The sequence below is a fragment of the Marinomonas phycocola genome (assembly GCF_047525455.1).
In the GTDB taxonomy this organism is placed as follows: domain Bacteria; phylum Pseudomonadota; class Gammaproteobacteria; order Pseudomonadales; family Marinomonadaceae; genus Marinomonas.
Window position 1 is genome coordinate 1 of the sequence record NZ_JBLIXL010000018.1, and the last position, 57,671, is coordinate 57,671.

Genomic DNA, 57,671 nt, shown 5'->3' on the forward strand with positions numbered 1-57,671 from the left:
AGATTCATTTTGATTTCTGGACTTTAAGTAATTAGTTCGACTCTTTAAGTAACTTATAAATTGTTGATCTACCAATACCAAGATTTTTTGCAACTTCAGTAGGGCTAATCCCTTGATCTATAATATAGTAGACAGTACCGAATTTACTCTTAATCATTATTTTGGATAACTGATGGCTGTAGATGTATCCATTATAACACAAACTAAAATTGTGTAGAAATAGTTACCACAATTAACCACAAATTTAATTATAGTGGCCTTTAGGGATATTTGGAAAAAAGGCAGAGCCTTGGAAGATTGGTAAGCAACAAAGAAATGAACCAAAAAAACCTAAAAGGGCGTTTAAGACAGTTTATCGAAATGCTCGTTTAGATTTGAATACTTTATCTATCTTTATGGTTATTAAAGGTGAAACCCTTATTTGAAATGTCGTCTCAGCAAATTAAATTAATGAATGCATGGAATGCACAATATCCCGTATCTGATTGGGAGTGCAAACGAGCGTCAAGGATAGAGAAAATACAAGGCAATAAAAATTCAGTGCTAAATGCAGTCTGCGATTAGTATTTTCGAATAATAAATATTAGTACATAGACTGTTCTCTCACTTTCGCTTTAGTATCAATACCTTTTAGCAGGCCTTTGACTGCACCAGATTGCGATAACACCTTGCCTATCCACAAAGCTCTCAACATCATCACCAGCGTTAATATGAGCAACAATACATTGCTCTCCGTTAGCACAAACACCACTTACATCCCAACTTCAATGTGGCCTGAGCCACTTCATACGGAATGAGAAACTTGGCTTTTTTGACGCAGATCTTCAATGTGGCCTGAGCCACTTCATACTATGCCACCATCGAGCGCGTCTCCCCTGTAAACTTCAATGTGGCCTGAGCCACTTCATACGTATTAGTGCAGCGAGCAGTATTTTCTCTGCACTTCAATGTGGCCTGAGCCACTTCATACTTTTTAGAGCTCCAAGAAGGGGCTAGATGCTGCTTCAATGTGGCCTGAGCCACTTCATACGACCGAAGTCGAATTCGAGGGTAAGCGAAACGCTTCAATGTGGCCTGAGCCACTTCATACGTGCCAAAGTAAGGCACGAATGTTTTCAAAGACTTCAATGTGGCCTGAGCCACTTCATACTATGCTCATATATCTAAAATATCTTAATTTTCAATACCATAGAAAAACAATCAAAGAAAAACCCTTATTTTCGATAGATTCCTAAGTTATTGATTCCCATGATTATATATCTTACCTTAAAACATTGGTATTCCATAAGCCATCTGTTTTTTCCCTTTCCAATTTTGAGAAGAGCCCGTTCTTTCGTCCAATCACGAACGGTTTGATGGCCCGCTCTGCACGGTTGTTGTCGATATGGCAAGTCAAATATTTATGTATTTTTCATATTCTAGTATCACTGTGATATATGTCACTGTGATACATTAAAGAAATAATAAAGGAAGTTGTGTTTTTCCTCATCGTTTAACGCTTTGTCTGAGACTTCTTGAAAATTTAGACGGCTAATGAATAACAGTAAGTCATTACATTGTTTGTGAGAGAGTTCGAGCTTGATTGTGTTTGCCATAGTCCATCCTTGGGCTTAAAATACTTTCATTATTATAGATACATAACCATAATTATGTTCAGTAGAGTAGGGAAATTATACCTTAACCCCTCACATGCAATTCCATCTTTATCAACCTCCTGATAGACTCTTTTCAACAGCAACCGTGTTTGTATCACATTATTAGTCTTGGATGAACCGGGTAAAACAGTTCAAAGCAAAAGTTACATGTGGTTTATGAACTTGCGCGTCACTAACTGCCTACTAGATTTTTAGCTAATAAGTGGTAATCACAGGATAAATCCCCTAAGAAAACTTTTTGCAGCGGAGCCTATTCTTTTATATAAAAGAGGCTGAGGCTGCAATGAGCGTAGAGCAGGCTTTGCGACGCGCGATATTTTCTTATCATGGAAACAGTGCCAATTGCCTGATGTCAGGCGGCTTAGATTCCAGTGTCGTTGGATATTGGGCGGTTCCAACGTACGGCATTTTTGCCACCAGCCAACCGAGAGATAAATACAATTGAAAAGTGGGTGATTGCTCAAGCAAAAGCACAAATCTCTTTCCTGCTAATCTAATTTATTTTCCATAAACAATAAGTCATCCATTTTCAGAAGATCATCATCCATCAATATATCTGCGCTTTTTGACAGTAAGCTAGACCTCTTAAAACCTATATTATCTGTTGCATTATCAGCGGCACGGATTGATTTCTGTATATCAAGCGGCCTAATTACATCATTTTGAGTCCTAATGAAATCTTGAGCTTTATTATATGAATCAATAGAGGCTTTTTGATTTTGGTGACCGTAAGGCTTATCTTCTCCATCTAAGTCAACAACAGAAATTGTCTCAATCTCATCAACAATAGGGCCAGTCGGTTTACTCTCTAAAAAGACAGGAGCCTGATCAAATATTTCCTCTTCATCATAATTGTCAAAATCAATGACTACTCCATCATTTAAATTCTTGTTATTAACCCCTTCTCTTGATTCTTCTTGGTTCTTCTCCGTTTGATCTTGCTTAATTCTTGCTGTCAATATCTCATCAGCCGTTGCATTCAATCTAACTTTCTGGCTGCTCTTAAGCCAATGAGCAGCAACACTGGCCGGAATTATTTCACCCTCTAATTCGTCATCTTTGCTTTCGGATGCAAACAGTTGGTCACTTGTTGGAGGAATAACTGGTTCACTACTTATACTTACTTTAGGGGTATTCTGTCTTAAGTCACCAAAAAGAAAACAATCTATACTATTAATCCCAGAAAACAAAAGTACTGAATTGAGCAACCTTTTGTCAGTTTTAATTTTGTTAGATATAAAATGATCCGACTCAATAATATATGACCCTAATTTTTCCTGATTAGACGCTATCGGCATACTCGCATCAACACGATAGGTTGTAGTAGGTACAGTTGGCAATTGAGTTACAACCCGAAATTGATTCGCAATAAAAGTATTGGTATCGTAGTAAAAAGATGAACCACGAGTTATGTGGTTATCACCAACCATCATGAAATCACCCATCGGGAACTGATCTTGTCTAAATAACAGTTCAGGATTAAATACTCTACGGGTAATTATTTCATTACGTTCGTCTGTTAAATGGTTTTTATTCTTACTATCTGTTAATTTTCTCCCAACAATATGCATTTCTGGAAAGAGGGGCTGGAGTAGGGATACTGAGCGTTCAGTTTCTTTCATGGCCATTAAAAACTTAAGGGCGGTCGAACCCGCTATTTGCCCATGCTCTAATTTGTTAGTTTCCTCTGCAGCAATTATGTCCTGAGAGCTATATATTGCTCCAATCCCCAACCCCCTTGCTTGGGCAGCTATTAAACCCAATCCACCAGCTTTCATACCAGCAAAATATTCATCAAAACAGAGCAAATACGGATTATCCTTAGCCGTTCTAGCACTAAACATAACCTTATCAGCACTTCCATGAAAATTAGCACCTATTCCTACTCCTAGAGCTGTTCTCGCCAAGTTTAGGTTGGTCTTTGCTATATTCTCCGAATCAGATTCAGATAAACTAGCTGTAGGATTTATGTTAATAGCAATCCTGCGATTAGTTATTACATCGGATGGATTAAATTCAGACATAGGAGCTTCATATATTTGAGGAAATTCATCTATTAATAGTTTCAAATGTGGATCTGCGTTACTTACGAAGTTAGTAAATAGACGAACAGCATCTTCATTCTGTTCTGGATTTTTGTCTTTATAGGCAATATTCAAACTTTTATACGTTGTTTCTAACATTGAGCTTTTTATATCGTCAGGGATTCTTGGATCATGATAAAGACCAATGAAATTCTCTAGACTCATGGCATTACGAATTACTGACGGTGTGATCAATAGAAGATCTCGTTTTTGAAGATCGTGGAAAGTTGGAATAATGGTCCTAACTATTTTTGCAGCATTTTGAATAAAGAACGGATCTTTTGCTCCGGATAATGCATCGCTCATAAATGCTGCGAGAAAGGTCCAAGTATTATAAGGGTTGTCAGAAAGCATTTGGTTAGATGTATTTGAGTTACGAATGACACTACCAAGCTTGCCTGGTTTATTGAAATTCTGTATTCGCATACAATCAACACGACCAAATCTCAGGGCAATTGAGTAATATTCACCAAGTAACCTTACCGTACCCTTAAAGTCCTGCATCCACATACCAGAGCCTTGAGAGATAATATTCAGCAAAAATACGGATAGTATGGTGCTTGTTTTACCGGAGCCAGAACCAGCCAAGATATAGGTATGAGTTAAGAATTCTGATGAAGATTTCCATATTTGCCTATTAGTCTCATATTCTGTACCAACATAAAAACTGCCACATATACCATCTTTGTCTCCAAATCTGGTTTTATGAAAAAGAGGCAGCTTGGCGGGTAAATGACTATTTTCCTTCCTTGTGGAAGATGCAGCTCGTGAAAATAGGTATACTCCAATGAGGACAATTGCGATTGATCCTTGAGATGCAAGAATGAATGCAATACAAACAAAGAAGTTCAAAATGCTATATATAAGAAAGGCTGGCCGAATGAATATGAGCTTTAAGATTTGTTCAGCCAAGGTGCCACGGTATCCATATATCTCTTGAGTGTCGAATATTTGATCGTCAGATAATCCTGTAACGTCAATTTTTTTCTTTTTAGCAGCCATTCAAATAATCCTAATCAACTTTTTGTCCACCAAGAAACTCTTCAAGAGATATATGGTATTCAGGTTTCAGCCAATTTTCGAAGTTAGTCATATAATACAAAATAGATTTTGTTGCCTGATCAATGGAAGAAAAACTCATTTTCGCTAAGTTCTTATATTCTTTAGAAGAATAGGAATTACGATTTTGAAACTCAATGAATGAGTAGATGTGTAATTGAAGTTCAGAGAAGCTAATCCCGTTGGAGTCAAATACACCCATTTCTTTATTTATGACAATATCATCTCCATTTTTCTGAATTATAATTGAAGAAAGTTCATCGGATATCTTGGAAGTCATAGACCTTTTCAAGTCGTGATCATTTTTTGAGTTAATTACTTGCTTTAGCGTAATATCATTTGTTTGTTTTATGATACAGACATATGCCATTTTACAATATAGCTCGTAGTTTATATCCTCAACCCATTGAAGACCTTTCAAGATATTTTGGGCGTTTTCTGTCTCTATTTTTCCAACGTAAACTTCATCTAACTTCGTAATGAACGATGTAAGAATATAGTCCGCCATATTGTTAAAGCGGAGAGTTTGGTCCATAGCTATGGATAACTTACCTCTCAAAAGTTTTTTAACAATTTTGTCATTTCCCAAAACAAAAGAAAAATCAAACTGTTTATTTTTTTTACTTGAGGAAGTCCTAATATCATTAACGCGTTTTACGATGGCAGAATCAGAAAATGAGGATGTACTAGATAACGCTTGTATTTGTTTTAATAAGAGGTGCTCCCATACCACATTTGAAAAGTCACCTCTTTGAGTTGTGTAATTATTACTTTTGTCGAAAACAGAAATTTTATACAAATCTAACCAACGACTTAATGGCGCAATGACTTCAATGTATGAGTTGTTTTTTATTGTGGATGGATCACCAGAAAAAGTATGAAGCAGCAAATACGTCTCTCTTTCAAACGCCTTGACCCAGTTAAACTCTGGCGGCGATATATCTGCGCCAGTAGATTTTGCATGAGCATAGCAAGAGAGAACAAACTCTTTTTGGTATTTCGAGTTAAAGATGGTTTTGTTATCAATTTTGATTAATAGCTTTTTAAGGTCGGCAAGCTCTTTTTTTCTATCAATTTTAAACTCTTTCACTTCTTTAGCAGTCTCAATCTTCTTAAAAATACATTTTCGAGAAAGATCTCTCAGGTAATTTTGAGATTTTGTCTTGTTTCCAATCCCCATGGAAAACATAAGAAATGCCTTGCTCAGTGCGATTTGAATATCGCTCAAATCATTGATGTCATTGATTTTCTTTCCTAATGATGAGATCAGTTCGTTGTGAAGAATGTTAATATTTATATCTAATCTTCCGGCATACTGTTCAAGCGCATAAATATCGTCTACGACCTGTAACCCATTTTTATGCGGGAAGTCTTTAAAGAAAAGGGTTTTGCTATCTAAACTGACCGCTCCAATTTTTATTAAGTAACGAATAGGGCCGTACTCCTGCGAAAATGTGCCAAAACGCTGAAGATCAGGGTTAGAAACCATTTCTGAACCATATAAATACCCAGCGGCAATCTCAGGAAACTCTTTCTCTTTTATTTTAACAAGGTTATTGATTGTTGAAATTTTATATCTATACGTATAAGGCAACGTTTGTCTTGCATACCGTTTAATCATAAAAAACAAAAAGATTATTAATAGCGGCAAATAAAAAGGCATAGATACATTAATATGTCTAATAGCCCTTGCTTCTGGCACAACGTAACGCGCGTTATTAAACTCTCTTAAGATATCTAATGTGTATTGCTCAGGTAGATAAGATGCAAGCATAGGCACATAAGAGATTAAGCCGTGAGTGGCTACCATAAAACGATATGCTGGGTATTTTAAATAGGTATTTGCTCCAAAATAGATAAGGAACAAAGCAACAAAAATTAAAATTGTTCCCCATATTATTGAGGTTTGATTTTCTTCACTTTGATAAGACATGCTCATTATTTTAATTTTTTCTGGTAATCAGTTTATAAGAGATTGCAAATAGCATTAATGCCATTAGAACAAACACAATTTTTGTGATGATTGGCAAGTTGCCGAAAAAAATAATGGTCGATAAAATTAAAATCGGTGTTCCATTAAGCAATACAAGATAGTAGATATTGGTGGGTTTAGTTAGGCTGGTTTTTCTTATCTCTGTTAACTCCTCGTTGTTGTTTTTCTTTATTTTTCTCAGTGATTTTTTCGTCATCACACATAGTAAATATATTTGACCAACAACCCATTTATATTCAGAATAAAGTTTTCTAAAATCTATTAACAAGCGAAAGAATGGAAATAGGGCATATCTCCACCAGCGTTTATCCTTTCCTATCGTTTCATTCCATTCATCTGAAACGACCGAACTAAAACTCTTTTTTTTATCAGTCATGCTAGCTCCATTGTTTTCTTAATTAATTGCGTCAGACCTTCGATAGACGTTTGGAATTTTTCAATAACTTCTTTTATGGTGACTTCACCATGAAAGCCATCAAGAGCCATCAACATTCTTCGGGAAACATCAGTGGCAATTGCATTTTTTGTCATGATGTTTAAATGAAGACTCTTAGATGCAGTAACTTCAGTTAACTGATTAAGAGCGCTTATGCATTCAGTCAATATTTGCGTATGCACTGACTCGTCAAACCTGCTATCAGATAAAGTTTTTTCAAGTAGAATACTCATTTCGACGGCCCACAATCCGTTTTCAAAAGCCATGTCCACTATGAACTCTTTATCTGTGCACGAAAGTCCGATCGCTAACTCAATTAATGAAGTAACAATTTCTTCTGTTTCTTCTATTGTTTGATAATCAGAAACAAGCATTGCTTTGGCTATAATAAAATCAAGTCTTGTTGCAGTACGTGACTTTTCCATTTTCGGCAAAGAGTTGGAAATAGTTTCTCTAAGCTTTACAAAATTGTCTGAAACCTCTTGCTGATCTTTGGACTTCGAAAGCAGGTCTATTAGAGGGCTTAGTGCTATCACTTTATCAATAGGGTGGAATGGAGTTTCCACGATTTTTATCTCATTCATACAGATTTAAGTCTTTTTTTAAGAGAGGATGCACTGTCTTGAAATTTTCCCTTAAGCCTGTCGGGCAATTTACTAGACTGGGCCATCTCTATGGCTTCTACATAAGAAAGAGCATCATCTGAATCCGTTAGCTCAAAGATAAAACCATTTATAACTTTTCCTTTTTTTAGCTGATCAATAGCGCTTGATGCTAGAGCCAACATATCGGTAGACAGGTTAACCAAAGCTCCATTAGCATTTAGGCGCCATGAATTATTAAACAAACCATCTGGCACGGTTATCATGGTTATGAAGTTGGTATATTTATGACCCATTTTATGCAGATTAAGAATGATCGTTAGTGCTATTGGCCAACTAAAGCACGGGTTCGCCAAATATTCAGTTCTGTAGAAAGTCACATATTCACCGCGCGATTTAGGATCTTCATCGTTAACTTCATGAATCATTATCCCTTTAGCACCTTGACTATCTAAAAGATCATGTATGAATTCAAAAAACTGACGCTCTTCAATTATTTGGTCAATATGTCGTGATTGTTCTGGATGAACTCTGCATGCGAACTTTGTTTTGTCTCTTTTAGATTGAACCATTTGTGTCGCACAGGTCGCACAAATAGTTGAAGCATGGAAGCGCCGTAGCTGATTGCTTTTTGTTGAACCATATTTGTTTTTTTGCATCATTTATCTCGCTTTGGATAACTAAATTGACGACATACACTGCATTTAAGAGTCACGAATTTTTCGTTTGTATCTCGTTTTTTTCCGACAAAAGTTTTCAGAATACCGGTGCAGTCTTTATCTAAGTGCTGCTTCTGGCACGCAGTCCCATGTCCATTAGCATTCTGAACAGGCTTATTATTAAAATCGCTCGTTGCGGCACCACAAGACTGACATCTCCAATAAGTAGAGTTTTTAGATTCAAGCTGTATTAACTGAGAACCACACACTCCACACTCATAACCCGTTACTTGTATAGGAGACTGAAAATCAAAGTCGTCAGGATTATTGATATAGTGATTTACCGTTTTATTGACATACTCATCATAGGTATTCTTAACTTCGCTCATCTTTTTTCTTTTATTCATTACGAAGGTCAAGTCGCGCTCCATTTCACAGATAAGCGAAAGGTTCGTTATTTCATAAGGCAATGCGTCATACAGGCTTAAGCCCATTTTTGTTGGGAGGATGTAACTTTTTTTCTTTTCTATACTTATTTCTAATAATTTGTAATTTATGGTTTTTTGCAATGTACCTGCTCTTGTTGCAGGACTGCCTAGACCACACACTTCTGCTTGTGTGAAATACATCGCAAGTTCTTGATGAGACTCAGGGATGTATTTATGGATATTTTCGAGAGCTTCAATAATCTCATGCTGCTGGAAGCGCTTAGGGGGCTTCGTTGAAGATCTTGATGCTTTAGGTGTGCCAGTAAACTCATCTCCAGGATTAACAATTGGCAGTGCCTTCTCCTTTTCTTCCATATCATCTGATGGTTCAAACTGTTTCCAACCGAACGATTTTATTGTATTTCCAGTCGCATTAAGTGAGTAACTTCCAACCCGTGCAGAGATTTTTGTGTGTTCGTATTCAAAGTCGTCCATGAACTGCATAGCAAAACGCCTTGTTATTTCTTGAAACACTTCCCACCTAATACCAGACTTTTCTTTATCCCATGATTTACCTGTAGGTAGAATTGCCGTATGAGCACTATCATTTTGTTCTCCCGCTCTAATTACGAAGGAAGTTCTTTTGCTATAATTTATAAATTCCTTTCCAATGCCTATGTCTTCTAGCAAACCTTGCAATGTTTGTTCGGCGCGTGCCCATTCGCTAAATTCAATTTTGTTATCATCCGTTCTTGGGTAAGACTGGTAACCATCATCATAGTTAGCCGAGGCCGCTTCTAAAACTTGAGAAGGGCTATAATTAAAGCGTTTGCCAAGTGCCACCTGAAGAGTTGATTGCTTATGAGGCTCTGCTGGCGATTCAAAAACTTCCTTTTCTTTCACATCAACATTTTTAACAGGCTCTTGGCTGAGTTCACTAAGGACGCGGTCTTTTTCTTCTATATCGGTGATACGTTCTAAATCGACTTTGAAGCGTATTTTTGTGTTATCGACATTACGATATGCATCATAAAAGATGTTATAAAACGGTGTAGGTTTAAAATTAACAATTTGATAGTGTCGCTGGCACACAATACTAAGAATGCTTGATTGTATTCGACCTACTACGGCCGGAGATCTCATATTCACATTATTTTTTTTTGCTAAAACCGTAAATAGACGGGTGAGATTAATGCCAAACTTGTAATCAAGCATACTTCTACAGGCTTCAGAGGCAGCAATCGGAAGGTATTGCCTGTACTCATCTAAGTTTTCAAAAGACGAGAATTGCTCAGCTAAACGTTTTGGATCGTGCGTTTTAATCCCTGAACGTTTTAGGGGGCCTTTATACCCCGACATCTTTCTAACTAAGTCAGCTAAGTAAACACCTTGCGGATCAGGATCAGACGCTAAAACAAGAAGTTTGCAGTGATTAATAGCCTCATTTATAGTCTTTGCCAACTCCTCCTTACCCTCAATGACTTTGAATTCACTTGGGCATTCTATTGGTAAAGTATCTAGGCTCCAGATCTTATACTTAGGATCGTTCTCATCAGGCATTTTAAAGCTGTATAAATGGCCGTTTGTATACGTAACAAAACATGTTTGTTCGTTTAACATCCCTGTATAACCTGATTTTGTGGCTGCTGAATTTTTAAGCAATGTATTTGAAAACATCTCGGCCACTTTTTTCTTTTCAGTCATTATAACGACGGTTGCATAGGACATGTTAGTTTAAAAACCAGGTTAAAGACCCTGAGTTTTTCCTTTGTTAATTCCTGATGTTTTAGTCTCTGCTTTTAACGTTTCTGCCGTTACCTTCTGTTGCTGACTAACTGAAACTTGCGTATCTAGTTCAGTAGATAATTTGGCTTTCACTTTTTCGACTTCCTGATTCACATCTGGTGCGACATGTACCCATGCACCCTCATCATTCTTTTTGAATACAGGAGTACGCATAGCGTATTGGGCCAGTTCTTTTCGATCTAATGCCTCTGTACGACCCTTACCCTCAGATGTTATGTAAGGACATGGGTGGTCAGATGGTGAATTGATCCAATTAAACTCTCTCTTTGAAAGCAACTTACTTTGTGCGAGCCAGTCATTAATTAATGGCACGACATCTTTGGTTGCTTTCATGCCATATACAGATGTGTCTTCTTTAATTTTTTGGGCACCTTTTCTGTATGTATCTCGGCTATAAGTCAAAAGCTCGATCTTTTCTGAAGGTTCGATATTTTTTGCTCTTAAGAACTCCTCGGTTTTAGCCAGCAATTCCTTATACTTCGGCACAAATGGATGGTTAGAACCTTCCATAACAGATTTTTGGTTTACTCTGTAGACATAGTGACCTTGCTTAACTTGAGAGCTAATATCAGTTGCTTGATATGACTGTATAGGTGAGCCAGAAAGATAATCATGAAGCGCCATCCTAAGGAACTGGTGATGCTCTTCTTTAGCATTTGAAAATCTCAATTTATTATCTGAAGAATCAGAATCACGTAAGAACCAGTAATCCTTAATGCGATCCAAATCACTTTGTTTAAGGTTCCACGTTAGCATGGAATCAACGTAAAAAGGTGATATAGAGCCTGCAAGCTTATCCGCTGCGTCCTTGTTCATGTCGTATTCTTTAACAGCTATGCTGGTGGCAATATCAGAGGTGGTATTCGTCATTTGCTTATAGTGGTAAGGAGCGCTGGGATAGATGTTTTTATCTCCGTCCTCTTCTATTAAATACTTATAGAAAGCTAAGTCTTTAGGAATGATGGCAACAGACTGATTGACTCTGCCTGCAGTATGATTCGCAGCAGGCCCAGATATTAACTCTTGGTTATCTTGTATGAATTTTTCCTTAAGATGTGTTTGCATTATAATTCCTGCATCCACAATTTCAGGTGGCAGGGAACTATTGTTCTTATACTCTTCAATACTCTTTTCAAATTGACTGATTTTTTTCTCATATAACTCTTTGTTTCGAAATATCCCTCCGCGTTGAGAAACAAATCCATCAATCATTGTGTACAAAGGTGTAGTCAATATCTCATCTCTATCTACGACATCAACAAAGCGATTGGAGTACTTAGTACCTAGTAGCTCACCACCAATGTTCTTACGACCTAATATCCGCTCCACAGCTTCCACTTCATTAGCTTGTGATACGAATTCATTCGCTAATCTTTGTATATCAGTCATTTTTTTGATTTCATTAAATGTTGCAGTATCCACCCCCATTGCGAACACATTAAACGAGCGCTTTCCCAGCGTTTTAAGCGCCTCTTTAGGATCAAAACTACCGACATTTGAAAATGCTTGCTTATTGCCATCTATTTCCTGAAAACCCGATCTGACGATAGGAATATCTTTAAGATGTCCTGCAAATTGTTCTGAAAAGATTTGTTTTTTTGTTAGCTCCAACTCTTTTAATGACTCTCCAGTACTATCAACAAACGAAACTAAATAATTTTCACTTTGTCCTATTGGTTGCTGGAGCCTTATGACGCTTTTATCAGATCCGTCGTGCTCAAAATAGAAAGCTTCGTGAAACTCCAGTAAAGACTTTAAACTCTCTATTCTATCGTCAATGGGCTCATTTTTTTCAACTGACGCTGTTTCAGGCGTTATAGCTAATATTGATTTATTGACGAATTGTTCTAATGCTTCATCATCAGTTAAAAGGCTAGCGAATGTTTTTCTAATATTCGTCGTTTTCTCTAATTCCGCTACGTGGTCAAGAGCATCCACAAAACGCTCCTCATACATAGACCCAAATCGACCCGTATAAGCGGTTTTAAGCGCATCTGCAAAGTTGTGCATTTCATGTTCTAAATGATCAGAGCCGGACTTTTCTAAATAGTTTTTATAGATAATGAGAGAATTAGTGAACCATTTTTTTGCATCGGCATTCTCGGAGATATTAGCCCCTATCTTCAAATATAGGGTAGTCGGTTCACCTGCAAGAACGGCTTTAGCGTCTCGTTTATTTGACTCAGACACAATCGTTTTACCAGTAATCTTCTTGATTGACCCAAATAGTTCTGTTCCACCGGATTTCAAGGGAGTCCCATCTATGTTCTTTAGAACTCCTTTTCTGTCAATTTCAATTTCATCAGCAGTCATACCAAAAGATCTACCTTCTGGTGAATTAGCCGTGATAGTTTTGCCGTCAAAGGTAGATAAAAGTTTTGTTTTAAGAGTAGAACCAGATGGCAACTCAACCACTCCATCACCATGCAGCTCTACATCCACTTCAACAACAACACCGGACTGGATAGTGTCTTGCCCATTAACTCTCAACGGAATTTTTTGGTTTACAGTATAACCACCATCATCAGGTTCAGTTATTTCAATAGGACACTTATCGACTTGAGCGATAAATCCAGTTAAATCACCCGTATGGGTACGAATTTCATCATTAACAGCTAAGTAATGATTACCAAGTGTAAAAGAATTTGCTTGGTAAAGAGGATGACTTGCGTTCACCTCAACATCGTTTGAATCAATAATTTTATCTTCTACGTCGACAAAAGCTGGCGCAAATTCTGCGGTGGTCAATAATAGGGACTTGAGATCTTGCGGATATTCTATTGGCTCAACAAGAGTTCTTTTTACTAACTCTTTTATTACAATTTTCGATGATTCATGAGAAAGCAAGAATGGATCACCTTTTTCAATTGCATGATCAAACAGCTCAACAATTTCGCGTTCTGATAATGTTTCATTATCGTCTATTTCATCAATTGCATAACCTAATTCAATCGAATCAGGAACTTTTTTAGGATAAACAGTTACACCTTCAAAACCAGAAAGGCGCTTGATCTTAAGTGCTTGATTAGACGATGAATGGGGGGTTGTTATGTCACTTGGGTCTGTAAATTTAGGAGTTTTAGAAAGATCATCATCTTGTCTTCCGATATTAGGAGAATGAAGTATGATATTTTCCGTATTTTTGCCATCTGCCTTCAAAGAGGCGATTGCCATATAAGATGCCATCATACCAACATTACCAACCAACGGTTTATAGATGTCGTTATCAGCAACCAAGTCTATATCTGTTTGGCCTTCCGATTTATTGTAGGCAATTTCTAGCACTTCTTTAATTTTACCCGCAGAAACGGTAGCGATATAATTTGTGTCACTTGGATCGCCAAATACTTCAGCATTCAAATACACATCCATCACGCCTTCGCCAATGCACCAATCATGATCTTTATGAATAGATCCAATGGAATGTATGGCCGTTCTACCTGCACCAAGACCGGTTTCTGAGGTGCTTAAGCTATACCCTAATTTTTTCTTACTAGAAGAGGCTGCACCATTTTTTGAACTACGTTCAATGGTTTGATACGAAGCTATTTGACCATCGGTTATTTCTTCACTATTTGACTCTGACATGATTGTTAACAATGCATGCAGAACTTGAGTGTCACCTTTTCTTTCGAGAGCAAGATTCGGATTTTCGATTGGATTAATGTTCTTTCTTTCAAATTCAAATGAACCCCTTAAATCTTTTCGTATCTTGCTGTATTGAGATTGGTATTGATTCAGCGCAATTTCATCTTGTTTGGCCTTATCTTCTTCGGCCTGTAGGCGCCTTAGCTCACTAGCCTTTCGATTGTCGTCAATTTCTTTTTGAGTTTTTAGGCTAGATAGCCCAATACCAATTCCGTCCTTGAAATCTCTTAATTTCTGATATGCGTAATTAATACCAATGGTTCGCAAATTTATAGATCCAACTGATCCAGCCTTACCGTGCTTGTTGAACGATAGCGTAATATTGCCATCGCCGTAATCCCTAATTCCACCCCAATAATTCTTGCTACTTTTTCCAAGTTTTTTCGAGTCTAAGACAAGGCCACCACCTTGTTGTCGAAAATCACCTGAACTTATTGAACTCCAGTCTAGGTCAACCAAACTAGCAATTCTAGCTGCTTCGGCCTGCGCCACAGAACCAAACGGAGCAGAGCCACCGGAAGTAAATATTTCCGCAGCATCACGGTCAGTATGAAAATACTGAGACACGTAACCAAACTCTAAATTGTTCGCCATAGATCGTAATCTATATCTATTTGGATCAGCTAGCTCAGGGCTTTCTGTTAAGTTTGTTCCGGCTTTTAAAAGAGGTTGAAGACTAGAATATACTTGCTCGAACAAAACCCCCTTGACCGTTGCATCCGCTGCGAAAGATTCCCCTCCACTTTTTTTCGCCTTAAATGAAGAAACGACTCTTTCTCGTGTTGATGTTGAGTGCTCTGCAAGTACTTTGTCTAATCGCTTATCACCAGCAATAAAGAAGAATGTATCACGAGCAAGCAATACAAGAGGGGCCGAACCCGTCATCTCATGAATCTGAGCTGACGCCACTTTAGCTTTTTCAGATAATCTTGGAGCAGAACTGGACTTAGTGCTATCTGGTTGAATAGCAATTGAATAGACTTCTATTGGGATCTCTTCGCCTTCGATTTTCTTTTCTTTGAACTTACCTGAGTTTTGAAAACGATCATTAATATAAACCTTCTCGGTGATATTAAACTGATTACTTTTTGTTGGAACGACCATAATCTCTGCTCCAGTTTTGTAAGCCATCTCATGAACTATGGCGGAACCAGGAGATATTGAATTTTTAGAAGACACTGAGTTCAATGTCATTTCTAGAGACGGGGAAAATTGTGACAATGAATTCATTACATCATTTAATTTGGCATCATCAATAACAACTAAATTTTCGCCAAACGATATGTTTGTAAATTCACTTTCTAAAACTTCAACAATTGAAAGGTCGTTCGGTGATTGAGTATCGAGTGAAATACTAACGCCACCATTAACTGGTGCTATATCAAATGATCTAGAAGTATTATTTTCACCAAATTTGAGAGTTAGTCGCCTTGCCTGAAGAGTGTAATCTCTTGATTCCATGACGGATTCACCCACGTCATTGAGTGAACTGGTAATGCTTTCCAACTGGGCAATAGCTTCTTTTACAGATGCCTCTTTAGGCTGAATTAATAAGTTTTTCCCAGCGTATCTAAAGCCAATACTCGAAAGTGCAAGCATTTGTTTATTAGAGAATGTTTCTTCATCAGCTTCAGGTGTAATAACAACACACTCTTTTGAATTAACATTTGTTTTATGTACTTTAAAAGTTGATGATTGATCTAGTTTTGCAATATACATCAGTGAACTCCTAGAGCCCGAAAGTCAGTGCTCAATTCAAATATAGCTGGAGAGAATGCCATACCTTTTTTTTGGGTAACATCGGTCAACAGCAGCAACAAATCCTTTGTTGATAATTTCGACATTTCTGTCAAATCGGCTTCAAAATTAGTAACGCAAGACCCCAATATCAGTCTTCTATCATAGATAGAGTCAAATACTTCAGAACTTGAAAAATGCTCGGCAAAAATCTTGAGTTCATCTATTGTCGCGGGAGCCTTACGTTTAATTTTCTTTAAAAGCTTAGTTAGCTGAGATTCTGTTTCTAATAAGAATACGTTTAATGATTCTGATAATTGTGAATAGTCATTATGTATTTCTGTTGTCATCAAGCCTAGATTGGATCTTGGTTCATTTTTTAACCCTGACTCTATAGAAGAGAGTTCAGAGGTAGTGAACGATGTCCCACAAGATGAAGTATTTACAAAATCCATATCGTATTCTAAGTGAATAACCTTAATTAGCTTAGCCAGAGTGTGAGAAGCAACGCCTTTATTGGACGTTAGAATTGATTGAGTTATCGAATATAAGGCTGGCACATCAAATGTTTGAGTTTTGAACTGATATGAACAATTTTTAATTTGTTTTAATTGAGATTCGTATGTTGAAGCAATTCGCACCGACATTTCTTGCCATAAGACCACTTCATCTGGAAAGCCTTTAAATATCGGTAATACGATATCTAGTCCACCTGTAGGATTGTTCAATATGAAAAGCAACGGTGAGATCTTGAACGAACAATTTTCGAAAAAATCCTTTATCTGTATTATCGTTTCGGCATCACAAATATCTTCACCACCGTACATAATAGAGAAAACATCGATATACTCACTCAGACTTGCGTCAATATTCAACCAAAGCTTTGCATTTTCCAGGGTGTATTTGAGTATGTTAGGTTCGGCACTCTTTATTAAGTAACTAATCAAGAGTGGATTGGCCTTTGTTAGTGAGTCATGAAGGTTTGCGTAAGCATATTCAGATCTTTCAGATAATTCATGATCTTCATTGGAGTTTAATTCTGACGAATATGGCATAACTGAAGTAGAAATTTCTCTAACCCAATTTACCACTTCATTTGTGTCGACCATTCCCCTCATCAATCCATGTTCTAATGCTTCTACAGCAATGATGTCGAAATATGACTGTTTATTCTTAGATCCCACTGAATACTCCTAACTTATTTATGACATCATCTGATGACTTAATGACTGTTAATTTTCCGTTGAAATACAAACTAGGCACCTTTGGTGTTTGGTTGATATCGCTGAATAAATATTTCAGCATGTAGGTGTTGATACCAATTGCTTCGTGTCTTTTTTGAAGGTTTATACTGTCTTTTATGAAATCAAACTCGGTTGGCTCTGTTCCAACTGATGCCAAAGTGCCGCAATTAATACGACAACCTCCATTTAACTGACCATGCCTAGCTGGATTGCTTAGATGCCAAAGCATTTGATTTACGATTCGATCTACTGGTGGCAAAGCCCGAACAAAAATAATATTTAATTGTTGGTTAATTTTTTTATTGTTTTTTAAATCAAAAATAACACTAAGGCATTGCCTGCACGTTAAGTCAGCAAATAGCACAGGAGCCTTGTGATTGGAGGGTTGTGGAGTTAAATGCTTGTATGAAAACTCGGAAGGCAAGCTCTCAGCTAGCGCTTTAGGGGCTATTAATGTAGCAAATACTATTGCGCTCGCTATAAAAAAACTTGGAATACTCATGTCATAATCCATATAATATTTAATATTAATTAATTCTATACGTTATTATTGAAGATTAACAATTGTTCATTAATAAAAATATATTGTGGTGATTAAAAATTATGAAGAATGAACAGCAAGGCGACTCTAACGACTTCAATGAATCTATGTTAGAAAGAACGCGCGAGACACAGTCAGACCAGATAGGCTCTGACTTTCCATTATTAAGCCAGGTGAAAACTACCAGGCGAGTTGCATCTATCATGATATTTATCTGTTTTCTTTTATCTATAGCCACATTAATAAGTGCAGTATTAATTATTAAATTGGCTCATCCTGAAGTGCGAGAAGTCGTTTCCTATATCAATGACGAACAACGAGTAATTTCTGAATTAAGCATTAAGAGCGTTCCATCGATTAATTCGAGTGATATCTTTGTCACTGAATGCCTCAGAAAGCTCCATACATATACCTCCTCTGGGTATGCCCGAGAACTAACTTCAGCTCAGTACTGTATGGACCCTTCAACGTTCAACGATGTGCTAATTAGGTGGGGAGAATTTGTAAATAAATACTTTGCAGAGAGGAAGATTGTAGGTGGCTTCACTGTAGATTCTATTGATGTTAGGTATGTTCATGACATCACATCCCCATCACCATACGGCAGTATCGGTTGCTCGAAGACAATAATGAACAGATACGCAGGGTCTCTTAACTGCAGAACATTTTCTTTCGATGTCGAGACTACAGCAAATAATTATGCGACGGGCAAAAACAGTAAAGAGTCGTTCACCGGATACCTAAATTTAATTATTGGCACAAGGCAAAACATGCCTAATGGTATGTACATACAGCTAATTGACTCAAAATAAGAGATTTAAGAATGAAACTATTTCCAAAAAAACTATTTGCGCTTTGTGCCATTACCTTTACCTCATTTAATCTTGCAAGTCTTGCGCTGGCTGCAGATGAATCACCAAAAATACCATTTAATATCGAAGATGTTTCCCGTAACGTCATGTTAACTAATCAGGGACCCGTTATTAGTGACCCCGTAAGAGTTGAAGCAACTCTTTCACAGCTTCGACAACATAAGGTAAACAAAGATCAAATACTATCAAACGCATTCGACAATGTTACCCCAATTCGTCAGCCAATCTTCATATCAACCGATCCTTCGGCAGAGCTAGCCGAAATATATGTGACTCAATCAAAACCAACAACAATCGCTTTTCTTACAGAAGATGGAAAACCTTTTCCAGTTACGTCATTCATTACTAAAAGCATGGATAGCCAAGTATATAACTCCGGCCCCACTGAAAAGTCTGAACAAAAAGCTACAAACTGCACACGATTTTGTATTCAAGATATGGCAAACAGTTCCCATATTTTACAATTCCTCACCAACGTAGGTACCGGGTGGACCACTGTTGATTTGGTTCTTGAGGGCATTCCATACCCTATCTCTGTAAAGCTTGTCGCAGGATTAAAATATCACACATCTTCTCAAGCAATCATTGTTAGTGATAATGACCTTAATAGTAACGTGGCTGAAAATCAGGAGCCAACCTCTCTTATTAGGGTGCTTTCGACTTTAGCGAATTACGGCACCATTCCTGATGGATCAAGAGGTAAAACGGTATATAACAAAGAATATGCAAAAGCACTGGTGAAAGAGTCGGCATCTAGAGGACTTAAACTTGAATACATGTCACCAGAGAGATTTAAGCGGCCTTTAGCCAAGATCTATAAGACTCGTATTGATGGAGTGACTTATTATTTACTTCGCACTACAGGCGTCCTTAAGAGTCCTGAATTCATCGAGTCAGCACCTTCAGTCTCCATTGCTCAGCGCGTTTGGGCTTATGCCATTCCTGCTGAGAACTTAAACAACATACTTTCGATAAACTATGCTGGTGGGAATCACATATATGCAATTGATCGTCCGAATCGACTATTAAGTAAACTCAACTAGGAGAATTAAGTGAGTAAACTCAAAACTCGGATGGCCATTATTGCATTAGTGCTGGCTATTTTCTCTTTTTTGTCTTTGTCATTTATTGATATATCTATAATCAAATCGGCACTCGGAATAGAAGAAAAAGTTGTCTCTACAGTGAAAATTTCTAAAACTGTTCCTTTGAATGCTGGGGAACTTGCACCGGAACAAAACACTGATGAGATAGTAAATAAAAAACAATTCGAAGAAGATTTAATCGTTCGTAATGACATAGAGAAAAAGCGGATTGGCGAGAGGTTAAATTCTCAGGCAGGAGCTATTTATGTTCCAGAGAAAATGATTGAGTTTGGCGCACAAAGAGAAGAAGAAAACTCAGCCTCAGGATGTTATTCATGCCCAGGAATGAGTGACGAAGAGCTATCAGCTCGCATAAAAAAAGCATTAAGTGAACTAGGAACAATACCTACAGAAAAAGAAGATATTATCCTACAAGCGGTCTTATTGGATGATGGACAGCTCGCTTACATCGATGACCGTCCATTATACTTAGATGACAACTCAAACTTTATTAATCCGATTGATAGCGCTCCTCTAATAATTGATGGAAAGCTACTTACTAAAGATCTCCTTGAATCATCTCCAGAGATCATTTTGACATCGAAAGACGGAACTGACTTTTATTCCAATATAGGCCAGAAGTTAGATAAACGATTGTTAGATGAAAAAGACCTCAATAACTTACAACACAATGGTCGTAAAACGTACATCGATGACAATAATATGCTTCGATATGTAGATACTAACGATCCTGTTTATGATGAAAATAATGAACCAGTATTTTATTTCAAGGATAAAGGCTTTGTAACGGCAGAAGGTAAGCCAAGCAAACTTGGGAATTCACTTAAAACAAAAAATAATGAAATCGTACTTGCTGATGGTCAGGTATTAAGCTTGCCATCTATTGGCAAGATTACGGATAAAGACCTAAACACACTCAAGTACAACGGCAAAGATGTCTATTTAGATGACAATAACATGCTTAGATTTGTTGGAAGCGATGAGGCGGTATTGGATGAGAACAACCAACCTATTTTCTACAAGGAAGGTATTGGTTTTATAAATGCCGACGGTGCATTGTCCTCTATAAATGAAAACCTAACAAATGGCGAGGGTTATACCGTTACACCGAAAGGAGAGGTTCTTCTACGAAGCACGTTAAATACACAAGCAATGAGCGGAGACCAAGCTAAAATAGTTGCATTAAGAAACGCTAAGATTTCTAAAATGGAAAATGCCAATGATGAAAGTAATTCCTCGAACGACCAAGGACACACGACGCTTGGGAATTTCTACATCAACAGGAATAACCGACTTCTTTCATTCGATAAAGAGCCTCTATTGTTCTCCAAATCTGCAGCCATACTTGATGAAAAATTAGCAATTAAAAACACCTCTATTAAGTGGTCCAAGGATGTTAATGGTTTTGAAAGCACACCGATAAAACCTGTTTTCTTCATAGCTCTCCAAACAAAGAGAGTTTTTTCATTTGACGGTACAGAGATTTCAAAGGAGGAAAATAATCTCATCGTCCGTGATGGTTTTTTACAAACCAAAGATGGGGGCAGCATTTTCTTCAATACAAATAAAGTAATGGTAAACAAAGAAAAGGAACTATCTGCGAACGGAATAAAAATCACCAATTTAACGAATAAGCAAATATTTTTTGACGAGAACCAAGGAGCCTCTGTCACTAGCGATCTTCCAGACTCCGTAGATGGAATTCTAGTTAACGAGAATAGGGTAGCCATTGATAGGCTAGGACATGAAATCCACAAAAATTCAAAGTTATTCAACTTACTCGATGGTTATAACTCTATAAAGTTTCTTACTAATTCTTTAGTCCTTCGTGATAACAAACCTATCTATGACTTAACGGGCAATAGAATAATTATTACAAAAATTGAATTAGATCAAGGGAGGGCATTAGGTATTTCTAACTCCCAAGGCGTTTCTGTACAAGACCTTACTGTTAAATCGGTTGATGGCCTTCTTGCTCTTCACAAAAATAATAAGCCATACGACCCGATAAATGTTTTTGTGAGTGATGAAACAGGAAATAAAATACCACTCGTAAAACTAAATATTGAATTAGACCTACTTGGTACCGGACTATACGTTTCTGAAAAAAACTATGTCTTCTCTGACCCAGAAGCGCTGCATGTCGTTTTATCCAACCAAATGGAACCAGTAAAATTCGACGGGCGATTGATTGTTGATTCGAAGGGTAAATATCTCCCTATTTTGCAAACAACTAAAAATCCATTTGATGACAGTCTCCTTAATATAGATGGCGGTATTTTAATGGATAAGGAAACAAGAATGCCATTAACTGACCCATCGAACGGTAAATTTAGAGTCATTAGCAAATCTGATATTGATAGGGTGGTTTCTAACGCTACACTAATGCCTAATATTAGAAATACACCGGATAGAGCTTTGGACAGTCTTTTAGGTGTTTCAGAGTCTTCATCAGGAAGGTTGTATCTGAGAAATAAGGTTATGACCTCAGCATTAGAATCAATCTTAATGAGCGATAAAAGTGGAAATGTAAGTAGTACCTACGCCTTTGACTCACCAAAACTTGAGAATCCTGTATTGGTACCAAGTGAATACCGTGACTACTACAGGGTCGATGGCGGCTTGCTCGCAGACCAAGACGGGGCCATAAAACAAACTGACTTCTATGTCATGAATGGCCGATTTATTAGAGAAATTAATGGTGAAGAAAAAGCTGTTACATTAATCCCTCAAATGAAACTGCTTTCATTTGATGGTGTACTTGTATCAAATGGGAAAATAATTAATTTCGATCTGCTTTCTCCAAGCTTCACCAAGGACAAATTAAATGTAGTAGGTAATTTACTTGCTGATGATGAGGGAAATCTCCTTCTTAAAAACAAATCAACCATCGAACTAATGAAAGACGGTAGCCTTGTAGATGTGGCCACCAAAAAACCAATTCAAGGTGCGCAAGGCAATGCGTTTTTGGATAAAAACATTGGAATAGTTAATAAGAATGGGCAGGCTAATAATATTCTTTTGCGGACCTTGGATGGGGATATCATCAACGAAAAAGGAAGAAAAAGCATATTGAAAAACCTAACAAGACGACCCAACATAGACAAATTCTTTTTTGATGAACATGACAATGTTTACACAGCAGACAGAAAACCGCTTCAAGTAAATGAACAGCAAGTAAAAATCGATGAAGAAGATAGTCTGTATGTTGGTACAACGCCTTTGACTCGTGATGAAAAATTAATTGTTCTTACAGATCAAGGCTTGGTTACCCCTACGGGAGATTCAACTGGCCTCATATTCACACCTGAAGGTGCCATTCTGGAAGATAATCTAGAACCAACAGGAGATTTGTTTAATGATGTATTGAATTTTGCTAAGTCTCCTTTAGATATATTAAAAGGAGGGGTTGAAGAAAAATCCATAAACAACCCGCCTGTCAATGTTGAAAATAGATCTCAGTCGAACTGGGACCCAAAATCCTCAGTAACGAAGGAAGACACTAACCAGTCAAGTGAAAGCGATAACAGTCAAAGCAAAAACAAAAGAAAAATTGGCAGATTAGATGAACCTCAAGTTGTTTGGTTGACCGAGGCTGAAATGAATAATCTTTCTGGGTTTGATCTCGACACTATGAATCAAAATATCAATAATTTATCTGCGATTGTAAACAGTAACTTTTCATCTACGGCCAGGCAAATTCAAAACCGTAGTGGAAACTCAGCAAATTCGTCACCAAATAAGTTAGGCTCTTCAAATGGTGGTTCACCTACTAACTTTAACAAATCTACTAGCGATTTTATTTCAGGTATTGAAAGTGTAGGTGAGGATGTAGAGGATACTAATCAGCCTAAAAAAGAGAATCAATTTAGATACGCAAGAGTAGAGACAATACCAGAGGATGCTATTTCTGTATTTAGAAAAGGTGACCGGCACAACGCAAGGGTAATCGTGCCGTTCTCAACGTCATCTGTTGGAGGCTCTGCTAAGTACAATCCGATGATAGAAATTACCTCTGGTTCTTTGAGAGGCGCTACAATGGAAGGCACTGTTGTTTTGACATCTAATGACATTGTATTAATGTTTGAGAATGATCTTGTTCTTAGAGATGGCACAAGAGTGCAAACAACTGGACCATTTGGTATTTCTATAGATCCAAATACTGGATTTGCTGGAACAGGGGCCGAAGTGGATAACCATTTCTTTGAGAAATTCTTTAAGCTTGCCCCTTTTGTTATCTTTTCTAAAGCTGGTGAATGGATAGAGCTTGTTAATACCCAAGTATCGACTACTACAGGGATCACAGGGCAAAACTCTAACACTATAGCTGAAATGCCTAGCGCTGATGAATTTGCTCTACTTCTTGCGGGTGAAACAGCGAAAATAAGTAAAGATATCATTCAATCTGACCTTGACGCTTTAACAAGATCTATTAAGTTAATGGAAGGAAAAGAAATCGAAGTTGTTATAACTCAGGATATTTTTGCAAGAGAATCCGACCTGTACCCAAACTAATACATTACATACTTGCTATCAGGGGCTGACCTAGCCCATAACTATCTAGGGTCTTGATTGACATCCTCCCCCCCCTAAGGGGTGGAGGTTCCTACTGCTAGCGCTTGATGCCCCAAGCGGAGAATGGACGTGTGCTACACAAAGCACACGTCCATTCTCTTATTCCAAGACCCATTTGTTAAAAATTCAGTTATTTGAATAGAAACCCTCAAAGCTGAAGAGTTTGAAGGGGTTCAATTATAAGTTAATCTCCATTAATAGCCTTCAATCCTAAGTTAATATAGTAGTCTGTGTTTTCATCTATCATCTTAAGTACGGTATCGGCAATCAAAAGACTTTTCTTTTCCGCATTTTCTTGAGCTGACATTTCCGAAAAATCATCGAAGACACCATTATTCAATAGCCTATTCTCTATCATCTCTAAATCTTTGCTGTTTCCGGCTCCAGGTAACGCACCAGATAAAATTAGAAGGCCATTATCGACACCGTATTTTTCGGTTACTTTGTTTCTAATGTTTTTTTCAATCGATGTGTTCGCATAACGCCAGATTTCAATCATGGGAATAGGAAAGTAAACCACATGTTTAAATTCTTTCACGTTACTAATTTCACTTACTTCTTTCAAAATAAGATACGAATTCACACCTTTCTTAGGATCTAACCTTAATTTACTAACATAAGCTTCTATCTCGTAATCACTAAGCCCAAAATGCTCACGACATGATTCCAGAGACTCTCGTGATGTAAATCCAAGAAGCATTATGAGAGATGCCTTTTTATTGAAATATCTGCCATGAGCCGGCTCTGGAGACGCAAACGCCATTTCAATACGACTTCTTCTAATTTCGTTGAGAGTACTATCAATAATGTCTATTCCGTACCCGTAATCACTATTTCCAGACTCGGTAGGTAACATCCGGTGAATTTCATCAATAGCAGCCCTTTTTTTAGAGCTTGTAATGTGTGCTATTTTTTCTTTTTGGTACGACACAATTTTTTCAGCATGCTTAACACCTTCCACATCTCGGTAATCGTTTTCATATCTAATTTGTTGGGTATATTTTTCAATAGATTCGGGTTCAACTCCAAGAAGCCCCCTTATGTATAAGAAAACAAGGGAATACCAAAATCTAGCTTGAAATGCGTCTCCAGAGCCTCCTCTTTGTAACACTTCAGATAACTCAAATGTAAGAATGTGCTTATCCCAAATATTAAACGTCGAGGCTTGGGATATAAAAGGGTATGAATCTATTAATGAGCGTATCTTCAAAGCAAAGACCTCGCCTAAAACAATACCATTTATCTCTTGAGACCACTGCTTCTGCCAACTAGAGTCATTAACGGTAGATAGAAAGTCCGATAAAGTAGGAACACATAAGTTTTGTACTCGATACGCCAAATCTATTTCATCATGGCCGATCAAAAAATCAACTATATTCCAACCAACGTATTCAGGCTCTTCTTTAAACTCACCTTGCGTAGATGATGCTTTAAATAAAAAACCATAATTCCGTAGAGTGGCTTTTAGACCTGGAATTACATCAAGATTTATTCTCTTTGCGCTTGATGGATGGGCAAGTCGATCAAACACCATTTTCGTACAAGATTTGATCATTTCAGTGGATTGAGGCATCTCAGAACCAGATTGCCCATTAACCCTATCTGTTAACAATGACGTTACAGCTTCAAGCATATTTGAAGGTAGTTTTCTCAAACCTAACGGCGTACTAAAGATATTTATTCTAGCCGAGTTTTTATTATTAGGATCATTGTTCACGATTAAGTAGTGAATTTTACTAGCTAAATCAGGAGATTCACTTCTATATAGTTCAGTATCAGTCTGTAAATTTCCTCCAATATCTATGTTTATTTGATATGGTAGTCCGTTATTGGTTCTTCGGAACAACAGGTCATTACGTAAGTGCATAAACAAAACGCTTTTACCGGTCCCCATAGAGCCACAGATGTAGGTTATGTATGAAGTTCTTCCATCAAATGAATCAAAATTCATTATTTTTCCGTCTTTAGATGTAACAAATGTATTGCCAGCTCTATGAAATGGAAATGAAGGTCTATACATTGGTAGTTTTTGACAGATATCTTTTAGCGGAACAGGGATAAAAGGTGCCGTACTTCTAATAGTGCAAGGGAGAGTACTATAAAATGTATGCAATGGCGTGACAGTTTCTATGTGAGCCTTATTACTTAGTCCGCCACCGGACCAGGACATAACAGCCGACAATAACTCCTCGGCTTTCTTGTTAAGAAGTTTTCTCGCTTTCTCATCATCACCATCAACCCATGTCGTAAATCCTTGCTGTAACATCGGTATGCAGTTAGATTTTGTGTAATGATACAAAGTATCGTAAGCATCTTTAAATTTCCTTTGATTAGGAAGGACCGTGAACTTGCTTGCTTGATATTCATGGTTCAACATAACAACAGGGTTCTTTCCAATTGATGTCTTCATCCGATAAGGGATCTTTTTCTCAATCAATTTTGAATGTAGGGAATTGTAGCTAATGAATTCTAGTGAATATCTATCTACAACAACACTTTTGTATATACGACTTCCTACTTTAACAATAGTACTGTCATTTGGATGTAGAGTAGGGCGCTCGTTAAATAAGGCAGATTGAAAGTCTTTTCCTAAGAAATCGTCTAGCTGACTATCCGCAGGGTTTCCGCCCTTTGTTGGTGATAGATTTGGCGTTTTATTGCTCATTAAGTCTGTCTTAAAAGTCTTTGGATCGGTAAAAACTTTCATGTAAGACAAGGCATGATCTACATCTAAAGGTCTGCCCTCTATTTGAGTTAGAGGATCATTAATAAAATTAGTGAATTGCTCAACAAAAAGTAGGTGCGGCTCTAATAGTTTGTCGCCAAGCCCTTGAGAAATAGATTTTTTATATTCCTCTGTCAGAGGGACATTTCCCAGTTTTGCTTCAACATTACTTCCATTGATAATGTATAAATCTATTAAATTTGGTGTCTCTAAGCAGATGACTCTTTCTTCAAAAAAGACATTCTTTTTGACCATATTAATTAGTGCTTTGTCAGTGTTTTTAACACTCATGCCAAGAGATTCAGCAGACTCTTGTCGTCCTCTTTTAATATGTTGCAAACGTTCCTCAATGTTATCTTGATATGTCGATATACAGTCATGAAAAAGATGGCCAGCCATAATAAATCTTGATAAATATTGATTTAGAGAAGAACTAACATCTTGCACTGTATCCAGTGTCGGATCAGAGCCAAGACCATCGATATAGAAAAAGGTTAGATAACTATCTCTGTCTGACAAAAATGTGACATCAGATCCATTTAGCGTGTTAACGATAGATATAAGACGAGGATCGGGAGCATTAAACCCTTTTATCTTTCTATACATTTGAATCAGTTTATCTGAGAATTTATTTAATGGAGAATTCAGTTCTAAATATTGATAAGCATTACTCATTCTACTAGCTCCAATTTTAGCGCTCCTAGCATGCCCTTTAATGTAAAAACATTATTACTTATAAGCGATGATATGTGATCGATCGAAGGAAAAACGCCAATTTTTTGAAAGTGTTCAGGCAAAATATTATCGAATTCTCTTTTTCCCGTAGAAATCATTTCTCCGACGATCAAATGGGCGCGAGTATTTGAGGGAGATATTTTGTCATGTCCATCAGAGAAAACGGACTTTACGAGAGTTGAGGTAAAGGTAATATAATCTGCTTTGAGGCCACTCACTTTTTTCGAATACTCATCAATAGTTAGCCTTTCTCCGGTAGATGTGTTTTTTACGCTGCTATAATCCTCTAATGATCCGGCTAGACTTGCTATCAGGTATGCATTATTAATAACACTGAGTTCAGAAAATGTTTTTGGTGAGTAGACTGTTACGCATGAGTATGGAGCTTCACTTTCGTCCAGTTTTTCGAATAAAACTTCCGACGGAAAAAAACGGCAATAACATCCACTACATACTGGGCATAGAACAAGCGCCTTTCCTTTTTTGTCCTTTACAATGCGCCCAGATAGTTTGCGATCTTTTTTAGAGAGAAAGCTGACAGAGCAGTGGGAGCAAGTTAATGGCATGTCAGAAGGAGTCTTAGAGACGCTATACAAATGATAATTAATGAATTGATCGCTAAAATTCAGCACGTTACACCCATTGCTATATTGTTATTAATTAGGGGGAGGGAATGAACCCCCCTCTAAATGTTAGCGCTAATCTATTTTAGTTATTACTCTCACTGTAGAAATCGATTTTTTCAAATCCATCAGCTCCTTCAGTTATACCTGAATCGTTGATTAGAGCAGGCAATCCCCCTGCACCGATAGCAATCAGCACAATACCAATAGTAATTACCTTTAAAGCCCCCTCACGATCTTTCCCAGTAGCTTTAGCAACGAGTATCCCGATAACTAATCCCACCCCACCGACAAAGCAAAGAATTAAAAGAATCTGACCAACAGCACCAAATCCATCTTGAGTAAACTGTAAAGCTTTACCCAAACCACTTTCATCAAAGTCCTTCGCACTTAGTGCACCGGATACGAGCATTAGTAAAGAAACGATTACTTTTTTCACTTTGTTACACCTTTATTTTGTTAATGGTAATTCTGTTTTTACATAAAAACATAGCTATACAGCGTGTTAATCCCCTCGATAATTCCTACAAAAATAACTATCCGTAATATTGCCCCTAGTGATACTGACTTCTCTCTATGAACTATCAGCACCATACTGAGGAGGCATACCAGGACTATAATTGCAAAAGCCAGCCAAATGTAGGACGTTACCGAGCTTAGATTTTTCACTACTGCTCTTGAGAAAATGTAGAGCGGATGATAAGCATATTCACCTCCTTCGTTCAGCATATAAACAATTGAAAACAAGCTTATACGCATTACGCCCTGAAAAATTTCAGTCATGAGCGGTTTATTTGGATCTAATTGCGCAGAAGTTGCGGTTCTATACAAGGCAAAAATTATTTTGCTCAACCCAGAAAGGGCGAGAAACACGCCAAGAAACTGAATTAATTGAGCCGCACCTTCAGCAACGAAAATAACCATTAGTTATGCGAACCTATTTTTCCGTTTTTAACTGTAATAACGAATCCTTTTGTGGTTAATACGTATGGAGAATGATCACTACTACCCTGTATGTAATCAGTTAAGTACCCGAGATCTTCTCCCAAGTATTCGCTATCATCATTTCTAGAATTATTCGTTATCTGCAATACATAGATATCTCCTTGATCCGACTCTAACGTCAGCATGCCATCAACAAAACTGACTAGAAATAAATTACGTACTATGTTTGATTCGTCTATTGCCCGTATTTTTGTTACTTCCGAAGGACTCTCAAAACCAGAAGAAATGGACACACCGGAATCGTAGTTCAATCTAGTTGGAGCATCGGATGTCCATCGTGTACGATCGAGTTTTTCTTCAAGAGACGAAATAGCGGTCTCAGATTTTTCGACTGCATTCTTTAGAGTATCAGCTTCACTTTTCAGACTTTGAATTTTGACGTTATAGAAAGTATCTTTTTCTGCCGCTTTTTCACTACTACGAATTAGATCCGAGCGAATATCACCTAAGTTTCTATTTACATTTTGAAAGTCTGAGAACAGACGCTCTAACTTAAGAGAAACTGTATTTACAGTATCGGGCTTCACAGATGTCGCCTTCATTGTTGCGATCTCAACCTGTATATCACGCAGCTGTTTATCAAATCCGCTCATCTTGTCGATAACTGATTTTACCAATTGAGTTTGATGGTTTTTATCAAACTCTAAGTCACTAAGACGTGTTAAGAGCTTTTGATATTCTACGTCCATTCCATAAGAACGACTCTCAGTACCTATTAAATTAGTATCTACACTGGTGCCCTCAGCGGCTTTTTTTACCACATGGGACGCCGCATTCCGTAGTTGTTCATGAACTTCCGTATTACTATCAGCATTTCTTTGAGACTGATTATCAGCCGTCGCTGCTAATTCAAACTGATTCGGTTGGCTAGTTAGATTTTTGTCGTATCCGTACAGCCCACCCAAAATAAGCCCACCCGCAATTGTAGTAGTTCCAAGCCCCCAAAAAATCACTGCCTTTTTACGCGCTATCGTCTGAAAAAACCTAACCACACCATTCTGGTTGTTGTTTTGGATTGCATCGATTGGATTTGTTGAAGAGTCTGAGAGTTCCTGAGCTCCCACTGCTATTGCTTCCTCTTCATATTCATTTTTAGCCGTATTATTTTCAGCGACTTGATTGTTGCTAGGTTCTTCTGCTTTAAGGTGATCTAATGACTCGGTCATGATTAATCTCTACTGGTCTGAACTGGGTAATTATTGATGCTCATGAGCTTGTTCATTAGGTCCTCATAAGATGAACCTCTGATCATCATCGTTTTCGGTACAGAAAAATCGTAATTAAATTCCCATTCATAATCCCATTCCGCTAACTCAGAAAGACGAGCAACGTTATCTTTTAAAGATCCCTCCTTAAGCATGAAAGACATTTTTTCCTCTCTAGATCCAACCTCATAAACCCTAAGAACTTCACCAAAAGCACCATCTTCTACAGTCGCCTCTATAGGAAAAGCATTGAGCATCACAAAAAGGAGCTCATTTTTATCGGGTGCAATTATTGTTTGGTTTTGTTCAATGAAGTAATCAAAATCCACCTCGTAAATGACCGAGTCTAGTTCAGCAAATTTTGCAAAACGCTCAAGGTTTTCACGCAATGACCCCTGCAGTATTGGAAATGCTACTTCACCTGACTTCGATAGATCTGGGTTTTTCATGAATACGAAAAAGGCATCTTTATCAGACATTAGTGCTCCAACTTCTCTATCTGTGAGAGATAGGCCGGTGATTGGAGCAGGCTGAAACGTATCTTCTGTTTTAGATAGCGCTGTTAGTTTATCTTTGGAGAGAACGATATTCCCATCAGAGTTTACCGCATAAGCATCACCTTTTAAGTACACAACATCACCCGCTAAATAGTCATTAGAGTGTTGATCTGTTGGCTCCCAACTGTTTAGCGTTTTTTCCAATGCCAATACGTTTAACTTATTGTAACTCGGAGACTTTGATTTCGGCATAGCACAGCCAGCTAAAACAATAGCCAACCCATACACCGTAGGTTTAATCAGACTATTATTTTTCATTTCACCATACCTCCTGTTATGTAGTCTTTCATTGCTGAGTTCATTTTTTCGATTGATTTACGCGATATGTTTTCTTTGGCGACTAAAACAGAAGAGATATAGAGAGGATTGGCACTAAAGCCGCACTCTTTCCTCGCAATAGTTAGTATGGAAACTTGGAAGGAATTAACCCAGGCGTATCTTCGGTATCGCCCTAAAGTTAGTTTATTTAAACAACGCCCTATCCAAGATGTTTGTCTATCAATTAAAGCCAGCGGCCAATTCATCGAGACTTTGGACATCCGTTCTTGGGCCGTAGCTTTTCTACCAGCTTGTGAAATGATTTTTTCATGGCAGGCTCGAACCGATTTTGAACCATCGCTTTCTGTAATATTTGTAAATTCATGAATCGAATAAAAAATGCATTTCCAATAATGCCCACCGATATCATCCATATTGACCTGAATTATTTTATCGGCCCATTCCAATGCGAGTCTCTCTAACGCTTCATTTTCTGGCGAGCAATCTGTATCACTATCTGGGATCGAGTTGTTCTTGGCCATTAGTAATCTCGATTAAATAAAGGATTAATCAGGAGTTTTGTTTCTGCTATAACCTGTTTTTCATTCAAAAAACTCACTCCTTGTTCTGAAATTCTAACTCCTTCAAATGTGTTGTTATCTGTATAAACAACAAACATCAAACTGGAGTCTCCAGGTCGGGTACCTTGCTTAGCAAAAGAGAGAGTTGTGATCATCTGAATGTTATCTGTATTGGACGCATCTTTATGCTGCGAACTGATAGCCATTTCAAGAAACTTATTAAGTTCTTGACTATAGATCTTACCAATTGATTTTGGTAAAGCCTGAATTTTCGTAAAACTAGAAGCTTTCTTACCTTCTATGAATGCACCAACCTTTATCGCATCAGGTTTTGTCATGCGAATAAACTTACCATTAGGTAGAGTGCTGGTGGACAACTGAGTCAAGTAAAGACCTTGACCATCCACATCAATTTTGTGTTCGGATTTTAAGTATGTGTAGTTAAATGACTCTTCACATATATCTAATGGAAGAAAATCTCCATTTTTATTTAAAGGCGACCCAAATGGAGCGTTTAACCAGCAAGCTTTATCATTACTAGCATGCCCTGCATTTAACAGATCAATGTCTTCTATATATTGAGTGTTGGCGCTGATAAATGAGCTAGAAGAGACGGTCACAATAGTAAAAATTATTTTTTTAAGGTTCAATTTGAGCCTCCATATTAATATCTGTTAAAAGCTGCGTAGCTAAATCAAAATACGTACTTCCTGTAATTATTCGAGGTGTCATACGCAACTTTCTGTCTAAGGGCGGTATGCCAGTGAAGTCTACTTTCCAACCAGAATAATCGGCAAATCTTTTGTAGTTACTCTCGAAAGAATCAAGTGTTACTTCGAATTTTATTACCCGATCACACTCTCTGGCGGCAAGGGTCTCTTTATGGAAATTTTCATCCATATCCCTCTTGACTCTAAATGCATTATTATTGGTATCTACATTAACCCGGACACCACGTATATTTGAATTAATAATAGAGGCTACATCTATAGCATCAGGGCCATGGCTAATTAATCGTTGTCGAAGAAACACATCAAAATCTATTTCATCATCTACGATGACGCGATCAATACCTAAGCGCTTAGAAATATCTAATAAATTCTGTTGAAGACTTCCTTCATAAATCACCCAGCTATTTGGAGCTTGATAGATTCTATCCTCTGAGGGCACGGTATATATGCGCTCACAACCAAAATTTTCCGCAAACACTCCAGTCGCAGCAAGAGCAGAAATTGAAATAAGTAGAGCAATCCGTGTTGTTCGAAAAACAGTCAATTTGACCCCCAATTTAATTAATTAATTAAAAATTAATAATTTTTATTTTATCGCAACTTTGTATTTAATGCTATTATCTGAAAATATTATTAATTAATTAAGGGATCATGATGAAAAGAGGGTTAATTAAAGGCAAAACAATGAGGGTTGCATGCTCAGGTGCTCTTGCCGCAATTTTGTTTACATCAACTAATATCGGTGCTGTGACAATTAAATTCTCTCCTAAAGGAGTTACGCCATCAGAAACTATTTTCGAAAGCGATGGCAGAAGCATTGAGAAAGCAATGGAAACGGCTGGCGAGTGGTTTCTTGATGATAGGTACACGTTACGAGAGAACGTAAATAAATGGGCTGAAATTGCAAAAATTCAAACAGGAAAAGACATTCGAGTTATCTGGGATGCTCCAGGGCCAGGCGTGTTCCAGATTCCGTACCATTTCGATGGGACTTGGTATGAAGCGTTCCTTGCATTAGGTGAATCCGCTCAAACATCAAACTGGCCCATAAAAATTTCAGTCAATACTCGTATGAATTCAATTGTCATTACTCAAATTCAAAATTAGTACATATCTGGTGATATTAATGAATAAACTCAAACTACTACCATTCGTTGCACTAAGCGTTTTTGTATCTGCCTGCACCCCATTTAAAGAACGCGTTGATGATCAAATAGCATATGCAGAAAATTTGACTCAAAAAATGCAACGCGACTCAAGTAGCGCACAAACATATAAACAGGGGGAGGTGAGCGACAATATATGGCTAGGGCCATTCAATTGGGGGGATGAAAACAGCATGAAACCCAGTGAGTTGAGCATAAGTCTTAGCTATAACTCAACATCTCCAACGGATTTAGAAACCACACTAGAAAAACTCGCTAGAGACAGTAGGGTGAAAATTTCACTAAGCAAAGATGCACAAATTTTTTTGGGTTTAATAGAGGAAGAGTCTTCAGTTGAAGGTAATCAACGAAGTACAGACAAGGAAGCAAAAACCTCTGAAAAAGGTGAAATTCTTTACCCGACAGAGGAGAGCTATAAAAACAAATTCATGGAGACCATCATATCTGGTGACCAAACGAAATCAACAGAGGAACTCCCGAAATATCTTTTAAACGGCACGAAAAACCTACAGACATGGTTAGATTCTATCGCCGTTCATTACTCATTGTTCTGGGATCACACCTATATCGGTTCGGAACCGTTTATAACGCTCACAGCATCCGTTGAAGAAACTATGCAGTTCGAGGGTTTAATGGCTTTAAGTGATCGTGATAGTAAAAATGAAAGCGAAAATCAATCATGGAAAGAGCTTAAAGATTTTGCAGAAGACTCAAAGAGTAAATTTGGCACAGTTCACATATCTGAACTAACGGGCCGAATTTATGTAAATGACCGTCCTGATATAGTTGAAAGAGTTCGAAACCGAGTGAATTACGAAAATTCTATTTTCGCTAAACAAATTCACTATAAAGTGCAAATTGTGACAGTTGATCTTGAGGAAACAGAAAATTATAGCGGTGGAATTACCGCGTTTTATGATGATTTGAAAAATTCATTTAACCTTTCCCCCGGAGTTTCCGCTGGATCAGGTGTAGCGGTTGGTGTTTCAAACGTAAACCCGAGTTCAAATTTAAATAACTCTTCTGCAAAAGCTTACCTAAATAATTTGATTAGTAAAAATGCTAATGCAAAGGAGTACTCGTTTATAACTCGTAATAAAACTCAAACAATTCAAACGTTCCAAGATAATATTTCCTATGTGAAAACAGTTGAAACAACAAATAGCGAGTTTAACGCTGGGACCACCCCTACAATCGATGAAATTAATGAAGGTGTTGTCCTAAATTTCAACACTTCGATACTTAGCAATAACCGCATTGCATTAAATCTAGATTTTAATCAGGAATATCTAAAAAACTTAATTTATAAAGAATATGACGGCAACGAAATATCACTACCAACCGTGAACAATACGAAGATATTAAATCAATTTATTGTTAAGAGCGGTCAAAGTTTTATTCTAACAGACAGCTCAATTGATAACGGCTCTTCTATGAGCGGCCCAGCTAAAGCTCTTGGATGGTTCCAACTTCTACTCGGCGCAAGATCAGAAATCAGAGAAACCTCATCATTAAGAATTTTAGTTATAACTCCAACAATTATTGACGGGGGAATGTAGTTAATGAGGATCCAGCAGGCCATTTTAGCGTTGTTCAGATCTTATAGCAGCGATGATGTCGCTAATGCAGAAAAAAAGAAGGCCCGTAATAAGCGACAAAAAACCAGCCGAGGAAAAAAAAGCTCACCCCGATTGACTGTAAATAATGCCTTCGCTCAGGAGGTGAACACTATAATTCGCTCTAGAAAACGAAGCAGGAATAGAAATTTTACTGACGAGCAGCGAGACAAAATAAACAACTTAGTTGGCTCGGCAAGCGGCATAAAAACATTTCAAATTGGCAAGCAAAAATTCATAAGTGGTTTGTTTTGGAAAAATCTCCAAGTCTCTGACAAAGAAAGCATCAACCTCTACCTGAAATTAATAGAAACGCCTAGGGGCGCTTTCTATCATGTATTAGGTAATGACTATGGGTTAATAAATCCTTTTTTTGAGGATAAACACACAGATCAAATTAGCTTAGCTATTGCTGTAATGAACATGCAAAAGAAAGGCTTAATCCCAAAAAAAGACTTTTCTTCTCAAGGCAGTCATGTTCTTGAAATCTATCAGTTATTAACTCCAAATCGCGTGTATATAGTAGGCATTTATGATGGAACAACCATCATAAATGGACTGGATACATCTTTTAATCCGTCAGTGTCTTCTCTAGAAAATACCATTGATGAGGAAGTTGAACTGCTTTCCGAAGCGTGCGAAGACTCTGGTGGAACCCTCACTGTTAGAAAAGTTACGTTAAGCGAAACGGATTTCGAAGAGAAAGAAACGAGAACCCTTAAATATACATCTAGCCAACACATGAAAAAAAGAACAACCAGAATCACATTGTTCGTCATTATTTTATTGTCGGTCATCTCATCTTTAGGTGCTGTATATGGTTACATTCTGCATCAAGAAAACGAACGCATTGCGCTTGAGAAAAAAATTAAAGCTCAAGAACGTATGAGGATCATGAAGAAGGAAGCAGAGGCAAAATTAATCTCTGACGCCAATGAAGCTGTCCGATTCAATCGAACCTACCCAGGAAATCTTTCATACAAACCAATCATAGACACTTCCTTAAATTTAGCTAATTCAATTTCATACAACAAAGGCAACGATCGCTGGCAATTATTAGGGTGGGGGTGTGAAGTTACTAGGAGCCGTGGAGAGGGAGATATTTATGCTGATTTTGTCGCAGAATGTGAAGCAATCTATGACGGTGAAGCACTTTCTGAGTACGAGTCATTCCGTGAGTACAGAGACTTGTTCAAAAAGACGGTCAACATTACCGCTAGTGCATTTCAGAAAGAAAACAACCTTGCCGCGATCAAATACACAATTCAATTACCTTCTGTTTCAAAGAACTCACATGTCAATGTTGCACAAAAAAACGATGCGATACGTGAACTTCAGAGAAAAACCGAAGCGCTGGCATTAAAGAATGTTGATTTTCACCATACAGATATGGGCGAGGTCGTTTTAGATCAGCCTCAATATCGAGAGGCATTGCTAATCCAAGACGAGGCAGGAAAAAGGTATCTACCATTTGGTTTTCTTGAATGGGAATTAAAATCAAAAATAAATAACTTGAGGGGTGAAGGTATGAATATAACTATCCCATACAAATCCTACATTACAAAAGTAACTGGCAATGCCAAAGAATTTACAATTACAGGAGTCTATTACTATGAATAAAGCCAAATTAACTTCTCTGGCATTTTGCGTAGCCACCACAATGCTCTGCTCCTCATCATACACTGTTGCAGCACCAAACGACTCAAACTCCAAGACAGTTATCAAACAACTCAAAGACCCGATTGGTACGGACAAACAGCGCCTTGAGAACAGCAAAGACCTTATCCGAAGGGTGATGCAAAACCAAAAGCATGAGCTCAACCTAAGTGATGTCACGCAAGACGTGGTCAACGGCCTACCTGATATTTCTACCGCAGAAATGTCTGACCTTTCTGTTCAGTTAGTAAATAAAGGACTAGAAAGTGAGCAGGGCATTGATGAACTAATCAGAACAGCAACTTATTTCACTAGCGTTGAAACTGTCCTCACAGGGATGACGAAAGTAGTGAAAGCAAGTGCTGATTTACAAAAAGCTCGGGATGAACTTAATGAAAGTCTTGAAGCAGGTACGCTTCTTGATCAAATGAAAAAACGTATCGAGGCTCAGGACGCCACCATTATCAAACAACAAACAATGATCAATGAGCTAAATTCCTTTTTTCAAAGTACAAATGAGAATTTTGAATATTTAAAAGCGAGTCTAATACAAACCCAAAAGGTATTAAAAGTTGTATCTGAGAGGGAACAAGGACCGTTAGAATTACCTCAAAATGTACAAACAGAACCCTCCCTAAAAGAGGTGCCTTTTGACATTATTTCAACCGCTGTAATTAGAGATCCTGTGAGTTTAAAAATTGTACGAGCTTCAGCTCAAATCAAATATCGCGGCCAAAGCGAGCATATCGAGATTGAGCAAGGTTCTACATTCTCAAATTGGAAGGTAATCACAATTTCTGAGAATGTTACGGAATTATTAAATATATCAACCAACAAGAAAAAATTCCTTAGAACAGGATTTCCGGCATGAAAAAAATCATACCAATTTCATCAAATATAATTAGCTCTCCAAGTGACTATTGTATTGGAATCATATCAGGCGAAGACAAGAAAATTATTGAATACACATTATCGCCTTTAGGGATTGAGCACTTCTTTGCCTATGCACCAATTAAGACTGAACCAGATGAGAAAAAAATTATAGAGCTGGTTCTTTTCGTTACTGGTGAAGATGATGAGGTTAGTCGTCTAACACCGACGAATAAAGCGAACATAAAACGGTCGTTACGTAACACTAAAAACAACTACAATCTGACCTCAACGTACAGATTAACTCAAACAGATTTTGATCATTTAAAACAAGATTTAGAAGCAGCCATTAAAAAGTCATCGAGTAACCTTATTGATGATGATCTTAAGCAATCAATGGCTCATATCATTTCAGATTGCTCTATGAATGGTGTGAGCGACATACATATAGAGTGGAGCACAAAGAAAAAGCTCAGTTATTACTACGCACGATACCAAGGACAAAGATATCCATTATTGCAAGTTACCGCGGAAGAAGCAGAGTCTTTTCTGCGTGGGTTATACGAATACAGTGGTGACCTAAAAACCAAGACGTTCGACCCAGCACAATCTAATGACTGGCGAAACGAAATTGAAAGCACTCTTGAATCAAACACAACGACTGTCATCCGGTATAACCACATGCCAGGAGACGGTATTGTTTCGGCCACTTTGCGCTTAGCACCGCGAAAAAATGATTTTACTGAAAAATATGAATACAAAGATCTGGTCACTTTCGGGTTCTTGCCGGATCAGGCAAGGCTCATTGAACAACAAATGCTCTTGCACAGCGGGGTTATTATCTTTGTAGGCAAAACATGCTCTGGGAAAACGACTACGGCCCGAAACGTTTTAACGTATAAATACCTCGACTCTCAACATTCGCCAAAATTTATAACCCTTGAAGACCCTATTGAAATGACGGAAAAATTTTTGATCAGAGTCGATCTCAATAAATGGACCGGAACAGATAAAGGCGAACTTCCAGTTAAAGATATTTTACGTCAGGACGCAGATGTCATTTATATCGGAGAGATTCGTAACGAATCAGGAGGCAGCCTAGCATTCGAGTCATACAATTCAGGTAATCTATGCTGTACTACAATGCACACCACCTCTCCTATTGCGGCTCTTAACAAACTTGAAACTACAGGCAAATGGAAAGCAGAGGACGTATATAACCCAGAAGCTATAGCGGCTGTTATTTTTCAGAGGCTAGACCCTATTATTTGCCGTCATTGCGCCTTAAATTGGGACGAAGCTTTCGCCGCCGCCCCAGAGCTTAATAACAACCTAGATCTAGTGAATGCTTTTTCGGCAGATTCAATGAGATCTATTCGAAATAACTTGAGGTTCAGAAATCTCAAAGGTTGTGAGCACTGCAAGACGAACATAAAAACCCTGAAGCCTAAACCTGGCATCCATGTGAAAATCGGTGAACCGGGAATAGCTAAAATGAGTATTAGTGCAGAAACTCTCATTTCCACGCCCGACTTGTTTAGAGAGTTACGCAACAGAGGAATTAGATCTGGCGAACAATTCTATACCGCACAATATCGACTACTTGGCCAAGGCTCTCATGTTGGTCTTTCTTCATCAGAGCATGCCGCCCACAAAGTCTTTAAAGGCGATATTGATCCTGTGTACTACCAAAAAAACCACCAATCATGGGGCAGGTTTTTTCGTGGTGGTGAAGTTATATCAATGACCATTGACTCTTACCTTCTTAAAGAAAAACTAATCATCCTAAATGGAGAAGGATTCCCTTACATAAAATATATCCAAGACCCTGAAATAATCAAACCAATTCAGGCGGAGGTTAGAATGCAACAAATCAAAAAGATGGAATCAAAGCGAAAATCGCTAAGCTCATCAACGGCGGAATAATTAATGAGAAATATATTAACGAGGCTAAGTGATATTTTTCACTTTATCATACATGATAGCGGCTACTGGCTGTCAGAAAAAATTTTTTATTTAAAATATGGCTTAAGCGCAGAAGATAGAAAAACTATTTATCTTTTACTTTCTAAAGCTTTAAATGATTCCGAATCGAAAGAACTGGATAAACTATTTGAAGAAATATCACTTGCTAAGCAGCTTGCAGGAGATGAAACGGCCGCCTATGCCTACACTCAAATCTCTGAGAATATAAAAAAATCTGGTACAGGCACCCCTATATCAGATGCTTTCGAGCCATTTATACCTTGGAATGATTATGAATCGATGCGTGTCGCCGAAATAGCTGGGGAGTCGAAGAAAAGTACTCTCAGAGAAGCTCTTCCGTTCATACAAGTTGAATCTATTGTACGTAGTGATTTTAGAAAAATTATTTTTAAAAAGCAGTTCCTATGGATATCCCGAATATGGCTTCCAACGATCTTGCTATACCCAAATTTATCGCAGGTATTAATATTCGTTGATCCAACATGGGGAAGATCACTCGTTGACCCTACTTATAGACTTTGGTCATCAGTTGAATCGATAAGTGGGACTGTAGTAAGTGTTATTCTGTCAGCAATCGCTATTTATTCAGCTTTCTACTTCATTTACAGATCAAACGAAGCTACTGAAGCTAGGAGATTCTGGGAAATGTTTCCACTTTTCAATGACTACAAAATGACCTCTGGATCATCTGCTATGGTTTCTGTGGCAGTGCAGCTAAAAGTATCTACTGGCACAAATATACCTAATATTATTAGCTCCGTATCAAATCAATCCAACAGCTACTCAGCAACTTATCTTGATGAATTTGCCGAAGATTCTAAAAAAATGTCCTTTAAAGATGCCTTAGCCAATAACGGAATGATAAACGGCAAACTTAAAAGCGAACTTGTCATGTCAAATATATTTGAGACTGACGACGAAAAAATTGTCACTTCCGTAACAAATGCTGTCGTAAACTTTCTTGATCGTGAGTCCCAAAAGCTTGAGATTCTTAAGGGGTACTTGCCATTTGTTAGCATGTTAATTATCGGGGTACCAATAGCACATGTTATGTGGATGTCTACAATGGCAATGCTTAGCAGCAATTAACTGCTAAATAAAACTTATAAATATTTATTAATTAAATTAATTATTGGTTATTTGCTTTTAATTTGATTTAATTGCATTTAGGTTCGTCATTAATAATTTTAAATTTAATTTTTACAAGGTGTAAGCAATGATTTTAGCAAAAGGCCCTCTTAAAAAAGAAACTAACTCTAGAGGTAAATTAGTCAGTTCTAATTCCTTAATTAAGAAAGCTGCTGCAGTAGGTACACTACCTATGATTTTAGGTTTATTTATGGCTGTATCGTTTATTGGAGCTATCGGGTATACGATTATGACATGGACTACTCAAAAAGGAACTGAAAATACAGTGTCTCAACTGATTCTTAAAGTCAGTGAAAGTGTGACCCAATATCGAGCACTTGGACCTTCCTGTACTGGCTTTACAATGGCAAATGCAGCAGTCAAATTCACAAAAGGCAACAATGATTTTGTTTATGACACTACATCTTCTAGCGTTTCTATGGACGACGGTAATATTGTAGCTACGGCTGATTGCAGCAACCCTCCAGGCGTTACTGGTTTATCGCGTGTTGGATTAACCATTAGTGGTCTTACAGATGATGTTTGCTTTGCAGTGGTTTCATTTGGAACGAATGAAGCTAAAGCCTTACAGGTTACTGAATCTGGAACATCTACTCCTGTGATTATTAAAAACTACGAAGAAAAAAACCCGACGGGACGAGCAGCACTTGGTGTGACAGCCTGCAAGCCTGAGGTTGAGTCCGATGTTAAAATATGGTTGGGCTAGAGATGCATAAGACATTAAAGTTATTGTTTTTAACGAGCACAGGAGCAGCCATACTATCTGGCTGTTCTTTATTTCAGGCCGATTCAACTAAATCAGAAAACCTGAATTATTTGAGTGGCATTGTTGATACAACACAACCTCTATTTGAATCAAATAGAGGGCGAGACATCGTTCGAAATGTTGTCAACACAAACCCTAAAACAACCTCAAAAGCATTAAAAGACTCTCCTTCAGAGTACCAGGCTCTTTCTTCATTATTAAGAGATTATAAGTCTGATGAGAGCTGGTTGCCGCAATTCAATAAGTTGCATGTTTTAGAGCATTATAAGGAGGCTGTTTTAATAGATGAGTCGTTATCAAAAAGATCTCCTATTGAAGTACGAATGAATGATGAAGTTATACTCGTTATAATCCCGAACCAGTGGATTTGGGGGAAATCTTACAATGAGATATCTCCTCAAGCGAAAAGAGACCTTTCCGGTGTTGCAGAAATTTTGAGTGATTCACGTTCGAATATATTTGTAAAATCTATACCATCGAGCAGCGGATTTGAAATGAACCGAGCAACAACACGAGACGCACAATCATATTTAGTAGAGGCTTATCTAGAAAAAGAAGCACGTTTAGATGCAAATACCGTTAAAAGTGTAAGTACACCAAATATGATAGCGTTGGATTCTATTTACAGCGATTCTACTATTATAGAAGTACGCCACACATTCTCGTTGAATTCCACGGAATACCTACCAGAAAACGGACCACTATAGAATGCGGAAGCATTTTTATTCAGCGCATAAATTGCTAACAATTACCGTATTTATTGCTGTTTTTGTTAGCAATAAAACTACATCAAATTTCAATCCGTCTCTTTTTTTTGCGGGTCTAACATTATTATCATTTATGATCTTACTGTTTTATTGGGCAAATAAGGGTATATTTACTTCAGAAGAAACTGTCAGACTTGAATCAGTAATACCTACTCTTATAGGCATTATTTTATATTCCTCTTTAATATCTACAATCCCCAACAACACACATTCAATCTTTATCGTTTTATGCTTTTTGTTAGCGATAACAGATCTAGAAGACACACTCAGCTCTTATATCAGCTCATTCAACGGATATTTAATATTGGTCGCAATGGCTGTTTACTTTAATGAACATTCGGACGGCATGTGGGTAATAGTCATTGGAATGATTAGCGGAATACATTTATTACAATCTTTATTACCAGATTCATTAAAAACACCAATCATTGAAACTTTCCCGGAAGCAGACCTTGTAGCCATAACTACGTTTATTTCAGCAATGCTGTTTTCGATCTTTACACAAGATTTTACTCAATTGATTTTGGGGGTACTGTTTCTTTTTTCTTCCTTAGCAATGGCACCTCTATTTAACGAAAAAGTTGATCATAGAGACAAGTTTAGAATCAGGCTTTACGCAATTTTATCACCAGCAACACTAATAACCCTTTACTAAAAATTTAGAAGGTACCAATTATGGCTTATGCTTTTGCGATAATGTTTGTCGCCATATTCTCATTCAAGCTTTTCACTGTAGAGCAAAACGAAAGAACGCTGGAGACTAAAGCAGCGGCTTATGCGAACTACATAAACACAATAGCGAACGGCTACAAAGTCAAAGTAATCGATGAAGAATCAATTGATGGATCTCATTTGGAGGGGTTGGCCGAAACTAATGGTGCTGTGTGGAATATTAAAGGTGCAGATGTTATCTACAATCTTCAAGCTGATGGCACGTCCTCTGACCCAAATCACTCAGCTTGTGCATCAAGTGGTGTCACATATGGATTAAGCGGAAAAAGCTACATTTCATGTGATGTAAAAGACTATGCACCATTTTCTGACGAAAGTCCTTTCGAAGCTAACTTCACACGTACAGCCCCCGCCACTCCGCCAGCACATTACACTACAGGTTACAGCCAGATAAAAGGCGTCCTTACCTTTGGTTCGGCTGCAGGCGGGGCATTCTCACTCGATGCCGGTAACACAACAGATGAACGGTTTGCATACAAAGTATGGAGTCATCTTAACAGGTTGAGCGGCCCGAACCCTTCGAATGCATTATTAGCAAGCACCACGTCGTATGTTCTAACTGCCGCCGGATCATTGGAGGTGCATTTGGATTTCACGAAAAACAATGAAATAGCCATCCGTTCCGATGGAGCAATACCTTTTACCAATGACCAAAGTATGGGAGACAACAGTCTACTTGATGTTAAGAGTTTGGTTTGGTCTTCGGTTGAATCCGCGCTAGATGAAAATGGAAACATTCAGCTAGGTGGGGGACCAGGTGTAAGCACTATATTTTTCGACAAATCATCACTCTCTAATGATTATATTCGCCTAACTGCCGATGGAATGCGCTTAGTTACAAATGAATTTACCATCGAAGGAGACTTGTTGGTTACTGGGACCACAACGTTTGAGGATGAGGTTACATTTGATCAGCCTATCACTCTAAAAGATTCTGGGGTAAGCCTCTTAGCATCCCCTCAAACAATTGGATATACGGCCCCTGGCGGCACAGTTCCTTTCCCTGATTGTGTAGATGAAACTAGAAGAAGAATCATACCATTTCAGAGCGCAAACATTCCTACATCCTCAGGTGCCAACCCGCTTTTTGGCTTCTATCCAGATGTAACAACTTTGGCCTCATCATGGCAAGTTGATCTATACAACATAACTGAGGATGGCACTAGAGTTAATGCTGGAGCAGATTCTAGAATTGGCGTTATTACTTATTGTGACGAATAGCAGTATCTGAAATTGACATCTTCCCCACCCTAAAGGGTGGAGACTCCTACTGCTAGCGCTTGATGCCCCAAGTGGAGAATGTTGCTTGCGCTGTTTCTATCTCTATCGTGCGCTGTGCCACACAAGGCACACGTCCATTCTCTTATTCCAAGACCCGCTCTACCTTTCGGACTGTTATCGGGTTATCGATTTACGTACTGGAAGGCATTGCGTTTTTAGGCTTCATTGCCACAGGCTTCGAGGTTGAAATAACAGAATTTAACGGAGAAAGTGACCATATCCACTTGCTCATTTATCACCGACCTAAAGGAAGGTGCTTTACGTGCTGGATGGTAAAGCCACTGATGTTTCTGTGTGGATAAAATGCCAGTTTTGCCCAATTTGTCGTGCTGGGCTGCCCTAGATGTCGTAATTCGCGCCCTTTTTGATGAGAGTAAAGACCAAATTGTTGCAATTCGCGCCCAAATTGTTGTAATTGATACCCAATCTGTAGTAATCCGTGCCCTTTTTAGTGCAAAAAATCCTTTTTTTCATAATAAAATCAAAAACTTAAAGTTTTTACAAACACAATTAACAAGATAAACAAGTATAACAAGTTTAACAAGTAAATAGAAAACAACATACAAAGAACTATGTTGGTGTGAAGAGCAATCATAAACTCAAAGTATCTAGTAGTTATTAGAATGCGTATTACGACAAATTTGACAGATCTATTTTAGCCCAATTTGTCGTAATTAAAATAATAGAAACCAATGTAAAGCCAGTGTTTTCAAGGGTTACGCATTCATATCACTACAATTAGGGCAATATAAAAATGACTTCTAAAAAATTTCGTACAACAAAATGGGCTAGATAAAAGAAGCCCAATTTGTTGTATTTAAAAAATTAGCATTCGTTTTAGCTAGATCCATAAAAATCTGAAAACCTCTATTACGACATCTAGGGCACAGAAAAATAGCCCATTATGTTGTAACTCAGATTTTAGAAATAGGCTGCAAGCCATTATATATAAGACTTTGATGACTTAAACACTACAGATTGGGCATGATGATTTACGCCCAATCTGTTTTGACATCCTCCCCACCCTAAAGGGTGGAGATTCCTACTGCTAGCGCTTGATGCCCAAGCGGAGAATGTTGCTTGCGCTGTTTCTATCTCTATAATGTAAAGCCAGTGTTTGCAAGGGTTACGCATTCATATCACTACAATTAGGGCAATATAAAAATGACTTCTAAAAAATTTCGTACAACAAAATGGGCTAGATAAAAGAAGCCCAATTTGTTGTAATTAAAATAATAGAAACCAATGTAAAGCCAGTGTTTTCAAGGGTTACGCATTCATATCACTACAACTAGGGCAATATAAAAATGACTTCTAAAAAATTTCGTACAACAAAATGGGCTAGATAAAAGAAGCCCAATTTGTCGTAATTAAAATAATAGAAATCAATGTAAAACCAGTGTTTGCAAGGGTTACGCATTCATATCACTACAATTAGGGCAATATAAAAATGACTTCTAAAAAATTTCGTACAACAAAATGGGCTAGATAAAAGAAGCCCAATTTGTTGTAATTAAAATAATAGAAACCAATGTAAAGCCAGTGTTTGCAAGGGTTACGCATTCATATCACTACAATTAGGGCAATATAAAAATGACTTCTAAAAAATTTCGTACGACAAAATGGGCTAGATAAAAGAAGCCCAATTTGTTGTATTTAAAAAATTAGCATTCGTTTTAGCTAGATCCATAAAAATCTGAAAACCTCTATTACGACATCTAGGGCACAGAAAAATAGCCCATTATGTTGTAACTCAGATTTTAGAAATAGGCTGAAAGCCATTATATATAAGACTTTGATGACTTAAACACTACAGATTGGGCATGATGATTTACGCCCAATCTGTTGTAAGTGAACGGTCATCGAAAAATCCGACAAGCAAAATAAGAAAGAAGAGATAAGCCATATCTGTTGTGAATAACCCATACATTGATTCAGTACGATCTCTGTGTACGAGCTTGGTTCATAAATCCCAACATTTTGGGCAAAGCAGAACAAAAAGCAGCCCTATATGTCGTGATTAATATTTATGAAATTGCTATTGGCTAGATAATTCAATATTATGATTCTAATTACAACAAATTAGGCAAATACTCTTCGTTGCATGCCCAATTTGTGTAGATTGTTCGTGCAATCACGGAACAAGCGTGTTTTTATTATCTTTGAATTTTGGTAAATGCCAGTGGGAACAATATGAGCAAAAAGAAGTCTTTGCTTGATTCTATTGAAGTCGTAAGCAGCGATTTATTTGATACAGAAGCAATCCAAAGTATGGATATCGATAATACTTTTGTTCAAGCTGGGATAATTAAATATCCGGAGGGCGAGCACGAGAAGTTTACAGTTACTAAAAGTAATCGACTCATTAGCGCTCAGATACAGTTGACGGCAAGGGAGCAAAAGATTCTGGCTGCATGCATATCATTAATAAACCCACTTGGAATATATCCGAACGGCATTACCGTAGAATTAGAAGATCATCATATCGAAGCATTGACTGGTATTGATAAGCGACATCTATTCCGGTTTATTGATGATGCCGCTAGAAAATTTCACTCTATTCCGATTCAAACACCTGGAGCAAAGCCTGGTACTATTAGCTATATAAACATTGCTCATAAATCTGTATACGATCCTGATTTACGAAAGCTCGTTGTTAAATTTCACGAAGATATGGAAGACGAGCTTGTGAGATTAAGCCAATACACAAGTATAGAGCTAAGATACTTTGTACGCATGAATGGTAAATACGCGACTCGTCTATACGAAATAATATCTAAGCAATACAACAAACAAAAAGGTGGTACTCAATTTTTTAAAGCGAGGCTTGAAGATTTGTACTTTCCACTTGGATTGAAAGATATCAAAGGCAATCCAATCACTCCGTCATATTTGAGAGATTTCGCATCTTTTAAAATTCGTGTTCTCGATCCAGCATGTAAAGACGTATCAGAAAATTCTAATTTTGTAGTGTCATACAACACATACAAAGCTGGAAGATCTGTAGTGGGACTCACATTTACAATAAAACCGAAGAAACTGAAGATCAAAAATGATGATAAAGAGTTTAAAATTCCTCTTTGTGCAGAGCATTTAAATATAGATCAAGCTATGCAGTTTTTAAAGATTAAAGAGACGGTATACGACAAACTAAAAACAAAGTACGACGAAAGCGTTTTAAAGTCCAATATATTCTATTGCATTGAGAAAATGCAGGACGGCATAGACATCAAAAATACAGCAGCTTTTCTTACGCATTTGCTCCGTTGGAACATAGCGAATCTCCCGGACGTGGCCAACCCTTACTCACTAAAGTATAAGAACAATAAAAATGGTCATGAGTTTGTTAAGCGCGTGGTTGTACCGATATGGTGGAAATTGCCAGAATCGCTTCGATTGGAGTTAACGGAATTTGGTTCGTTTGCGGATCATGTACTGACAACAACCATTTATAAGGGCTTTGTCTCAACCGCAAAGAATGAATCTTTTGATGAAGCTGAAATGCTTTATGACAGTGTCTTGGCATTAGAAGAATGGGGCGGGGAAGAATAAAACAAACCTCGCAATGACGCATAAAAAAAGCCCTTTCGGGCCTTTGGTTTTTTGGTGTTTATTAGGTAATTTCATTAACTGTTTTCTTAAGCATGGCACCCGCTTTGAAAGTAGGTAGCTTGGATGCTTTAATTTGAATATCTTCACCTGTTTGCGGATTGCGGCCTGTACGAGCGCTACGCTCTTTTACTGAGAACGTACCAAAGCCAACAAGCGTAACTTGATCGCCATCCGCTAATGCCTGTTCGATGCTCGTTAATGTTGCATCAAGCGCCGCCGCCGCAATTGCTTTAGGAATGTCTGCATGTTCACTAATACTAGCTATTAAGTCTTTTTTAATCATAATTGTCTCTTTAATCTGAGAATACTTTTGATCGACTGCTAAAGCATAGTCGACTATCCTTATAAGATTATAATATAGAATGATCTATTTAAAGTGCTTATTATTAATCTTTCATTTAATTAAAGTTTAAGTCTAATTGTTCTCCTAGATAATAATTTACCATCCAGCGCGTAAAGCACCTTCCTTTAGGTCGGTGATAAATGAGCAAGTGGATATGGTCACTTTCTCCATTAAATGCTGTTATTTCAACCTCGAAGCCTGTGGCAATGTCTCTCATAACACCCTCTATAAAGCTAAGAACGCAATGCCTTCAAGTACGTAAATCGATAACCCGATAACAGTCCGAAAGGTAGAGCGGGTCTTGGAATAAGAGAATGGACGTGTGCCTTGTGTGGCACAGCGCACGATAGAGATAGAAACAGCGCAAGCAGCATTCTCCGCTTGGGGCATCAAGCGCAAGCAGTAGGAATCTCTACTCTTTAGGGTGGGGAAGATGTCAACGAAAGCCTTTTGAACTGTAGAGTATTGATTTACTGTTTCTGATAATTGTTATTATCGGAATTAGTGTATACATCATAAATTGCTTATATTCTTTTTATTGCTGCTTTATATGCAGCGTTACGTTCTCTTTTTCCGACTGCAACCACTACAATGACAAGTTCATTATCACGAACTTGGTATACTAATCTATAGCCTGAACTTTTTAGTTTTATTTTATAACAATCTTGCATATTGCTTAATTTTGAGGATATTACCCGAGGGCTAAAAACTCTCTCCATTAGTTTTTTTTTAAATTGTCGTTTAATTTCCGAATCTAAATTTTTCCATTCTTTTTCCGCTTCGACTTTAAATAAAATTTTATAGCTCATTCAAATCAATCTCTACTTCCTTTGAGTTTGTTCGTTGCATGACGAGCTGTGCAAGTTCGATGTCCTCTAGTTTATTCATCATTTCTTCATAAGCGGCCGCGGGAACACAATAAAAAGCGGGCTGGTTTCGATTTAACACGAGAACTGGGAACCCTTGACCGCCTTCTATGACCGCCATTGGATTTTTTTTCAACTCACTAATGCTTGTTGAGTTTTCTGCAAGTATCGTTCTAATAGCTGTCATAAAATCACCTATAAATGACCTTTTAAAAGGTCTTATAATAGATCGCTTATAGGTAAATTGCAAACTAAAAGACCTTTATATAGGTCTTTTTACCATCCAGCGCGTAAAGCACCTTCCTTTAGGTGGGTGATATAAGCGCTGGATGGTAATCGGCTACTAAACCCATAGAAGTTTTTAGCTTTAAAATAAAGTAAATCTCAAAAGGCAGAAAATGACTAAAACAAGAAAATTCGATAGCATTTTCGATACTGTCACGGATAGCAAAGAGGAATCAAGCGAGCTACAAACACGAGCAGATTTGATGATTGCGATTCGCGATATTGTTAACCAAAAGGGCTGGAAGCAGGCCGAAGCGGCTGAAAAGCTCTCTCTTTCACAGCCTCGTGTTAGTGACTTACTTAATGGCAAAATCGATTTATTTTCAATTGATCTGTTGATGACTTGCTTATTCCGCTTAGGTTTCCGTTTTAAACCGTTATACCAAGATGAACAATTGACAATAGCGGTACAGACCACTTAAGGGTGGGAATGAAGGAAAACACACAAGAAAGCTGTGAAAATGATGTGTTATATACGCTCACGCAAGATGAAAAGCACCTCAATGCTTTGGTGCTGAAATACAGCATTGATCATGTGGAAGCAGCTAAAAACGTCTAAAGACGCAAACCTAGAAACGACCAATACAAAATGAACAGGATCTTACTTATAAATAGCCCTTTTTAGGATTATTTTTTCACCTCCAACAAGGCAAGCCTTTAACCTATCAAATGTCAATTTGGTTTTAGAAAAGCGATTTATCGTGGTTTAGCTAAAAATGACAACAAACTGTCCATGTTGTTTGCCCTTGCCAACGTGTTTCGAGTTGATCAGATGATCCGAGCCGCAAGGGGTTAATCCGTTTAAAAACCACTAAACAAGGTTTAATTACCTTGTTTAGTGGTAGAAAAGTGATAAAGCAGCCACATTACTGACAGCCATTGGACTTTTTAGAATGTTAAGGCGTGCAGCTCGACTTATTCGCATGTTCCCTAATAAACCATTAGCACATCTTCATTATTAAGCTTTTTGTTTCACGACTGCCTTTTGCGTATCCTCTTGTGAGAATTTTTGCATTATCTTACGAACAACATCTTTATAGAGTGTCCCTATTTTTTCCGCAAATGTCGTTATTCTTTTTCCTAGCATTGCGGCCTGTTCACCTCCCGCTTTAACAGATTCAGCAAATTTATCCATTTTTAGAGTATCAGTTCTGTCTATGTCGTCTTCTAAAAGCACCCTATTTTTAAGGTGTTCTTGTAAAAACTGTATTGATTCTACTCGTCTTTTTGCTTGAGATGTGGAATCTGAAATAAGCTCTACAAATCTAAGGTTTGGGTTATCTGAATTTACTATATCTTCGTATTCATCCAAATAACGCTCTAGTGTAAAGCACTCTACTTGAAGCGCTTCGGAAAAATCTATCGCATCATCTACTGATTTGACTACTCTAGTTATTGCCTTCAAGCTCTGAGCTTCAAATTTGTCACTATCGTAATCAAATGCAATGGATTTTTTTTGATTAATCTGAATCGAACGGTTAAACATACTATGGTCTTTTGATTCAAATAATCGTTCCTTTTCATAGTTCATGTCATAATCAGGGTCAATGTCTACCTTCTCTACACTAGATATTGATTTTATGTTTTCCAGTGCTTTTGCATGTTCTTTATCAAGACCAACCCCCCCTAACTCTCTAGCGATATTCTCTCTTGTGGTATCTTCTGATCTAATTCTATTTGCATTAGTAGAGGTGTAAATCTTACTCATTAACTGGTTTAGAAAGCCTGGCTTACTAGGCACTTCAACGTTTGAGGTATTCCCTTCATTGCTAGGCGTCGTGTTTACGTTTTCTTGCGCTTGCTTATATGTTGGTTGTGTAACAAATGGTTGTTGACCCTGAGTTTTAACCGGCTCTTGATTCGTTGCGTCTGCTAGTGGTTGCGTCACTGGATTTAAAGTGGTGGGCGAAATAGGCGTGGTTCTTGATGTTTCGTTTGTCTCACCCTCTACCTCAGCAGTATACAACACTGGTTTTTTTACGTTCTCAAGCGGTTCCTCGCCCAATAATTTCTCTGAGAACTTTTCTACTGACGGAACATCGTCAAAGTTAATAGTAAAAGGATTATCGGAAGTTCCAATGCTCGAATTTGGCTCGCTCTCTACTGCATTTGTTTCATGAGATTCAACTCTTTTATTAATCATATCAAGAGCATAGGTATCTATATCGGAGGCAGTTGATTCTTGTCTTAATGAAAATGATTCGGTTTTTGATTTTTCTATAATTGCTTCATCTGCTTGCAAACTAGAACTTCTGAATAGATCATCTAGATTACTATCATCAACTGACATAGTTTCAACATTGGTACTTACCTCTTCCTGTGACTCGACTTCAACACCGCTTACTGCTCCCAGTGACTCGACTTCAATATTGGTTCTGTCTTCTTGTTTACGTGCAAGAAAATGTTCCATAGAGAATTTGGCCAATGTCACTATCAAATCAATACTTTCGAAAGTGCCATATTCTTTATCTAAGTCTTCACGTAATATTTTTTTAAATTCGTCTTTGTCAAGCATATGACTAAGACGCTGAAACTCAGAGGATTGAAGAATCGCCAATCTTTCTTCTTGTGAAAGTTCCTGAATAAGATCTAACAAGTCTTTCAAGTCTTTTGATAGATCTTCCTGTAACATTTCATTACCCGATAGAATTGCTGGGTTTATTTCAAACTCAGTCATATAATTGGACAAAACATCATTGATTAGCATTATTGCTGCTTGGCTTGGCTCATTGTTAGTACTCATAGTTATCTCCAAATATAGAAAGATTTTTAGAAGATTGCATTAATTCATACATATAGAGATTCCTTCTCTGAATTTTGCTTAAATTAATCCCAATAAGGTCTATATGTTTCCCTCCTACCATGGCTTTAATATCTGTATTTCTTATTTCTGCGGTTGAGGATAATCGCATGTATTTTGTAATTGCTGCGGATAGATTGCTTGGCGACCTAGAAATGAGAGGGGTTATTTTCCATGGAGACATATCGTTAGATTGTAAAAAAATTAAATCCTCAAAATGTTCGTTTGCCTCTTTAATTTTTCTGCTCTTTATGGAATTCATTCCTATAACCTTTTCACTCATCCCTTTAGTAAGAAGTGCCGATTTCATTATTTCAGATTTGAGATTCTGTGCCTTAGTCTCGAAATGATTAGATATTTCATAGCTATTTTGAAGCACTGAATCAAATATGTCGCTCGTTTCGCTATTTGTTAGTCGCTGTGAATGAATTTTACTGTAAGCGTGAAAGAGCGAATTAGTTGAATTTATTAACTCTAGAGCATTATTTTCACGCAATGTTTGGTTGGAAATAGCCTCAAGTTCTAATTTAACTGTCGCTGCACTAACAGCCCTAACTAACTTCGTTGTAAGTGAAGAGGTTAGAGGATCATCCTCGTTCACAAGGGACTGTACGCTTTTCGCTGTTTTATCAAAATCGGATTCTATTTTATTAGAAAGATTTGTTACTTCTTCGGATGCCTCCGCAATTGTCTCGGCCAACCCTATAAATGATTGTTCAACTTTAGAGAATGCTTCCTGGGCCTCAACTGTACCGTTCGTGAACGATATACCCATGCAGGCGGCATCACATATTAAAACACACGGAACCCAAGCATGGGCTTGCGTGGAAGCCAAAGAACTAGCTATTAATGTGCTAGCAATCAAAAATCTCGCAGATGACATTATCGATTTCCTCCAATTCTTTTGGCTTTATTTCAGCTTTTAATATTTCTAGTTGATACGAGTCTTCTACTGGGTCTTGAGGCTCACCAAAAATTGTTTTTCTATAAGCCGTCTTACGCTTTTCATCAGCCTCAATGTTTCCAAATAGAGCTAGAGAGTCCGTTGTGTTTGTACTTGATTCAAGGACAACCAAACCCCGGGTTTCTCTTTCAAGCGTTGCAGATAGCTCATTAAGTTTGTTTCTCACATCCAAAACAGCTTTGTTCATATTGGCTGTAAGCGCTGCACAACCTGTTTTAATTACATAATCTCTGATAACTTCGAATGCTTTAAAGTAACCTATGTTCGTAGGATCAATAAGGTTGAGCTCTATCGACATGTCAATTAGCCCATTAAGGCATTCTTGAGAATGCATCTTGTCATCTAATGCAAATGCTGTGTTTGCCGCAAGATCAAAAGAAGTTTCAAGAGTAGTCCCAAATTTTTCTTTAGAAGTTGTTGCTTCATTCACAAGACTGTCTACGTCTATTGGATCTTCTCCTATGGTGCAAGCGGAGGAATGAGACGGATCTATTGATTGCCATGTGTTGCAGGCAAATTCACTTTTTGCTAGAACGTCTGCTAGCATCAAATCTGCTGTTGTAAGTGAAGATAAGTTAGATGGAAGAAAGGCAGGGACTGCAAAATATTCAGCCGATTGCGCGTAAATGATATCTTCAAATTCTAATGTGTTATTAGAAACGTTTCGATCAACTTTGCTAGCTTGGCCTATAGAAGTAACGTATTCATAATATTTCTTATATTTTTCTATAACGCTAAATGTATTTTCCGACAAATTTACTTGTCTTTCGTCTGATTCATTTAAACCTTTACTGTACTGCTTAACCAACTCAATCCCAATGATCGAAGGTGTCTCATATCGATACTGATTCCTCGTAATTTTTTCAAAAGCTTTAATTTGAGATTTTATTAAGTTCTTCAGTTCTAATGTCATTGTTGTTAGAAATGATGAATACTTAGAAATTGCATCAGAGAACTTTATAGTTACAGCGTCTACCGCCGAAACCTCTCTTTGATTGTTGTTTGATATAACAAGCCCAAGTGAAACTGCTTCAGTAGAGAGTTGAGAGTTTGTTTTCGCTGTTAAAGAATGAATTTGAGCAATGCATTGTGTCAAATCAGACATAATTCGACTGAGATCTGAAACGTAACGCGTGTAGTGAGCTCCAAGTCTGGTGGAGCCTCCTGTCATAGCCCCACCAACGCAAGCTAGATCGCAAGGAATTATACCAATAGGGCCAAAAGGGGTTGGGCATAATCCAATGACGGCAAAGCTCGAACTTGAATAAATTGCTGCAGAAAAAAGAAGCGCCTTAAAGAGAACCAAGGGTATTCTCCGCTCGCTTCTCATCTAGCATTCTCTTGAATAAGATATTGCCTATTATTGTACTTCGAAGCTGCTCTTCTGCTAACGCTCGTTTAGATGCTGTCGATGAGGCTATGATAAATGATGGCATTCCTGGTCGCGCTACTAATGTGGCTAATACGCTATCTAGACTTGTACAAGAAACTCCTGATGGAATCATGCCCTTCTCTACATAATCCGTAACACATTCGGAGGCGTCAACATTTCGTGGTGTGTAATCACCAAAAAACTCTTTGTTTTCATCCGATAAAGGAATGATCGGTGCTTTCGATACTAAACTTCTTAACAAAGTTGCTTGTTTAACAACAACTTCTCCATAGGCTCCTTCTGTTGGAAGAATTCGATCAGGATTAAGGCCAAAAGCCGCAAAATATATCAATTTCTGGTAATCATCTTTACTGATAAGGCTGCTTATATTCTTTCTAGCAATCAATTCATCGGCTTCATCAAGAACTAATTTTCGCGTTCGTTCAAAATAGCCAGCTCTATTATTTACAAAAAGCTCTTCATCTCGTCTATTCCAGCGCTTTAAAAAATCTGCTTCAAGCGCATAAATCCCTTGAGAAAACCCCGTATTGTTTGTAAATAAGTGTAAAAGTGCGTCGGCTCTGTCTCCACCAGAAAAATTCGCCAGACTCCCACCGACTTCATACATTTCGGCGCGAGTTCTTATGAGCTTTTCCGCTGCCTGGAACGACGACGTTATTTCATTTTGCAACTCAAGAGTATTATTTTTCTCTGCTTGCCCTAGAATCGTGAATTGATTATCGACTTGTACGTAGAGTCCAGAAAGCGAACGAATCAATCTCTCATTAGCTGTTAATAACGTTGTTTCTAATGATTTACTAAATGTGTCTATTGAGTCAGATATGTTGGTCCCTGCCTCTTGTACATTTTCTTTTAAGCTGTCTACCTGCGTATCAACACCTCTAATAGCCGATTCAATTAGTTCTGCTTGAGCTATTAACGCGGCAAATCCACGATCTATCGCTGCTTGAGCACAAGTATCGCATGCTAAAACTGATGGTGAGTAGGTAGACATAGCATGAGCTAAAAAAATGGCAGCGCTTGTTTTAGAGAAATTAATTTTCACAATTGTCATCCAACCAGCATCTAGCCCCTTCTTGGAGCTCTAAAAAAGATTTTGTTCCTGAACCTGATAAACCACCAGAAGAATCGCTTTTGTAATATCTGGGGTCTGTTAAGTCTATATTTCCACTATCACTGAAGGGATCCGAATCACCAAAAAATTTTTCATTTATTTCTTCATTCACTTTTTCACTAATTTCTTCCATTAATTCAGAATCTTGCAAAGCTTCAACCTCATATTCATAACTAATGCCTCCACTCGAATTCGTTTCTGCATCAATGTCAACTAAACCGCCAGTAGCTTCTGATACTTTTTCACCAATTTTGTCAATATTAAGAGATAGCTCTTCTGCCCGTTTATTGAGGGCATCAACAATCATAGAGCAACCCAATTTAGTGATTTTTTCTATTATAAGTTTAGGAAACTCAAGCATAAAAACGTTACGGGGATCAATGAGGATAGCGTTTATATCAAGCCCCCTTAGACCATCAAGACACGAAGCCCCGTCTAGCGCATCCTTTGGGGCAAAAGCGGCAGTTGAGGCTGTATCGTATGCATCTTTGATTGAAGTAGCTGAAGCTTCTATAGATTGTTTGGCTTGCTCTGCCCATTGACTGTAATTTGGGCTAACAGCACATATAAGGGCGCCACAGCTAGTATCAGCCGAATTAACATAAGAATTACTACATAAAAGAATAGAGGCACAAACAATTGAATGACGAAGCATTTGAAGATTAATTCCTTGTAATTTGATTGGTTCTCATGTCAACAGACTTTGAAAACACATTTTTATACAGATTTATCATTTCTGTGTTGTCTGGAAGGCATGAAATTGTATCTGCAACTTGTTTTGTTTCCTGCTTACGACTGATATGCAAGATCCTTAAGTGCGAAAAGGCAATTATCTTTTTCATTGTTGCAAGCTCGCTTGATGAAATGCTTTTCATTGATTCAATACCACGAACCTCATTTGCAATTAGAATAAGAAGATATTCTAAAACTTCTGAGGTAGGTCTTGATTTAGAAAGCATGAAAATGATTGATTCAAGATCATTATCACGTAAGGCCGGAATAATATAGACAATAGGAAGCTTAGCTAATTGATAGTCTTCCAGACCCTCATCTTCTATCAGGAGCTCTTCTAGTTTTTTTCTAGCTAAGTCTGTAACTTTCTCTACGGCACCATCATCTATGGTTGGGCTAAAAAATGAATTCAAATTCATAGCCACCTTTATGATTTTGTCTATTTCCTCATTCTCATTTGAGTTCATCTTATTGCTCCACTGCATAGCCTTTGAGACTCGGTGAAATAGATTGCCTTAACAACAACGCCGTGTTGGAAGCAGATGTATTAAGAAAAAGCCTGTAAGTGTCATTGTCTGCAGCTAAATACTCTTCCTCAGTTGGTCGGTCGATAAGTAGTTTCCACATATCATGATTCTTCATGCTAAGAGACTGAAATCCCTTTGAACCATCCAGAGCTATATCTAATCTACTAACTGCATTATCTTT

General features: G+C 37.7%; 52 protein-coding genes, 1 pseudogene and 1 CRISPR repeat array (1 of these 54 running past the window's edge). Of the genes and pseudogenes, 20 read left to right on the top strand and 33 right to left on the bottom strand.

Translation table 11 applies throughout. The annotated features are described in order from the left end of the window. Positions 1 to 31: 31 nt before the first annotated feature. Positions 32 to 157: a helix-turn-helix domain-containing protein gene (locus tag ACMUMJ_RS12490; RefSeq protein ID WP_414679183.1), complete on the bottom strand. Its 126-nt coding sequence runs from the start codon at positions 155 to 157 to the stop codon at positions 32 to 34. Positions 158 to 426: 269 nt separating this feature from the next. On the opposite strand from ACMUMJ_RS12490, the gene ACMUMJ_RS12495 reads away from it, so the two are divergent. Beyond that, a complete protein-coding gene (locus tag ACMUMJ_RS12495) occupies positions 427 to 564 on the top strand; it encodes an endonuclease (protein ID WP_414679241.1) in 138 nt (45 codons plus the stop codon). 19 nt (positions 565 to 583) lie between these two features. Here ACMUMJ_RS12495 and ACMUMJ_RS12500 read toward each other — a convergent pair whose 3' ends face one another. Further along, entirely contained in the window at positions 584 to 742 is a 159-nt protein-coding gene (locus tag ACMUMJ_RS12500; protein ID WP_414679184.1) for a hypothetical protein, read from the bottom strand. A 20-nt stretch (positions 743 to 762) separates the two neighbouring features. Continuing rightward, positions 763 to 1,150: a CRISPR direct-repeat array (repeat unit 28 nt; unit sequence CTTCAATGTGGCCTGAGCCACTTCATAC). Between the two features lie 165 nt (positions 1,151 to 1,315). Beyond that, a pseudogene (locus tag ACMUMJ_RS12505) lies at positions 1,316 to 1,384 on the bottom strand (IS66 family transposase); the annotation flags it as partial. A gap of 554 nt (positions 1,385 to 1,938) precedes the next feature. Between ACMUMJ_RS12505 and ACMUMJ_RS12510 the strand changes: the two are divergent. Beyond that, the gene (locus ACMUMJ_RS12510) at positions 1,939 to 2,100 is read left to right on the top strand and encodes a hypothetical protein (protein ID WP_414679185.1); all 162 of its coding nucleotides are present in this window, start codon (positions 1,939 to 1,941) and stop codon (positions 2,098 to 2,100) included. Positions 2,101 to 2,143: 43 nt separating this feature from the next. Here the strand turns inward: ACMUMJ_RS12510 and ACMUMJ_RS12515 are convergent, their stop codons facing one another. The 9 genes from ACMUMJ_RS12515 to ACMUMJ_RS12555 form a co-directional block, all read right to left on the bottom strand. After that, complete coding sequence (locus ACMUMJ_RS12515) at positions 2,144 to 4,741, bottom strand: type IV secretory system conjugative DNA transfer family protein (RefSeq protein WP_414679186.1); 2,598 nt, start codon at positions 4,739 to 4,741, stop codon at positions 2,144 to 2,146. Positions 4,742 to 4,751: 10 nt separating this feature from the next. Next, entirely contained in the window at positions 4,752 to 6,731 is a 1,980-nt protein-coding gene (locus ACMUMJ_RS12520; RefSeq protein ID WP_414679187.1) for a secretion/conjugation apparatus DotM-related subunit, read from the bottom strand. 10 nt (positions 6,732 to 6,741) lie between these two features. Beyond that, complete coding sequence (locus ACMUMJ_RS12525; RefSeq protein WP_414679188.1) at positions 6,742 to 7,167, bottom strand: hypothetical protein; 426 nt, start codon at positions 7,165 to 7,167, stop codon at positions 6,742 to 6,744. After that, on the bottom strand, positions 7,164 to 7,811 hold the full coding sequence (locus tag ACMUMJ_RS12530; RefSeq protein WP_414679189.1) for a hypothetical protein: 648 nt from the start codon (positions 7,809 to 7,811) through the stop codon (positions 7,164 to 7,166). The genes ACMUMJ_RS12525 and ACMUMJ_RS12530 overlap by 4 nt, the downstream gene beginning before the upstream one ends. Then, on the bottom strand, positions 7,808 to 8,491 hold the full coding sequence (locus tag ACMUMJ_RS12535) for a hypothetical protein (RefSeq protein WP_414679190.1): 684 nt from the start codon (positions 8,489 to 8,491) through the stop codon (positions 7,808 to 7,810). Before ACMUMJ_RS12535 ends, ACMUMJ_RS12530 begins: the two co-directional genes overlap by 4 nt. Further along, positions 8,488 to 10,593 carry a DNA topoisomerase gene (locus tag ACMUMJ_RS12540; RefSeq protein ID WP_414679191.1) on the bottom strand — a complete coding sequence of 702 codons (2,106 nt, stop codon included), beginning with the start codon at positions 10,591 to 10,593 and terminating at the stop codon, positions 8,488 to 8,490. Before ACMUMJ_RS12540 ends, ACMUMJ_RS12535 begins: the two co-directional genes overlap by 4 nt. 69 nt (positions 10,594 to 10,662) lie before the next feature. Beyond that, entirely contained in the window at positions 10,663 to 16,089 is a 5,427-nt protein-coding gene (locus ACMUMJ_RS12545; RefSeq protein ID WP_414679192.1) for a hypothetical protein, read from the bottom strand. Beyond that, on the bottom strand, positions 16,089 to 17,291 hold the full coding sequence (locus ACMUMJ_RS12550) for a hypothetical protein (protein ID WP_414679193.1): 1,203 nt from the start codon (positions 17,289 to 17,291) through the stop codon (positions 16,089 to 16,091). Before ACMUMJ_RS12550 ends, ACMUMJ_RS12545 begins: the two co-directional genes overlap by 1 nt. Next, positions 17,281 to 17,853: a hypothetical protein gene (locus ACMUMJ_RS12555; protein ID WP_414679194.1), complete on the bottom strand. Its 573-nt coding sequence runs from the start codon at positions 17,851 to 17,853 to the stop codon at positions 17,281 to 17,283. Before ACMUMJ_RS12555 ends, ACMUMJ_RS12550 begins: the two co-directional genes overlap by 11 nt. Positions 17,854 to 17,954: 101 nt before the next feature. Between ACMUMJ_RS12555 and ACMUMJ_RS12560 the strand changes: the two genes are divergently transcribed. The 3 genes from ACMUMJ_RS12560 to ACMUMJ_RS12570 are packed head-to-tail and all read left to right on the top strand — an operon-like array spanning position 17,955 to position 24,385. Further along, positions 17,955 to 18,704, top strand: coding sequence for a hypothetical protein (locus ACMUMJ_RS12560; RefSeq protein WP_414679195.1), 750 nt, complete (start codon positions 17,955 to 17,957; stop codon positions 18,702 to 18,704). An 11-nt stretch (positions 18,705 to 18,715) separates the two neighbouring features. Further along, positions 18,716 to 19,807, top strand: coding sequence for a DotH/IcmK family type IV secretion protein (locus tag ACMUMJ_RS12565; RefSeq protein ID WP_414679196.1), 1,092 nt, complete (start codon positions 18,716 to 18,718; stop codon positions 19,805 to 19,807). A 9-nt stretch (positions 19,808 to 19,816) separates the two neighbouring features. Beyond that, the gene (locus ACMUMJ_RS12570; protein ID WP_414679197.1) at positions 19,817 to 24,385 is read left to right on the top strand and encodes a TraB/TrbI/VirB10 family type IV secretion system protein; all 4,569 of its coding nucleotides are present in this window, start codon (positions 19,817 to 19,819) and stop codon (positions 24,383 to 24,385) included. A gap of 244 nt (positions 24,386 to 24,629) precedes the next feature. On the opposite strand, the gene ACMUMJ_RS12575 is transcribed toward ACMUMJ_RS12570, so the two are convergent. From ACMUMJ_RS12575 to ACMUMJ_RS12615, 9 genes are all read right to left on the bottom strand, one after another. Beyond that, on the bottom strand, positions 24,630 to 27,845 hold the full coding sequence (locus tag ACMUMJ_RS12575; RefSeq protein ID WP_414679198.1) for a putative type IV secretion/conjugal transfer ATPase: 3,216 nt from the start codon (positions 27,843 to 27,845) through the stop codon (positions 24,630 to 24,632). After that, positions 27,842 to 28,471 (bottom strand): hypothetical protein, encoded by a 630-nt coding sequence (locus tag ACMUMJ_RS12580; RefSeq protein WP_414679199.1) that lies wholly within the window; start codon positions 28,469 to 28,471, stop codon positions 27,842 to 27,844. Before ACMUMJ_RS12580 ends, ACMUMJ_RS12575 begins: the two co-directional genes overlap by 4 nt. A 142-nt stretch (positions 28,472 to 28,613) precedes the next feature. Beyond that, the gene (locus ACMUMJ_RS12585) at positions 28,614 to 28,967 is read right to left on the bottom strand and encodes a hypothetical protein (protein WP_414679200.1); all 354 of its coding nucleotides are present in this window, start codon (positions 28,965 to 28,967) and stop codon (positions 28,614 to 28,616) included. Positions 28,968 to 29,005: 38 nt separating this feature from the next. Then, positions 29,006 to 29,452: a hypothetical protein gene (locus ACMUMJ_RS12590; protein WP_414679201.1), complete on the bottom strand. Its 447-nt coding sequence runs from the start codon at positions 29,450 to 29,452 to the stop codon at positions 29,006 to 29,008. Continuing rightward, complete coding sequence (locus ACMUMJ_RS12595) at positions 29,452 to 30,699, bottom strand: hypothetical protein (protein WP_414679202.1); 1,248 nt, start codon at positions 30,697 to 30,699, stop codon at positions 29,452 to 29,454. The genes ACMUMJ_RS12590 and ACMUMJ_RS12595 overlap by 1 nt, the downstream gene beginning before the upstream one ends. Positions 30,700 to 30,701: 2 nt before the next feature. Further along, positions 30,702 to 31,553 (bottom strand): hypothetical protein, encoded by an 852-nt coding sequence (locus tag ACMUMJ_RS12600; protein ID WP_414679203.1) that lies wholly within the window; start codon positions 31,551 to 31,553, stop codon positions 30,702 to 30,704. After that, on the bottom strand, positions 31,550 to 32,095 hold the full coding sequence (locus tag ACMUMJ_RS12605) for a hypothetical protein (protein WP_414679204.1): 546 nt from the start codon (positions 32,093 to 32,095) through the stop codon (positions 31,550 to 31,552). The genes ACMUMJ_RS12600 and ACMUMJ_RS12605 overlap by 4 nt, the downstream gene beginning before the upstream one ends. Further along, positions 32,095 to 32,784: a hypothetical protein gene (locus ACMUMJ_RS12610; protein WP_414679205.1), complete on the bottom strand. Its 690-nt coding sequence runs from the start codon at positions 32,782 to 32,784 to the stop codon at positions 32,095 to 32,097. The genes ACMUMJ_RS12605 and ACMUMJ_RS12610 overlap by 1 nt, the downstream gene beginning before the upstream one ends. Further along, positions 32,774 to 33,409, bottom strand: coding sequence for a hypothetical protein (locus ACMUMJ_RS12615; RefSeq protein WP_414679206.1), 636 nt, complete (start codon positions 33,407 to 33,409; stop codon positions 32,774 to 32,776). The genes ACMUMJ_RS12610 and ACMUMJ_RS12615 overlap by 11 nt, the downstream gene beginning before the upstream one ends. Before the next feature lie 140 nt (positions 33,410 to 33,549). Here ACMUMJ_RS12615 and ACMUMJ_RS12620 point away from each other — a divergent pair, with 140 nt between their 5' ends. The 10 genes from ACMUMJ_RS12620 (at position 33,550) to ACMUMJ_RS12665 (ending at position 44,794) form a co-directional block, all read left to right on the top strand. Beyond that, positions 33,550 to 33,972, top strand: coding sequence for a hypothetical protein (locus ACMUMJ_RS12620; RefSeq protein WP_414679207.1), 423 nt, complete (start codon positions 33,550 to 33,552; stop codon positions 33,970 to 33,972). A 19-nt stretch (positions 33,973 to 33,991) separates the two neighbouring features. After that, entirely contained in the window at positions 33,992 to 35,590 is a 1,599-nt protein-coding gene (locus ACMUMJ_RS12625; protein WP_414679208.1) for a hypothetical protein, read from the top strand. A 3-nt stretch (positions 35,591 to 35,593) separates the two neighbouring features. Then, entirely contained in the window at positions 35,594 to 37,267 is a 1,674-nt protein-coding gene (locus tag ACMUMJ_RS12630) for a hypothetical protein (protein WP_414679209.1), read from the top strand. Further along, positions 37,260 to 38,174: a hypothetical protein gene (locus tag ACMUMJ_RS12635; RefSeq protein ID WP_414679210.1), complete on the top strand. Its 915-nt coding sequence runs from the start codon at positions 37,260 to 37,262 to the stop codon at positions 38,172 to 38,174. Before ACMUMJ_RS12630 ends, ACMUMJ_RS12635 begins: the two co-directional genes overlap by 8 nt. After that, on the top strand, positions 38,171 to 40,099 hold the full coding sequence (locus ACMUMJ_RS12640) for an ATPase, T2SS/T4P/T4SS family (RefSeq protein WP_414679211.1): 1,929 nt from the start codon (positions 38,171 to 38,173) through the stop codon (positions 40,097 to 40,099). The genes ACMUMJ_RS12635 and ACMUMJ_RS12640 overlap by 4 nt, the downstream gene beginning before the upstream one ends. A 3-nt stretch (positions 40,100 to 40,102) precedes the next feature. Beyond that, positions 40,103 to 41,248 carry a hypothetical protein gene (locus tag ACMUMJ_RS12645; protein ID WP_414679212.1) on the top strand — a complete coding sequence of 382 codons (1,146 nt, stop codon included), beginning with the start codon at positions 40,103 to 40,105 and terminating at the stop codon, positions 41,246 to 41,248. Positions 41,249 to 41,375: 127 nt separating this feature from the next. Then, on the top strand, positions 41,376 to 42,014 hold the full coding sequence (locus tag ACMUMJ_RS12650; protein ID WP_414679213.1) for a hypothetical protein: 639 nt from the start codon (positions 41,376 to 41,378) through the stop codon (positions 42,012 to 42,014). Between the two features lie 2 nt (positions 42,015 to 42,016). Further along, the gene (locus ACMUMJ_RS12655; protein ID WP_414679214.1) at positions 42,017 to 42,781 is read left to right on the top strand and encodes a hypothetical protein; all 765 of its coding nucleotides are present in this window, start codon (positions 42,017 to 42,019) and stop codon (positions 42,779 to 42,781) included. A 31-nt stretch (positions 42,782 to 42,812) separates the two neighbouring features. Further along, the gene (locus ACMUMJ_RS12660; RefSeq protein WP_414679215.1) at positions 42,813 to 43,496 is read left to right on the top strand and encodes a hypothetical protein; all 684 of its coding nucleotides are present in this window, start codon (positions 42,813 to 42,815) and stop codon (positions 43,494 to 43,496) included. 20 nt (positions 43,497 to 43,516) lie between these two features. Next, on the top strand, positions 43,517 to 44,794 hold the full coding sequence (locus ACMUMJ_RS12665) for a hypothetical protein (RefSeq protein WP_414679216.1): 1,278 nt from the start codon (positions 43,517 to 43,519) through the stop codon (positions 44,792 to 44,794). Positions 44,795 to 44,823: 29 nt separating this feature from the next. Here the strand turns inward: ACMUMJ_RS12665 and ACMUMJ_RS12670 are convergent, their stop codons facing one another. Next, a complete protein-coding gene (locus ACMUMJ_RS12670; RefSeq protein WP_414679243.1) occupies positions 44,824 to 44,940 on the bottom strand; it encodes a zinc ribbon domain-containing protein in 117 nt (38 codons plus the stop codon). Between ACMUMJ_RS12670 and ACMUMJ_RS12675 the strand changes: the two genes are divergently transcribed. From ACMUMJ_RS12675 to ACMUMJ_RS12685, 3 genes are all read left to right on the top strand, one after another. Further along, positions 44,902 to 45,156 (top strand): transposase, encoded by a 255-nt coding sequence (locus ACMUMJ_RS12675; protein ID WP_414679244.1) that lies wholly within the window; start codon positions 44,902 to 44,904, stop codon positions 45,154 to 45,156. The genes ACMUMJ_RS12670 and ACMUMJ_RS12675 overlap by 39 nt on opposite strands. Further along, a complete protein-coding gene (locus ACMUMJ_RS12680; RefSeq protein ID WP_414679217.1) occupies positions 45,149 to 45,376 on the top strand; it encodes a hypothetical protein in 228 nt (75 codons plus the stop codon). Before ACMUMJ_RS12675 ends, ACMUMJ_RS12680 begins: the two co-directional genes overlap by 8 nt. A 1,671-nt stretch (positions 45,377 to 47,047) precedes the next feature. After that, positions 47,048 to 48,406, top strand: a complete 1,359-nt coding sequence (locus tag ACMUMJ_RS12685) for a replication initiation protein (RefSeq protein WP_414679218.1) — start codon at positions 47,048 to 47,050, stop codon at positions 48,404 to 48,406. A 61-nt stretch (positions 48,407 to 48,467) separates the two neighbouring features. Here the strand turns inward: ACMUMJ_RS12685 and ACMUMJ_RS12690 are convergent, their stop codons facing one another. The 4 genes from ACMUMJ_RS12690 to ACMUMJ_RS12705 all read right to left on the bottom strand — a co-directional run bounded on the left by ACMUMJ_RS12690 (position 48,468) and on the right by ACMUMJ_RS12705 (position 49,862). Continuing rightward, positions 48,468 to 48,749 carry an HU family DNA-binding protein gene (locus tag ACMUMJ_RS12690; RefSeq protein WP_414679219.1) on the bottom strand — a complete coding sequence of 94 codons (282 nt, stop codon included), beginning with the start codon at positions 48,747 to 48,749 and terminating at the stop codon, positions 48,468 to 48,470. A gap of 115 nt (positions 48,750 to 48,864) precedes the next feature. Further along, the gene (locus ACMUMJ_RS12695) at positions 48,865 to 49,038 is read right to left on the bottom strand and encodes a transposase (protein ID WP_414679245.1); all 174 of its coding nucleotides are present in this window, start codon (positions 49,036 to 49,038) and stop codon (positions 48,865 to 48,867) included. Positions 49,039 to 49,333: 295 nt separating this feature from the next. Continuing rightward, complete coding sequence (locus ACMUMJ_RS12700; protein WP_414679220.1) at positions 49,334 to 49,618, bottom strand: type II toxin-antitoxin system RelE family toxin; 285 nt, start codon at positions 49,616 to 49,618, stop codon at positions 49,334 to 49,336. Further along, entirely contained in the window at positions 49,608 to 49,862 is a 255-nt protein-coding gene (locus tag ACMUMJ_RS12705) for a type II toxin-antitoxin system Phd/YefM family antitoxin (protein ID WP_414679221.1), read from the bottom strand. The genes ACMUMJ_RS12700 and ACMUMJ_RS12705 overlap by 11 nt, the downstream gene beginning before the upstream one ends. A 211-nt stretch (positions 49,863 to 50,073) precedes the next feature. Between ACMUMJ_RS12705 and ACMUMJ_RS12710 the strand changes: the two genes are divergently transcribed. Then, positions 50,074 to 50,382: a helix-turn-helix domain-containing protein gene (locus ACMUMJ_RS12710; protein WP_414679222.1), complete on the top strand. Its 309-nt coding sequence runs from the start codon at positions 50,074 to 50,076 to the stop codon at positions 50,380 to 50,382. Between the two features lie 8 nt (positions 50,383 to 50,390). Next, positions 50,391 to 50,519 carry a hypothetical protein gene (locus ACMUMJ_RS12715; protein ID WP_414679223.1) on the top strand — a complete coding sequence of 43 codons (129 nt, stop codon included), beginning with the start codon at positions 50,391 to 50,393 and terminating at the stop codon, positions 50,517 to 50,519. A 399-nt stretch (positions 50,520 to 50,918) separates the two neighbouring features. Here the strand turns inward: ACMUMJ_RS12715 and ACMUMJ_RS12720 are convergent, their stop codons facing one another. The 7 genes in view from ACMUMJ_RS12720 to ACMUMJ_RS12750 are tightly spaced (at most 7 nt apart) and all read right to left on the bottom strand, a layout consistent with a single transcriptional unit that may run on beyond the window. Further along, positions 50,919 to 52,703 (bottom strand): hypothetical protein, encoded by a 1,785-nt coding sequence (locus tag ACMUMJ_RS12720; RefSeq protein ID WP_414679224.1) that lies wholly within the window; start codon positions 52,701 to 52,703, stop codon positions 50,919 to 50,921. Continuing rightward, the gene (locus ACMUMJ_RS12725) at positions 52,693 to 53,643 is read right to left on the bottom strand and encodes a hypothetical protein (RefSeq protein WP_414679225.1); all 951 of its coding nucleotides are present in this window, start codon (positions 53,641 to 53,643) and stop codon (positions 52,693 to 52,695) included. The genes ACMUMJ_RS12720 and ACMUMJ_RS12725 overlap by 11 nt, the downstream gene beginning before the upstream one ends. After that, entirely contained in the window at positions 53,615 to 55,030 is a 1,416-nt protein-coding gene (locus ACMUMJ_RS12730; protein ID WP_414679226.1) for a hypothetical protein, read from the bottom strand. Before ACMUMJ_RS12730 ends, ACMUMJ_RS12725 begins: the two co-directional genes overlap by 29 nt. Beyond that, entirely contained in the window at positions 55,017 to 56,162 is a 1,146-nt protein-coding gene (locus ACMUMJ_RS12735) for a hypothetical protein (protein WP_414679227.1), read from the bottom strand. The genes ACMUMJ_RS12730 and ACMUMJ_RS12735 overlap by 14 nt, the downstream gene beginning before the upstream one ends. Next, the gene (locus tag ACMUMJ_RS12740) at positions 56,152 to 56,886 is read right to left on the bottom strand and encodes a hypothetical protein (RefSeq protein ID WP_414679228.1); all 735 of its coding nucleotides are present in this window, start codon (positions 56,884 to 56,886) and stop codon (positions 56,152 to 56,154) included. Before ACMUMJ_RS12740 ends, ACMUMJ_RS12735 begins: the two co-directional genes overlap by 11 nt. Before the next feature lie 7 nt (positions 56,887 to 56,893). Then, positions 56,894 to 57,430: a hypothetical protein gene (locus ACMUMJ_RS12745; protein ID WP_414679229.1), complete on the bottom strand. Its 537-nt coding sequence runs from the start codon at positions 57,428 to 57,430 to the stop codon at positions 56,894 to 56,896. A gap of 1 nt (position 57,431) precedes the next feature. After that, a protein-coding gene (locus tag ACMUMJ_RS12750) for a hypothetical protein (RefSeq protein ID WP_414679230.1) crosses the window boundary here: on the bottom strand, positions 57,432 to 57,671 show its 3' portion. 108 nt of this gene lie beyond the right edge of the window; the window shows 240 of its 348 coding nt (coding positions 109-348); the start codon falls outside the window, past its right edge; its stop codon occupies positions 57,432 to 57,434.

Bases quoted from the DNA above. Each gene is read 5' to 3' on its own strand.
- ACMUMJ_RS12490 (WP_414679183.1), bottom strand. From the start codon at position 157: ATGATTAAGAGTAAATTCGGTACTGTCTACTATATTATAGATCAAGGG.
- ACMUMJ_RS12495 (WP_414679241.1), top strand. From the start codon at position 427: ATGTCGTCTCAGCAAATTAAATTAATGAATGCATGGAATGCACAATAT.
- ACMUMJ_RS12510 (WP_414679185.1), top strand. From the start codon at position 1,939: ATGAGCGTAGAGCAGGCTTTGCGACGCGCGATATTTTCTTATCATGGA.
- ACMUMJ_RS12515 (WP_414679186.1), bottom strand. From the start codon at position 4,741: ATGGCTGCTAAAAAGAAAAAAATTGACGTTACAGGATTATCTGACGAT.
- ACMUMJ_RS12520 (WP_414679187.1), bottom strand. From the start codon at position 6,731: ATGTCTTATCAAAGTGAAGAAAATCAAACCTCAATAATATGGGGAACA.
- ACMUMJ_RS12525 (WP_414679188.1), bottom strand. From the start codon at position 7,167: ATGACTGATAAAAAAAAGAGTTTTAGTTCGGTCGTTTCAGATGAATGG.
- ACMUMJ_RS12530 (WP_414679189.1), bottom strand. From the start codon at position 7,811: ATGAATGAGATAAAAATCGTGGAAACTCCATTCCACCCTATTGATAAA.
- ACMUMJ_RS12535 (WP_414679190.1), bottom strand. From the start codon at position 8,491: ATGATGCAAAAAAACAAATATGGTTCAACAAAAAGCAATCAGCTACGG.
- ACMUMJ_RS12540 (WP_414679191.1), bottom strand. From the start codon at position 10,593: ATGTTTTCAAATACATTGCTTAAAAATTCAGCAGCCACAAAATCAGGT.
- ACMUMJ_RS12545 (WP_414679192.1), bottom strand. From the start codon at position 16,089: ATGTATATTGCAAAACTAGATCAATCATCAACTTTTAAAGTACATAAA.
- ACMUMJ_RS12555 (WP_414679194.1), bottom strand. From the start codon at position 17,853: ATGAGTATTCCAAGTTTTTTTATAGCGAGCGCAATAGTATTTGCTACA.
- ACMUMJ_RS12560 (WP_414679195.1), top strand. From the start codon at position 17,955: ATGAAGAATGAACAGCAAGGCGACTCTAACGACTTCAATGAATCTATG.
- ACMUMJ_RS12565 (WP_414679196.1), top strand. From the start codon at position 18,716: ATGAAACTATTTCCAAAAAAACTATTTGCGCTTTGTGCCATTACCTTT.
- ACMUMJ_RS12575 (WP_414679198.1), bottom strand. From the start codon at position 27,845: ATGAGTAATGCTTATCAATATTTAGAACTGAATTCTCCATTAAATAAA.
- ACMUMJ_RS12580 (WP_414679199.1), bottom strand. From the start codon at position 28,471: ATGCCATTAACTTGCTCCCACTGCTCTGTCAGCTTTCTCTCTAAAAAA.
- ACMUMJ_RS12590 (WP_414679201.1), bottom strand. From the start codon at position 29,452: ATGGTTATTTTCGTTGCTGAAGGTGCGGCTCAATTAATTCAGTTTCTT.
- ACMUMJ_RS12595 (WP_414679202.1), bottom strand. From the start codon at position 30,699: ATGACCGAGTCATTAGATCACCTTAAAGCAGAAGAACCTAGCAACAAT.
- ACMUMJ_RS12600 (WP_414679203.1), bottom strand. From the start codon at position 31,553: ATGAAAAATAATAGTCTGATTAAACCTACGGTGTATGGGTTGGCTATT.
- ACMUMJ_RS12605 (WP_414679204.1), bottom strand. From the start codon at position 32,095: ATGGCCAAGAACAACTCGATCCCAGATAGTGATACAGATTGCTCGCCA.
- ACMUMJ_RS12620 (WP_414679207.1), top strand. From the start codon at position 33,550: ATGAGGGTTGCATGCTCAGGTGCTCTTGCCGCAATTTTGTTTACATCA.
- ACMUMJ_RS12625 (WP_414679208.1), top strand. From the start codon at position 33,992: ATGAATAAACTCAAACTACTACCATTCGTTGCACTAAGCGTTTTTGTA.
- ACMUMJ_RS12630 (WP_414679209.1), top strand. From the start codon at position 35,594: ATGAGGATCCAGCAGGCCATTTTAGCGTTGTTCAGATCTTATAGCAGC.
- ACMUMJ_RS12635 (WP_414679210.1), top strand. From the start codon at position 37,260: ATGAATAAAGCCAAATTAACTTCTCTGGCATTTTGCGTAGCCACCACA.
- ACMUMJ_RS12640 (WP_414679211.1), top strand. From the start codon at position 38,171: ATGAAAAAAATCATACCAATTTCATCAAATATAATTAGCTCTCCAAGT.
- ACMUMJ_RS12645 (WP_414679212.1), top strand. From the start codon at position 40,103: ATGAGAAATATATTAACGAGGCTAAGTGATATTTTTCACTTTATCATA.
- ACMUMJ_RS12650 (WP_414679213.1), top strand. From the start codon at position 41,376: ATGATTTTAGCAAAAGGCCCTCTTAAAAAAGAAACTAACTCTAGAGGT.
- ACMUMJ_RS12655 (WP_414679214.1), top strand. From the start codon at position 42,017: ATGCATAAGACATTAAAGTTATTGTTTTTAACGAGCACAGGAGCAGCC.
- ACMUMJ_RS12665 (WP_414679216.1), top strand. From the start codon at position 43,517: ATGGCTTATGCTTTTGCGATAATGTTTGTCGCCATATTCTCATTCAAG.
- ACMUMJ_RS12685 (WP_414679218.1), top strand. From the start codon at position 47,048: ATGAGCAAAAAGAAGTCTTTGCTTGATTCTATTGAAGTCGTAAGCAGC.
- ACMUMJ_RS12690 (WP_414679219.1), bottom strand. From the start codon at position 48,749: ATGATTAAAAAAGACTTAATAGCTAGTATTAGTGAACATGCAGACATT.
- ACMUMJ_RS12700 (WP_414679220.1), bottom strand. From the start codon at position 49,618: ATGAGCTATAAAATTTTATTTAAAGTCGAAGCGGAAAAAGAATGGAAA.
- ACMUMJ_RS12705 (WP_414679221.1), bottom strand. From the start codon at position 49,862: ATGACAGCTATTAGAACGATACTTGCAGAAAACTCAACAAGCATTAGT.
- ACMUMJ_RS12710 (WP_414679222.1), top strand. From the start codon at position 50,074: ATGACTAAAACAAGAAAATTCGATAGCATTTTCGATACTGTCACGGAT.
- ACMUMJ_RS12715 (WP_414679223.1), top strand. From the start codon at position 50,391: ATGAAGGAAAACACACAAGAAAGCTGTGAAAATGATGTGTTATATACG.
- ACMUMJ_RS12720 (WP_414679224.1), bottom strand. From the start codon at position 52,703: ATGAGTACTAACAATGAGCCAAGCCAAGCAGCAATAATGCTAATCAAT.
- ACMUMJ_RS12725 (WP_414679225.1), bottom strand. From the start codon at position 53,643: ATGTCATCTGCGAGATTTTTGATTGCTAGCACATTAATAGCTAGTTCT.
- ACMUMJ_RS12740 (WP_414679228.1), bottom strand. From the start codon at position 56,886: ATGCTTCGTCATTCAATTGTTTGTGCCTCTATTCTTTTATGTAGTAAT.
- ACMUMJ_RS12745 (WP_414679229.1), bottom strand. From the start codon at position 57,430: ATGAACTCAAATGAGAATGAGGAAATAGACAAAATCATAAAGGTGGCT.